At 70.6% G+C, this 55,881-nt stretch carries 55 protein-coding genes and 1 pseudogene (2 of these 56 only partly in view); 35 read left to right on the top strand and 21 right to left on the bottom strand.

Annotated features, from left to right (window positions below):
* The 7 genes from ACFYXB_RS10905 to ACFYXB_RS10875 form a co-directional block, all read left to right on the top strand.
* Positions 1-51, top strand: partial view of an APC family permease gene (locus ACFYXB_RS10905; protein WP_389580182.1) — the end only. 1,791 nt of this gene lie to the left of the window's left edge; only the last 51 of its 1,842 coding nucleotides appear in the window; the start codon falls outside the window, past its left edge; its stop codon occupies positions 49-51.
* A gap of 244 nt (positions 52-295) precedes the next feature.
* Positions 296-385, top strand: a complete 90-nt coding sequence (gene kdpF, locus ACFYXB_RS10900) for a K(+)-transporting ATPase subunit F (RefSeq protein ID WP_067057375.1) — start codon at positions 296-298, stop codon at positions 383-385.
* Between the two features lie 8 nt (positions 386-393).
* The gene (gene kdpA / locus ACFYXB_RS10895) at positions 394-2,058 is read left to right on the top strand and encodes a potassium-transporting ATPase subunit KdpA (RefSeq protein ID WP_389580178.1); all 1,665 of its coding nucleotides are present in this window, start codon (positions 394-396) and stop codon (positions 2,056-2,058) included.
* Positions 2,055-4,193 (top strand): potassium-transporting ATPase subunit KdpB, encoded by a 2,139-nt coding sequence (gene kdpB, locus ACFYXB_RS10890; RefSeq protein ID WP_389580175.1) that lies wholly within the window; start codon positions 2,055-2,057, stop codon positions 4,191-4,193. The genes kdpA (ACFYXB_RS10895) and kdpB (ACFYXB_RS10890) overlap by 4 nt, the downstream gene beginning before the upstream one ends.
* 3 nt (positions 4,194-4,196) lie before the next feature.
* Positions 4,197-4,865, top strand: a complete 669-nt coding sequence (locus ACFYXB_RS10885) for a potassium-transporting ATPase subunit C (protein ID WP_389580172.1) — start codon at positions 4,197-4,199, stop codon at positions 4,863-4,865.
* Positions 4,865-5,548 carry a response regulator gene (locus ACFYXB_RS10880; protein ID WP_389580169.1) on the top strand — a complete coding sequence of 228 codons (684 nt, stop codon included), beginning with the start codon at positions 4,865-4,867 and terminating at the stop codon, positions 5,546-5,548. Before ACFYXB_RS10885 ends, ACFYXB_RS10880 begins: the two co-directional genes overlap by 1 nt.
* A gap of 1 nt (position 5,549) precedes the next feature.
* A complete protein-coding gene (locus ACFYXB_RS10875; RefSeq protein WP_389580166.1) occupies positions 5,550-8,093 on the top strand; it encodes an ATP-binding protein in 2,544 nt (847 codons plus the stop codon).
* A 23-nt stretch (positions 8,094-8,116) separates the two neighbouring features.
* Here the strand turns inward: ACFYXB_RS10875 and ACFYXB_RS10870 are convergent, their stop codons facing one another.
* Complete coding sequence (locus ACFYXB_RS10870) at positions 8,117-8,680, bottom strand: universal stress protein (RefSeq protein WP_389580163.1); 564 nt, start codon at positions 8,678-8,680, stop codon at positions 8,117-8,119.
* Positions 8,681-9,025: 345 nt separating this feature from the next.
* Between ACFYXB_RS10870 and ACFYXB_RS10865 the strand changes: the two genes are divergently transcribed.
* The 8 genes and pseudogenes from ACFYXB_RS10865 (at position 9,026) to ACFYXB_RS10830 (ending at position 18,574) form a co-directional block, all read left to right on the top strand.
* On the top strand, positions 9,026-9,376 hold the full coding sequence (locus tag ACFYXB_RS10865; protein WP_351347338.1) for an SAV_915 family protein: 351 nt from the start codon (positions 9,026-9,028) through the stop codon (positions 9,374-9,376).
* Positions 9,377-9,391: 15 nt separating this feature from the next.
* On the top strand, positions 9,392-10,723 hold the full coding sequence (lysA, locus tag ACFYXB_RS10860) for a diaminopimelate decarboxylase (RefSeq protein WP_351347340.1): 1,332 nt from the start codon (positions 9,392-9,394) through the stop codon (positions 10,721-10,723).
* 111 nt (positions 10,724-10,834) lie between these two features.
* On the top strand, positions 10,835-10,924 hold the full coding sequence (kdpF, locus tag ACFYXB_RS10855) for a K(+)-transporting ATPase subunit F (RefSeq protein ID WP_389580160.1): 90 nt from the start codon (positions 10,835-10,837) through the stop codon (positions 10,922-10,924).
* Positions 10,924-13,113: pseudogene (gene kdpB, locus ACFYXB_RS10850) on the top strand (potassium-transporting ATPase subunit KdpB). Before kdpF (ACFYXB_RS10855) ends, kdpB (ACFYXB_RS10850) begins: the two are co-directional and overlap by 1 nt.
* Before the next feature lie 2 nt (positions 13,114-13,115).
* Complete coding sequence (locus ACFYXB_RS10845) at positions 13,116-14,018, top strand: potassium-transporting ATPase subunit C (protein WP_389580158.1); 903 nt, start codon at positions 13,116-13,118, stop codon at positions 14,016-14,018.
* A gap of 2 nt (positions 14,019-14,020) precedes the next feature.
* Positions 14,021-15,676, top strand: coding sequence for a potassium-transporting ATPase subunit KdpA (gene kdpA / locus ACFYXB_RS10840; protein WP_389580156.1), 1,656 nt, complete (start codon positions 14,021-14,023; stop codon positions 15,674-15,676).
* Between the two features lie 77 nt (positions 15,677-15,753).
* Complete coding sequence (locus ACFYXB_RS10835) at positions 15,754-17,277, top strand: glycoside hydrolase family 43 protein (protein ID WP_389580153.1); 1,524 nt, start codon at positions 15,754-15,756, stop codon at positions 17,275-17,277.
* A 247-nt stretch (positions 17,278-17,524) separates the two neighbouring features.
* On the top strand, positions 17,525-18,574 hold the full coding sequence (locus ACFYXB_RS10830; RefSeq protein WP_389580151.1) for an endo-1,4-beta-xylanase: 1,050 nt from the start codon (positions 17,525-17,527) through the stop codon (positions 18,572-18,574).
* A 129-nt stretch (positions 18,575-18,703) separates the two neighbouring features.
* Here the strand turns inward: ACFYXB_RS10830 and ACFYXB_RS10825 are convergent, their stop codons facing one another.
* Together ACFYXB_RS10825 and ACFYXB_RS10820 are read right to left on the bottom strand one after the other, a co-directional pair.
* Positions 18,704-18,910 carry a DUF5999 family protein gene (locus ACFYXB_RS10825; protein ID WP_351347353.1) on the bottom strand — a complete coding sequence of 69 codons (207 nt, stop codon included), beginning with the start codon at positions 18,908-18,910 and terminating at the stop codon, positions 18,704-18,706.
* A gap of 322 nt (positions 18,911-19,232) precedes the next feature.
* Complete coding sequence (locus tag ACFYXB_RS10820) at positions 19,233-19,817, bottom strand: hypothetical protein (protein WP_389580146.1); 585 nt, start codon at positions 19,815-19,817, stop codon at positions 19,233-19,235.
* A gap of 550 nt (positions 19,818-20,367) precedes the next feature.
* On the opposite strand from ACFYXB_RS10820, the gene ACFYXB_RS10815 reads away from it, so the two are divergent.
* Both ACFYXB_RS10815 and ACFYXB_RS10810 read left to right on the top strand, forming a co-directional pair.
* Positions 20,368-21,885, top strand: a complete 1,518-nt coding sequence (locus tag ACFYXB_RS10815) for a glutamate--cysteine ligase (protein ID WP_389580143.1) — start codon at positions 20,368-20,370, stop codon at positions 21,883-21,885.
* A 272-nt stretch (positions 21,886-22,157) separates the two neighbouring features.
* Positions 22,158-22,958: a type II CAAX endopeptidase family protein gene (locus ACFYXB_RS10810; RefSeq protein WP_351347484.1), complete on the top strand. Its 801-nt coding sequence runs from the start codon at positions 22,158-22,160 to the stop codon at positions 22,956-22,958.
* Here ACFYXB_RS10810 and ACFYXB_RS10805 read toward each other — a convergent pair.
* Positions 22,948-23,760: a PhzF family phenazine biosynthesis protein gene (locus tag ACFYXB_RS10805; RefSeq protein ID WP_351347359.1), complete on the bottom strand. Its 813-nt coding sequence runs from the start codon at positions 23,758-23,760 to the stop codon at positions 22,948-22,950. The two genes, ACFYXB_RS10810 and ACFYXB_RS10805, sit on opposite strands and share 11 nt — an antisense overlap.
* A 200-nt stretch (positions 23,761-23,960) precedes the next feature.
* On the opposite strand from ACFYXB_RS10805, the gene ACFYXB_RS10800 reads away from it, so the two are divergent.
* The gene (locus tag ACFYXB_RS10800; RefSeq protein WP_389580139.1) at positions 23,961-24,653 is read left to right on the top strand and encodes an RNA polymerase subunit sigma; all 693 of its coding nucleotides are present in this window, start codon (positions 23,961-23,963) and stop codon (positions 24,651-24,653) included.
* Positions 24,654-24,675: 22 nt separating this feature from the next.
* Here ACFYXB_RS10800 and ACFYXB_RS10795 read toward each other — a convergent pair whose 3' ends face one another.
* The 6 genes from ACFYXB_RS10795 to ACFYXB_RS10770 form a co-directional block, all read right to left on the bottom strand.
* Positions 24,676-25,422 carry an SDR family oxidoreductase gene (locus ACFYXB_RS10795; RefSeq protein WP_389580136.1) on the bottom strand — a complete coding sequence of 249 codons (747 nt, stop codon included), beginning with the start codon at positions 25,420-25,422 and terminating at the stop codon, positions 24,676-24,678.
* A gap of 90 nt (positions 25,423-25,512) precedes the next feature.
* Positions 25,513-27,255 (bottom strand): L-aspartate oxidase, encoded by a 1,743-nt coding sequence (locus ACFYXB_RS10790; RefSeq protein ID WP_389580134.1) that lies wholly within the window; start codon positions 27,253-27,255, stop codon positions 25,513-25,515.
* A gap of 57 nt (positions 27,256-27,312) precedes the next feature.
* Positions 27,313-28,209, bottom strand: coding sequence for an RNA polymerase sigma-70 factor (locus ACFYXB_RS10785; protein ID WP_389580132.1), 897 nt, complete (start codon positions 28,207-28,209; stop codon positions 27,313-27,315).
* Between the two features lie 205 nt (positions 28,210-28,414).
* A complete protein-coding gene (locus tag ACFYXB_RS10780) occupies positions 28,415-28,897 on the bottom strand; it encodes a cupin domain-containing protein (RefSeq protein WP_389580129.1) in 483 nt (160 codons plus the stop codon).
* 56 nt (positions 28,898-28,953) lie between these two features.
* Complete coding sequence (locus ACFYXB_RS10775; RefSeq protein WP_389580126.1) at positions 28,954-29,718, bottom strand: SDR family NAD(P)-dependent oxidoreductase; 765 nt, start codon at positions 29,716-29,718, stop codon at positions 28,954-28,956.
* 24 nt (positions 29,719-29,742) lie between these two features.
* A complete protein-coding gene (locus tag ACFYXB_RS10770; protein ID WP_389580122.1) occupies positions 29,743-30,216 on the bottom strand; it encodes a carboxymuconolactone decarboxylase family protein in 474 nt (157 codons plus the stop codon).
* A gap of 318 nt (positions 30,217-30,534) precedes the next feature.
* Here ACFYXB_RS10770 and ACFYXB_RS10765 point away from each other — a divergent pair, with 318 nt between their 5' ends.
* Together ACFYXB_RS10765 and ACFYXB_RS10760 are read left to right on the top strand one after the other, a co-directional pair.
* Positions 30,535-33,012 carry a SpoIIE family protein phosphatase gene (locus ACFYXB_RS10765; RefSeq protein ID WP_389580119.1) on the top strand — a complete coding sequence of 826 codons (2,478 nt, stop codon included), beginning with the start codon at positions 30,535-30,537 and terminating at the stop codon, positions 33,010-33,012.
* A gap of 526 nt (positions 33,013-33,538) precedes the next feature.
* On the top strand, positions 33,539-34,165 hold the full coding sequence (locus ACFYXB_RS10760) for a PadR family transcriptional regulator (RefSeq protein ID WP_389580116.1): 627 nt from the start codon (positions 33,539-33,541) through the stop codon (positions 34,163-34,165).
* A gap of 86 nt (positions 34,166-34,251) precedes the next feature.
* Here ACFYXB_RS10760 and ACFYXB_RS10755 read toward each other — a convergent pair whose 3' ends face one another.
* Positions 34,252-34,680 (bottom strand): SRPBCC family protein, encoded by a 429-nt coding sequence (locus ACFYXB_RS10755; protein WP_351347381.1) that lies wholly within the window; start codon positions 34,678-34,680, stop codon positions 34,252-34,254.
* Between the two features lie 102 nt (positions 34,681-34,782).
* Positions 34,783-34,983: a hypothetical protein gene (locus ACFYXB_RS10750; protein ID WP_389580270.1), complete on the bottom strand. Its 201-nt coding sequence runs from the start codon at positions 34,981-34,983 to the stop codon at positions 34,783-34,785.
* A gap of 198 nt (positions 34,984-35,181) precedes the next feature.
* On the opposite strand from ACFYXB_RS10750, the gene ACFYXB_RS10745 reads away from it, so the two are divergent.
* From ACFYXB_RS10745 to ACFYXB_RS10735, 3 genes are all read left to right on the top strand, one after another.
* Entirely contained in the window at positions 35,182-35,757 is a 576-nt protein-coding gene (locus ACFYXB_RS10745) for a Clp protease N-terminal domain-containing protein (protein WP_389580112.1), read from the top strand.
* A 95-nt stretch (positions 35,758-35,852) separates the two neighbouring features.
* A complete protein-coding gene (locus ACFYXB_RS10740) occupies positions 35,853-36,845 on the top strand; it encodes a DMT family transporter (RefSeq protein ID WP_389580110.1) in 993 nt (330 codons plus the stop codon).
* Between the two features lie 183 nt (positions 36,846-37,028).
* Complete coding sequence (locus ACFYXB_RS10735; RefSeq protein WP_389580107.1) at positions 37,029-37,976, top strand: DMT family transporter; 948 nt, start codon at positions 37,029-37,031, stop codon at positions 37,974-37,976.
* 203 nt (positions 37,977-38,179) lie between these two features.
* Here ACFYXB_RS10735 and ACFYXB_RS10730 read toward each other — a convergent pair whose 3' ends face one another.
* Together ACFYXB_RS10730 and ACFYXB_RS10725 are read right to left on the bottom strand one after the other, a co-directional pair.
* The gene (locus tag ACFYXB_RS10730; protein ID WP_351347389.1) at positions 38,180-38,812 is read right to left on the bottom strand and encodes an FMN-binding negative transcriptional regulator; all 633 of its coding nucleotides are present in this window, start codon (positions 38,810-38,812) and stop codon (positions 38,180-38,182) included.
* Complete coding sequence (locus ACFYXB_RS10725) at positions 38,812-39,495, bottom strand: pyridoxamine 5'-phosphate oxidase family protein (protein WP_389580105.1); 684 nt, start codon at positions 39,493-39,495, stop codon at positions 38,812-38,814. The genes ACFYXB_RS10730 and ACFYXB_RS10725 overlap by 1 nt, the downstream gene beginning before the upstream one ends.
* Positions 39,496-39,531: 36 nt before the next feature.
* On the opposite strand from ACFYXB_RS10725, the gene ACFYXB_RS10720 reads away from it, so the two are divergent.
* On the top strand, positions 39,532-40,863 hold the full coding sequence (locus ACFYXB_RS10720; RefSeq protein ID WP_389580102.1) for an aminotransferase class I/II-fold pyridoxal phosphate-dependent enzyme: 1,332 nt from the start codon (positions 39,532-39,534) through the stop codon (positions 40,861-40,863).
* Between the two features lie 11 nt (positions 40,864-40,874).
* Here ACFYXB_RS10720 and ACFYXB_RS10715 read toward each other — a convergent pair whose 3' ends face one another.
* Positions 40,875-41,813 carry a DMT family transporter gene (locus tag ACFYXB_RS10715; RefSeq protein WP_389580099.1) on the bottom strand — a complete coding sequence of 313 codons (939 nt, stop codon included), beginning with the start codon at positions 41,811-41,813 and terminating at the stop codon, positions 40,875-40,877.
* Between the two features lie 74 nt (positions 41,814-41,887).
* Here ACFYXB_RS10715 and ACFYXB_RS10710 point away from each other — a divergent pair, with 74 nt between their 5' ends.
* Positions 41,888-42,790 (top strand): LysR family transcriptional regulator, encoded by a 903-nt coding sequence (locus ACFYXB_RS10710; protein ID WP_389580097.1) that lies wholly within the window; start codon positions 41,888-41,890, stop codon positions 42,788-42,790.
* A gap of 6 nt (positions 42,791-42,796) precedes the next feature.
* On the opposite strand, the gene ACFYXB_RS10705 is transcribed toward ACFYXB_RS10710, so the two are convergent.
* The gene (locus tag ACFYXB_RS10705) at positions 42,797-43,264 is read right to left on the bottom strand and encodes a pyridoxamine 5'-phosphate oxidase family protein (protein ID WP_389580094.1); all 468 of its coding nucleotides are present in this window, start codon (positions 43,262-43,264) and stop codon (positions 42,797-42,799) included.
* A gap of 85 nt (positions 43,265-43,349) precedes the next feature.
* Between ACFYXB_RS10705 and ACFYXB_RS10700 the strand changes: the two genes are divergently transcribed.
* The gene (locus ACFYXB_RS10700) at positions 43,350-43,994 is read left to right on the top strand and encodes a cysteine hydrolase (RefSeq protein ID WP_389580092.1); all 645 of its coding nucleotides are present in this window, start codon (positions 43,350-43,352) and stop codon (positions 43,992-43,994) included.
* 3 nt (positions 43,995-43,997) lie between these two features.
* Here the strand turns inward: ACFYXB_RS10700 and ACFYXB_RS10695 are convergent, their stop codons facing one another.
* Positions 43,998-44,477 (bottom strand): Rieske (2Fe-2S) protein, encoded by a 480-nt coding sequence (locus tag ACFYXB_RS10695; RefSeq protein ID WP_389580089.1) that lies wholly within the window; start codon positions 44,475-44,477, stop codon positions 43,998-44,000.
* A 170-nt stretch (positions 44,478-44,647) separates the two neighbouring features.
* On the opposite strand from ACFYXB_RS10695, the gene ACFYXB_RS10690 reads away from it, so the two are divergent.
* The 7 genes from ACFYXB_RS10690 to ACFYXB_RS10660 all read left to right on the top strand — a co-directional run bounded on the left by ACFYXB_RS10690 (position 44,648) and on the right by ACFYXB_RS10660 (position 50,717).
* Positions 44,648-45,412: a HipA family kinase gene (locus ACFYXB_RS10690; protein WP_389580087.1), complete on the top strand. Its 765-nt coding sequence runs from the start codon at positions 44,648-44,650 to the stop codon at positions 45,410-45,412.
* Entirely contained in the window at positions 45,409-45,858 is a 450-nt protein-coding gene (locus ACFYXB_RS10685) for a DUF3037 domain-containing protein (RefSeq protein ID WP_351347406.1), read from the top strand. Before ACFYXB_RS10690 ends, ACFYXB_RS10685 begins: the two co-directional genes overlap by 4 nt.
* Before the next feature lie 120 nt (positions 45,859-45,978).
* Positions 45,979-46,740, top strand: a complete 762-nt coding sequence (gene fabG, locus ACFYXB_RS10680) for a 3-oxoacyl-ACP reductase FabG (protein WP_351347408.1) — start codon at positions 45,979-45,981, stop codon at positions 46,738-46,740.
* 22 nt (positions 46,741-46,762) lie between these two features.
* Positions 46,763-47,524: an SDR family oxidoreductase gene (locus tag ACFYXB_RS10675; protein ID WP_351347410.1), complete on the top strand. Its 762-nt coding sequence runs from the start codon at positions 46,763-46,765 to the stop codon at positions 47,522-47,524.
* Positions 47,525-47,739: 215 nt separating this feature from the next.
* Positions 47,740-49,317 carry an ABC transporter substrate-binding protein gene (locus tag ACFYXB_RS10670; RefSeq protein WP_389580083.1) on the top strand — a complete coding sequence of 526 codons (1,578 nt, stop codon included), beginning with the start codon at positions 47,740-47,742 and terminating at the stop codon, positions 49,315-49,317.
* Between the two features lie 92 nt (positions 49,318-49,409).
* Positions 49,410-50,093, top strand: coding sequence for a uracil-DNA glycosylase (gene ung / locus ACFYXB_RS10665; protein WP_389580081.1), 684 nt, complete (start codon positions 49,410-49,412; stop codon positions 50,091-50,093).
* Positions 50,094-50,198: 105 nt separating this feature from the next.
* Positions 50,199-50,717 (top strand): hypothetical protein, encoded by a 519-nt coding sequence (locus ACFYXB_RS10660; RefSeq protein WP_351347416.1) that lies wholly within the window; start codon positions 50,199-50,201, stop codon positions 50,715-50,717.
* 23 nt (positions 50,718-50,740) lie between these two features.
* Here the strand turns inward: ACFYXB_RS10660 and ACFYXB_RS10655 are convergent, their stop codons facing one another.
* The 3 genes from ACFYXB_RS10655 to ACFYXB_RS10645 all read right to left on the bottom strand — a co-directional run bounded on the left by ACFYXB_RS10655 (position 50,741) and on the right by ACFYXB_RS10645 (position 52,457).
* On the bottom strand, positions 50,741-51,196 hold the full coding sequence (locus ACFYXB_RS10655; protein ID WP_389580079.1) for a hypothetical protein: 456 nt from the start codon (positions 51,194-51,196) through the stop codon (positions 50,741-50,743).
* A 113-nt stretch (positions 51,197-51,309) separates the two neighbouring features.
* Entirely contained in the window at positions 51,310-51,822 is a 513-nt protein-coding gene (locus ACFYXB_RS10650) for a DinB family protein (protein WP_389580076.1), read from the bottom strand.
* Positions 51,823-51,863: 41 nt separating this feature from the next.
* A complete protein-coding gene (locus tag ACFYXB_RS10645) occupies positions 51,864-52,457 on the bottom strand; it encodes a TetR/AcrR family transcriptional regulator (protein WP_388504364.1) in 594 nt (197 codons plus the stop codon).
* A gap of 87 nt (positions 52,458-52,544) precedes the next feature.
* Here ACFYXB_RS10645 and ACFYXB_RS10640 point away from each other — a divergent pair, with 87 nt between their 5' ends.
* Both ACFYXB_RS10640 and ACFYXB_RS10635 read left to right on the top strand, forming a co-directional pair.
* Positions 52,545-53,756, top strand: coding sequence for an FAD-dependent monooxygenase (locus ACFYXB_RS10640; RefSeq protein WP_389580072.1), 1,212 nt, complete (start codon positions 52,545-52,547; stop codon positions 53,754-53,756).
* A gap of 10 nt (positions 53,757-53,766) precedes the next feature.
* Positions 53,767-54,678: a Gfo/Idh/MocA family protein gene (locus ACFYXB_RS10635; RefSeq protein ID WP_389580266.1), complete on the top strand. Its 912-nt coding sequence runs from the start codon at positions 53,767-53,769 to the stop codon at positions 54,676-54,678.
* Here ACFYXB_RS10635 and lnt read toward each other — a convergent pair.
* Positions 54,596-55,881, bottom strand: the 3' portion of a protein-coding gene (gene lnt, locus ACFYXB_RS10630; RefSeq protein ID WP_389580070.1) for an apolipoprotein N-acyltransferase. The gene runs 289 nt beyond the window's last position; 1,286 of the gene's 1,575 nt are visible here — the last part of the coding sequence; its start codon lies off the right edge, out of view; the stop codon is at positions 54,596-54,598. The two genes, ACFYXB_RS10635 and lnt, sit on opposite strands and share 83 nt — an antisense overlap.

The following is a 55,881-nucleotide window of genomic DNA, read 5'->3' as shown; positions in this document are numbered from 1 at the left end:
CGGCGCGAGACCGACGCGGTGATCTGCAGGCTGCGGTTCCGGTTGCACTGATGGCCGGATTCCGGCCCCGCGCTGGTCAGGAAGCGCCGTAAGAGTCCCGTCAAGGGCGCGCAGCCAGCCGTAAGGGACCCGTCAACGGCGGTCATGTCCCGCCGGAAAGGCGGTTTCCTACAACCGTCCTTGTTCCACCCCGAACCTCACTCCAGGAGTTCACGATGGCCGATCTGGCCTTCGTCGTCATCACGATCGCGGTCTTCGCGCTGATGGCTCTCGTCGCCAAGGGGGTGACGAAGCTGTGACCGTCGAGAACATCGTCGGCCTTGTCGTGGCCGTCGCCCTGCTGGGCTATCTCGTCCTCGCCCTGATCTTCCCGGAGAGGTTCTGAGAAGCGATATGAGTCCCGTCCTTGCCGGTGTGCTCCAGCTGATCGCCCTGATAGCGGCGCTGGCGCTCGCCTACGTCCCCCTCGGCAACTACATGGCCAAGGTCTACTCCTCCGACAAGCACCTGCGCGTCGAGAAGTGGATCTACAAGGGCATCGGCGCCAATCCGAACACGGAGATGCGCTGGCCCGCGTACCTGCGCGGCGTCCTCGCCTTCTCCGCGGTCAGCGTCCTCTTCCTCTACCTGCTGCAGCGTCTCCAGGGCCACCTGCCCGGCTCGCTCGGCTTCTCCGCCATCGACCCGGACCAGGCGTTCAACACCGCCGCGTCCTTCGTCACCAACACCAACTGGCAGTCGTACTACGGCGAGCAGGCCATGGGCCACGTCGTGCAGACCGCCGGTCTGGCTGTCCAGAACTTCGTCTCCGCGGCCGTCGGCATCGCCGTCGCCGTGGCGCTGGTGCGCGGCTTCGCGCGCTCGCGCACCGGTGAGCTGGGCAACTTCTGGTCCGACCTGGTGCGCGGCACGATCCGCATCCTGGTGCCGCTCTCCGTCGTCGCTGCCGTGGTTCTGGTGGCGTGCGGCGCGATCCAGAACTTCTCCGGGATCCACGAGGTCGGCCAGTTCATGGGCGGCCACCAGCAGTGGAACGGCGGCGCGGTCGCCTCGCAGGAGGCCATCAAGGAGGTGGGCACCAACGGTGGCGGTTACTTCAACGCCAACTCCGCTCACCCGTTCGAGAACCCCACCCCGTTCACGAACCTGTTCGAGATCTTCCTGCTCCTGGTGATCCCGTTCGCGCTGACCCGCACGTTCGGCATCATGGTCGGCTCGGTCAAGCAGGGCTACGCGATCCTCGCGACCATGGCCACCATCTGGGTCGGCTTCACCGCGCTGATGATGTGGACCGAGTTCGCCCACCACGGCCCGGCGTTCCAGATCGCCGGCGGCGCGATGGAGGGCAAGGAGCAGCGCTTCGGTGTCGGCGCCTCGTCGATCTTCGCGGTCTCCACGACGCTGACCTCGACCGGTGCGGTGGACTCCTTCCACTCCTCGTTCACCGGGCTTGGCGGTGGCATCACCATCCTGAGCATGCAGCTCGGTGAGATCGCACCCGGTGGTACCGGCTCCGGCCTCTACGGCATGCTGATCATGGCGGTCATCGCGGTGTTCATCGCCGGTCTGATGGTCGGCCGTACGCCCGAGTACCTGGGCAAGAAGATCGGCACCCGCGAGATCAAGCTGGCGGCCTGCTACATCCTGATCACCCCCGCGCTGGTGCTCATCTTCACCGCGTTCGCGATGGCCCTGCCGACCCCGGCGAACTCGATGACGAACAGCGGGGCGCACGGCTTCTCCGAGATCCTGTACGCCTACTCCTCGGGTGCCAACAACAACGGCTCGGCCTTCGCGGGTCTGAACGCGGACACGCAGTGGTTCAACAGCACGATCGGCATCGTGATGCTGCTCGGCCGCTTCCTGCCGATGGTGTTCGTGCTGGCGCTGGCCGGTTCGCTCGCCGAGCAGAAGCCGGTCCCGGCGACCGCCGGCACCCTGCGCACCGAGAAGCCGCTGTTCACCGGTCTCCTCGTGGGCGCGATCCTGATCATCACCGGTCTGACCTACTTCCCGGCCCTGGCGCTGGGACCGCTGGCCGAGGGGCTGGCGTCATGACCACCCGTACACAGAACGCAGAGGACTCGATGTCCACAGCCACTCCGACCCGGGCGCCGCACAGCGACGTACCCACCGGACACAAGCCCGCAGAGGGCCGTGTCGGTGCGGGCCTCTTCGAACCCAAGCAGCTGGTCAAGTCGCTGCCGGACGCGTTCCGCAAGCTCGACCCGCGGGTGATGATCAAGTCGCCCGTGATGTTCGTGGTGTGGATCGGCTCCGTGCTGACCACGGTGTTTTCCTTCAAGGACCCGGGCGACTGGTTCGGCTGGGCGATCAGTGCCTGGCTGTGGCTGACCGTGGTCTTCGCCAACCTGGCGGAGGCCGTCGCCGAGGGCCGCGGCAAGGCGCAGGCCGACACCCTGCGCAAGGCCAAGACGGACACGGTGGCGCGTCGGCTCCTCAAGGACGGCAGGAGCGAGGAACAGGTGCCCGGCACCGAACTGGGTGTCGGTGACCTGGTCGTCTGTGAGGCGGGCGACATCATCCCCGGCGACGGTGATGTCATCGAGGGCGTCGCGTCGGTCGACGAGTCGGCGATCACGGGTGAGTCGGCTCCGGTCATCCGTGAGTCCGGCGGCGACCGCTCGGCGGTCACCGGCGGCACGAAGGTACTGTCCGACCGGATCGTCATCAAGATCACGACGAAGCCGGGCGAGACCTTCATCGACCGGATGATCAGCCTGGTCGAGGGCGCGGCGCGGCAGAAGACGCCGAACGAGATCGCGCTGAACATCCTGTTGGCGTCGCTGACGATCGTCTTCCTGCTGGCCTGTGCCACGCTGCCGCCGCTCGCCGACTACGCGGGCACGCACCTGACGATGGTCGTGCTGGTCGCGCTCCTGGTCTGTCTGATCCCGACGACGATCGGCGCGCTGCTCTCCGCGATCGGTATCGCGGGCATGGACCGGCTGGTCCAGCGCAACGTCCTGGCGATGTCGGGCCGCGCGGTCGAGGCCGCCGGTGACGTCTCCACCCTGCTGCTCGACAAGACCGGCACCATCACCCTCGGCAACCGACAGGCTTCGGAGTTCGTGCCGGTGAGCGGCACCACCGAGGCCGAGGTGGCCGACGCCGCCCAGCTCTCCTCGCTGGCCGACGAGACGCCCGAGGGCCGCTCCATCGTCGTCCTGGCGAAGGAGAAGTACGGGCTGCGCGAGCGCCACCAGGGCGAGCTGGCGCACGCCGAGTGGATCGCCTTCACCGCCCAGACCCGTATGTCGGGGGTGGACGTCGACGGGCGCAAGATTCGCAAGGGCGCGGCCGGTTCGGTCGTCGCCTGGGTTCAGGAGCGGGGCGGCACGGTCTCGGACGACGCCGGCACCTTGGCCGGCCGGATCTCGGAGGCGGGCGGTACGCCGCTGCTGGTGGCCGTGGAGGACACGGACGGTGCGCGCGTCCTCGGGGTGATCCATCTCAAGGACGTCGTCAAGGACGGCATGCGGGAACGGTTCGACGAACTGCGCCGCATGGGCATCAGGACCGTCATGATCACGGGCGACAACCCGCTGACGGCGAAGGCGATCGCCAACGAGGCGGGCGTCGACGACTTCCTCGCGGAGGCCACTCCCGAGGACAAGATGGCGCTCATCAAGCGGGAGCAGGCGGGCGGCAAGCTCGTCGCGATGACCGGTGACGGCACCAACGACGCCCCGGCGCTCGCGCAGGCGGACGTCGGCGTGGCGATGAACACGGGTACGTCGGCCGCCAAGGAGGCCGGCAACATGGTCGACCTCGACTCCAACCCGACCAAGCTCATCGAGATCGTCGAGATCGGCAAGCAGTTGCTGATCACGCGCGGCGCGCTGACCACGTTCTCCATCGCCAACGACGTGGCGAAGTACTTCGCGATCATCCCGGCGCTGTTCGCGGCGGTCTACCCGGGCCTGGACAAGCTGAACATCATGGGCCTGTCCTCGCCGGACTCCGCGATCCTGTCCGCGGTCATCTTCAACGCGCTGATCATCATCGCGCTCGTGCCGCTCTCCCTGAGGGGCGTGCAGTACCGGCCGGTGAGCGCGGACAAGATGCTGCGGCGCAACCTCGGGATCTACGGCATCGGCGGGCTGATCGCCCCCTTCATTGGCATCAAGATCATCGACATGCTCATCTCCCTCATCCCCGGAATCGGCTGAGCCATGAACAACTCCGTATCCAACACCGCCCGGTTGCTCGGGGCGGGCCTGCGCGCCCTCCTCGTGCTGACCCTGGTGACGGGCGTCATCTACCCGCTGGTCGTCACCGGCATCGCCCAGGGGCTGTTCAACAACAAGGCGAACGGCTCCGAGATCAAGTCGGACGGCAAGGTCGTCGGCTCCTCGCTGATCGGCCAGGCCTACAACCTGCCGCTGAAGAAGGGGCAGGAGACCCCGGACCCCGACCTGAAGTGGTTCCAGGGCCGCCCACAGAACGGCCTGGGCAGCAACAGCGTCAACACCCAGTACAAGCTGATCCTGTCCGGCGCCACGAACCGTTCCGGTGACAACGCCGACCTGATCAAGTGGGTCAAGGACGCCAAGGCCGCCGTCGTCAAGGACAACTCCGTCGCCGGCTACACGGTCGAGCCAAGCCAGGTGCCCGCCGACGCGGTGACCTCCTCCGGCTCCGGCCTGGACCCGGAGATCTCCCCGCAGTACGCGGAGATCCAGGTCCACCGGGTGGCCGAGAAGAACAACCTGCCCGTCGACCGGGTGGAGAAGCTCGTGAAGGAACACACCCAGGGCCGCACCCTCGGCTTCATGGGTGAGCCTCGCGTGAACGTCCTCGAACTCAACATCGCGCTCAAGGAACTGATCAAGGGCAACTGATGACCCGAGTGCTGGTCGTGGAAGACGACCCACAGCTCGTACGGGCACTCGTGATCAACATGCAGGCACGCCGGTACGGAGTGGACGCGGCGCCCGACGGCGCCACGGCCCTCCGGCTGGCGGCCGGGCGGCAGCCGGACGTGGTGATGCTCGACCTCGGACTGCCCGACATGGACGGGGTCGACGTCATCAAGGCACTGCGCGGCTGGACCCGGGTACCGATCCTGGTGCTGTCGGCGCGTCAGGCATCCGAAGAGAAGGTCGCCGCGCTGGACGCGGGTGCCGATGACTACGTCACCAAGCCGTTCAGCATGGACGAGTTGATGGCCCGTCTCAGGGCCGCCGTGCGCCGTACGGAGGACGCGCCTGCGGCCCCCGGGACGACCCTGGTGGAGACGGACGACTTCACCATCGACCTGCTCGCGAAGAAGGTGGTGCGGTCCGGCCGCGACGTTCGCCTCACCCCCACCGAGTGGCACCTTCTCGAGATCCTGGTCACCAACCCGGGCCGCCTCGTCACCCAGAAGCACCTCCTTCGGGAGGTGTGGGGCGGACCGCAGAGCAACAAGACCAACTATCTGCGGGTTTACATGGCCCAGCTCCGCCGCAAACTGGAACCGGACCCCTCGCACCCCAGGTATCTGATCACCGAGCCCGGTATGGGCTACCGCTTCGAAGGATGACATGGCACGCGGCAGACTTCGGATATATCTCGGCGCGGCGCCCGGCGTGGGCAAGACCTACGCGATGCTGTCCGAGGCGCACCGCCGGATCGAGCGGGGCACCGACTGCGTGGTGGCCTTCGTGGAGCACCACGACCGGCCGCGCACCGAGGTGATGCTGCACGGCCTCGAACAGGTCCCGCGCAAGGAACTCGAGTACCGCGGCGCCGTGTTCACGGAGATGGACATCGACGCCGTCCTCGCGCGCCGCCCCCAGGTCGCGCTGGTCGACGAACTGCCGCACACCAACATTCCGGGCTCGCGGAACGCCAAGCGGTGGCAGGACGTGGAGGAGTTGCTGGCGGCCGGGATCGATGTGGTGTCGACAGCCAACATCCAGCACCTGGAGTCACTCGGTGATGTCGTCGAGTCGATAACCGGGGTGCGGCAGCAGGAGACGGTGCCGGACGAGGTGGTGCGGCGGGCGGACCAGATCGAGCTGGTCGACATGTCGCCCCAGGCGCTGCGGCGCCGTTTGGCGCACGGCAACGTCTACAAGCCGGACAAGGTCGACGCGGCGCTGTCGAACTACTTCCGGCCCGGCAACCTGACCGCCCTGCGCGAACTGGCGCTGCTGTGGGTGGCGGACCGGGTCGACGAATATCTGAAGCAGTACCGCAGCGAGCACCGCGTCTCGAAGATCTGGGGCTCGCGCGAGCGGATCGTGGTGGGCCTGACCGGCGGCCCGGAGGGCCGGACACTGATCCGCCGGGCCGCGCGGCTCGCGGAGAAGGGCGCCGGCGGCGAGGTGCTGGCGGTGTACATCGCCCGCAGCGACGGGTTGTCGGCCGCTTCGCCGAAGGAGTTGGCCGTCCAGCGCACCCTGGTCGAGGACCTCGGTGGCACCTACCACCACGTCGTCGGCGACGACGTACCCGCGGCCCTCCTGGACTTCGCGCGCGGGGTGAACGCGACGCAGATCGTGCTGGGCGTGTCCCGCCGCAAGGCCTGGCAGTACGTCTTCGGACCCGGCGTCGGCGCCACCGTCGCGCGGGAGTCGGGACCCGACCTCGACGTCCATCTGATCACGCATGCTGAAGTGGGCAAGGGGCGCGGACTGCCCGTGGCCCGGGGTGCGCGGCTCGGCCGCTCGCGGATCGTCGCGGGCTGGCTGGTCGGTGTGCTCGGCCCCGCCCTGCTCACCCTCCTGCTGACCAGTGTGAGCCCAGAGGTCGGACTCGCCAACGACATGCTGCTGTTCCTCGCGCTGACGGTGGCGGCGGCCCTGCTGGGCGGGCTGGTGCCGGCGCTCACCTCGGCCGTGGTGGGTTCCCTGCTGCTCAACTGGTACTTCACGCCACCCATCCACACGCTGACAATCGCCGACCCGAAGAACATCGTCGCGATCGCGATCTTCGTCGGGGTCGCGGTATCGGTGGCCTCGGTGGTCGACCTCGCGGCCCGGCGCACCCACCAGGCCGCCCGGCTGCGCGCCGAGTCGGAGATCCTGTCCGTCCTGGCGGGCAGCGTGCTGCGGGGCGAGACCAGCCTGGAGGCACTGCTGGAGCGGGTCAGGGAGACCTTCGGCATGCAGTCGGTGGCCCTGCTGGAGCGGAACGGAGACACCGCGCCGTGGACCTGCGCGGGCAGCGTGGGGCTGCGGCCCTGCCAGTCGCCCGAGGACGCCGATGTCGACATGCCAGTCGGCGACCACATGGCGCTCGCGCTGTCGGGGCGGGTGCTGCCGGCCTCCGACCGGCGGGTGCTGGCGGCGTTCGCCGCCCAGGCGGCTGTCGTGCTGGAGCGTCGGCGCTTGCAGGAGGAGGCCGACCAGGCCAAGGAGTTGGCCGAGGGCAACCGCATCCGCACGGCGCTGCTGGCCGCCGTCAGCCACGACCTCCGTACCCCCTTGGCGGGGATCAAGGCGTCCGTCTCCTCGCTGCGTTCGGACGACGTGGACTGGTCGGAGGAGGACCGGGCGGAACTCCTGGAGGCGATCGAGACGGGCGCCGACCGGCTCGACCATCTGGTGGGCAACCTGCTCGACATGTCCCGACTGCAGACCGGCACGGTCACGCCCATCGTCAGGGAGGCCGACCTCGACGAGGTCGTGCCGATGGCGCTGGGTGGGGTGCCGGAGGGCAGCGTGGAGCTGGACATCCCCGAGACGCTGCCGATGGTCCACGTGGACAAGGGGCTGCTGGAGCGGGCGGTGGCCAACATCGTCGAGAACGCGGTCAAGTACAGCCCCGAGGGCTCGCCCGTGGTGGTCAGGGCGAGTTCCATCGCCGACCGGGTGGAGGTGCGGGTCGTGGACCGCGGGCCGGGCGTCCCCGACGAGGCCAAGGACCGTATCTTCGAGCCGTTCCAGCGCTACGGCGACTCTCCGCGCGGCGCCGGAGTGGGCCTCGGCCTCGCGGTCGCGCGCGGCTTCGCCGAGGCGATGGGCGGCACCCTGAACGCGGAGGACACACCCGGCGGCGGCGTCACGATGGTGCTGAGCCTGCCTCTGGCACCGGGCCGACTGCCTGAGCGGCCGGAACTGCCGGCGGCGGTCACCTCGTAGGCCGACACGGCCTCGTGGGCGGCTCACGCCTCCGGTGGCACCTTCTCGGTCTTCTCCAGCAGGTGTCGGGGGTCCAGCCGCAGCCGCCAGGTGTTGCGACGGTGTACGGCGGCCAGTTCGGACTCCAGTGGGGACGGCGGTACCGCGAGGACCGGGCAGGTGGCGTGGGCGAGGCAGTAGCGGGCGACCCAGCCGGAGAAGGCGCGGTGCCAGCCGCGCTGCCCCGCGCCGACGACCAGTACGTCGTCGTCGCGGCACGCGGTCTCCACCAGGGCGCGGCCGGGCGTGCCCCGGACGATGAGGGCGCACATCGGCACCCCCGGGCCGGCGTCGCCGAAGACTTCGTCGAGCACGTGGACCAACTGCTGCCGGGCCAGCCTCTGCCACTCCTCGACCATGAGGGCCGAGGCCGGCGAGCGGCGTGCCGCGAGGTCTCCACCGGGCGGCTCCCAGGCCAGCACTGGCCACAGCTCCCCGCCGCGCCGCCGGGCCTCGGCGGCGCCCCGGCACAGGGCCGTGACGCTGCCCAGCGAGCCACTCACGCCGACCACGACACGCGCGGCCGCGGAGGCGTCGTAACCGGACATGACGTTCACCGTTCTTCGCACCTGCCCACGGGCCCGGCCCGCGGGCGGCTCTGGATACAGGGCCTCTTCCATGACACTCCCGCCGCGCCGCTTCGACCAGTCCGCGGAGCACTTCTTGGCGCGCCCCTGATGGCGTGCCACCAGCGCCGACGGCCCTGACCGTCAGCATCACGTCAGCGTCGCCCGTATCACCGTCAGCATCGCGTCATGAGGCTTGGGAAAGCCGGTGGCGCCGGGGATAGCGTCGATGACGAGCCCCGGTCCCGCCTCCCCGCGTCCGGGGCACATCAGCCACTCGTGCAGTCGATCCGTCGACGCACACCCGGATCCTCATGGAGGCATCCCATGAAAGAACTCTTGTGCGGTGAAGACCCGGAGCCTTCCCATCGCTCCCCGGCCCGACCTCTGTACGTACCGGTCCGGTCGGGGCCGGCGGGGTACGCGGCCCGGCTGTTCCGCACCCCGCTGGGCGACCGCACGGCCGTCGGTTTCACCTCCGCGCACAGGCTCGCCGCGACCCTCGGCCCCGACCAGGCCTGGATCCGGCTCGCGGAGCCCGCGCTGCGTGCGCTGACCGCTCCGCTCGGCATCACGGTCGTCACGATCGACCCCCAGTTCTCGGCGCCGTCGCCGTCGCCGTCGCCCGTCGCCCCGTTGCCGCCCGTCGCGCCCGCCGCGTTCCTGCGGGCCGCGTGAGAGGGGGAGTTCCCGATGACAACCCTGCACGAACCCGCGCTCACCACCGCCGCCGAACTGGCGGTGTGGCCCGCCTCCACCACCGAGCCCCGGCCCGGCGACCTGACCGTGGGCGGCGTGTCCCTCGCCGAGGTGGCGGACCGCTTCGGCACCCCCGTCTACGTCCTCGACGAGAGCGAGATCCGCGAGCGCTGCCGGACCTACCGGCACGCCTTCCCCGACGCCGAAGTCCTCTACGCGGCCAAGGCGTTCCTGTGCCGGGCCATGGTCCACTGGATGGACGAGGAGGGGCTGGGCCTGGACGTCTGCTCGGCCGGTGAGCTGGAACTGGCGGTCACCACCGGGTTCCCGCCCGAGAAGATCGTGCTGCACGGCAACGCCAAGTCGCCGCGCGACCTGGAGACCGCGCTGCGCCTCGGCGTCGGGCGGATCGTGATCGACAGCCCGTCCGAGATCGCCCGGCTGGCCGCTGCCGTCGGCCCCGACGGTCACCAGAAGGTCATGGTCCGGGTGGTGCCCGGCATCGCCGCGGGCGGCCATGAGAAGATCCGCACCGGCACCGAGGACCAGAAGTTCGGCCTGTCCATCCGCGACGGCTACGCGCAGCACGCCATCGCCCGCATCCTGGACCAGCCGCAGCTCGAACTCACCGGTCTGCACTGCCACCTGGGCTCACAGATCACCAGCGTCAAGCCGTACCTCGCCGCGGTGCGCCGGATCGTCGGCCTCATGGCGACCCTGCACCGCCAGCACGGCCTGGTCCTGCCGGAGCTCGACCTCGGCGGCGGACACGGCATCGCCTACCGCCCCGGCGAGGAGGCCCTCGACCTCACCACGCTGGCCCGCAAGGTGCGCGCCGAGCTGACCGAGGCGTGTGCCGCGGCCGGACTCCCCGTACCCCGCCTGATCATCGAACCGGGCCGGGCCATCGCGGGCCCCGCGGGCGTCGCCCTCTACCACGTGCTCGCCGTCAAGAGCACCGGCGACCACACCTTCGTCGCCGTCGACGGCGGCATGAGCGACAACCCCCGGCCCGCGCTGTACGGCGTGCGGTACGCGCCCCGTCTGATCGGCCGGCCCAGCGCCGCGCCCCACACCCGGGTCACCGTCGTCGGCCGCCACTGCGAGGCGGGCGACGTGCTCGCCTCCGACGTCGAACTCCCCGACGACATACGCCCCGGGGACCTGCTCGCCGTGCCGGTGGCGGGCGCCTACCAGCTGTCCATGGCCTCCGGATACAACATGGTCGGCCGACCGCCGGTGGCCGCCGTGCAGGCGGGGATCGCCAGGCTCCTGGTCCGCCGGGAGTCACTGGACGACATCCGCAGTCGCGACGTGGGGCTCTAGCCCAGGCCGTCCCCCGAACCGCCTCCGGGCGAGTGACTGCCCGGCCCTCGCCCGGAGGCGCCCCGTTCACCCGTTTCTATCGCCCTTGTCAGTGTGTCTAGTGAGGGTTGCGTGACTGCCGAGAACATCGTGGGACCGATCGTCGCAGTCGGTCTACTGGCCTACCTGGTGGTGGCCCTGGTCAAGCCGGAGCGCTTCTGATGACCGCGCCTGCCCCCGTGCGGGAGAAACCCGCGGACACCGTGCCACTCCGCGCCACGGACCCATCGCGCCGGATCGGCGCCGGGCTGCTGGACCCCAAGCAGCTGTGGCTGGCCCTGCCCGCAGCCCTGCGCAAGCTCAACCCGGTGACGCTGGCCCGCAACCCGGTCATGTTCGTCACCGAGATCGGTGCGGCCCTGACGACAGGCCTCGCCATCGCGCACCCGTCCGGGTTCGGCTGGCTGATCACCGCCTGGCTGTGGCTCACCGTCATCTTCGCGAACCTCGCCGAGGCCGTCGCTGAGAGTCGCGGACGCGCCCAGGCCGACACCCTGCGCGGGATGCGCCGCCAGACCGTCGCCCGGCGGGTGGTGGGCTGGCAGCCCGGTGCCGCCGAGAGCTCGTACATGGAGGAGAGCGTCGGCGCCGGGGAGTTGCAGCGCGGTGATCTCGTGGTTGTCGAGGTCGGGGAGCTGATTCCCGGTGACGGCGACATCATCGAGGGCGTCGCCAGCATCGACGAGTCGGCCATCACCGGCGAGTCCGCGCCGGTCATCCGTGAGTCGGGCGGCGACCGTTCGGCCGTCACCGGCGGCACGCGCGTGCTGTCGGACCGGATCGTCGTCCGCGTCACACAGGAGCCCGGCGAGTCCTTCCTGGATCGGATGATCTCCCTGGTCGAGGGCGCCAACCGGCAGAAGACGCCGAACGAGCTCGCGCTCAACCTGCTCCTTGTCATGATGACGTTCGTCTTCCTGGTAGCGGTCCTCACGCTCCAGCCGATGGCGATCTTCTCCAAGGAATTCATGGCCGCCGCGCACGACACCCAGGCGCTCAACGCCAACGGCGTCACCGGCATCGTCCTGGTCTCGTTGCTCGTCTGCCTGATCCCCACGACCATCGGCGGCCTGCTGTCCGCGATCGGGATCGCGGGCATGGACCGGCTGGTGCAGCGCAACGTGCTCGCCATGTCGGGCCGCGCGGTGGAGGCCGCCGGCGACGTCAACACCCTGCTCCTCGACAAGACCGGCACCATCACCTACGGCAACCGCCGTGCGAGCGACCTGCTCACGGTCGACTCCGTGACGGGCCGTCGGCTGGCGGACGCCGCGGCGCTGTCCAGCCTCGCCGACGAGACGCCCGAGGGCCGCTCCATCGTCGCGTACGTGCGCGACGAGTTCGGCCGGGAGCCCTCCGCGCCCGCCGGCGCCGCATGGGTGCCCTTCAGCGCCACCACCCGGATGTCCGGAGTGGACCTGGCCGGGGACGCCACCGTGGCGGACGGGGGACCGCGGCGGCTGCGCAAGGGCGCGGCGTCGGCGGTCGCGGCGTGGGTGAAGGAGAACGGCGGCACCGTACCCGCGGCCCTGGACGTCTGCGTGAAGCAGGTCTCGGCCTCCGGCGGCACCCCGCTCGCGGTCGCCGAGCAGTCAGGGGACGGCCCGGCGCGGGTGCTCGGTGTCGTCCACCTCAAGGACGTGGTGAAGCCCGGCCTGAGGGAACGCTTCGCCGAACTGCGCCGGATGGGCATCCGCACCGTCATGGTCACCGGTGACAACCCCGTCACCGCGAAGGCCATCGCGGACGAGGCGGGCGTTGACGACTTCCTCGCCGAGGCCACACCCGAGGACAAGCTCGCGCTCATTTAGAAGGAGCAGGCGGGCGGCCACCTGATCGCCATGACCGGCGACGGCACCAACGACGCGCCCGCTCTCGCGCAGGCCGACGTCGGCGTGGCGATGAACACGGGCACGTCGGCCGCCAAGGAGGCCGGCAACATGGTCGACCTCGACTCCGACCCCACGAAGATCATCGACATCGTCGAGATCGGCAAGCAGCTCCTCATCACCCGGGGCGCGTTGACCGCGTTCTCGATCGCCAACGACATCGCCAAGTACTTCGCGATCCTCCCGGCCATGTTCGGCGGGGTCTACCCGGCGCTCGACGCGATCAACATCATGCGGCTCCACTCGCCGACGTCCGCAATCCTGTCCGCGGTCATCTTCAACGCGGTGATCATCGTCGCGCTGATCCCGCTGGCCCTGCGCGGAGTGCGCTACCGGCCGGGTAGCGCGGACTCCCTGCTCACCCGCAACCTGTGGATCTACGGCATGGGCGGTCTGATCCTGCCCTTCCTCGCGATCAAGTTCATCGATGTCGCCGTCGTCCAGTTCATCCCTGGGATCTGACCATGACCTTCCTCTCCAGGATGCCTGCCTGGGTCGGCCACCACGTGGCGGCGATCCGGGTGGTCATCGTGCTCACCCTGCTCGTGGGGCTCGCCTACCCCCTGGGCATGACCGCCATCGCCCAGATCCCGGGGTTGCGCCAGAGCGCCCAGGGCTCCCCACTCACAGGTGCCGACGGCAAGAAGGCCGGCAGCGAGCTGATCGGGCAGTCCTTCCTCGACAAGAAGGGCAACCCGATCCCGTACTACTTCCAACCCCGGCCCTCCAACGCCGGTACCGGATACGACGCCTCGGCTTCGGCGGCCGGCAACCTCGGCCCCGAGTCGACCGTCGACGTCCTGCCGGTGAAGGGGCAGCCGGACTCCGGCAAGCAGAGCCTGCTCACCCAGGTCTGCGCCCGCAGCAAGGCGGTCGGTGAACTGGACCACGTCGACGGTTCGCGCCCGTACTGCACGGCCGACGGCGTCGGCGCCGTGCTCGGCGTCTTCCGCGACGGCGGCACCACGGGCAAGGCCACCCGCGCGGTCAGCGTCAACCAGGCGTGCCCCGCCAAGCCGTTCGTCGCCACGTACGAGGGTGTGACGGTCGAGTGCGCCAAGCCGGGGGAGGACTACGGCAAGGCTGTGGTCACCCCGATCCGCGGCGACGCGTCCGCCCACCCCAAGGTCCCGGCCGACGCGGTCACCGCGAGCGCCAGCGGGCTCGACCCGCAGATCAGCCCCGCCTACGCCGAACTGCAGACGCCGCGCGTCGCCCGCGAACGCGGTATGAGCGAGGCCGCCCTGCGCAAGCTGACCGACCGGTACACCAGCGGCCGGGGCCTCGGAATCCTCGGTGAACCGGCCGTGAACGTCGTCCAGTTGAACGCGGCCCTCGACCGCACGCATCCCGTGAAGGTGGCCTGAACATGTACGCCTGGCTCCAGGCCACCCTCATCCTCGCGGTCGTCGTCGCACTGCACGTACCGCTCGGCGACTACATGGCGAAGGCCCTCGACGGCGGCCAGCACAAGCGTGCCGAGCGCGCACTGTACAAGGTGTGCGGCATCGACCCGGACCGCGAACAGGACTGGCGTCACTACCTGTTCGCGTTGCTCGCCTTCAGCCTGATGAGCATTGCGGCCCTCTTCGCCCTCTTCACCCTCCAGGGCAAGCTGCCCTGGTCCACCGGCCACGAGGGCATGCCCTGGCGGCTCGCCCTGCACACCGCGGTCAGCTTCACCACCAACACCAGCTGGCAGAACTACGCGGGCGAGTCCACCACCGGCCACCTCGCCGTGATGGCGGGCCTCGGCGTCCAGGCCTTCGCCTCGGCCGCCGTCGGCATCTGCGCCGCGCTGGCCCTGATCCGGGGCCTGGTGCGCCGGGACACCGATCAACTCGGCAACTTCTGGGTCGACCTGATCCGTACGATCTTCCGGGTCATCCTCCCCCTGTCGATCGTCTTCGGAATCATCCTGATCGCCCTGGGGGTTCCCCAGAGCCTGGGCGCCGCGCACACCGTCACCACGGTCGCGGGCGGACAGCAGACCCTGCTCGGCGGCCCGGTCGGCTCGTGGGAGCCGCTGAAGCTGATGTCGGGCGACGGCGGTGGCGTCTTCAACGCCAACAGCGCGCACCCCTTCGAGAACCCTTCGGCGTACAGCAACGCGATCGAGATCGTGCTGATGCTGCTGATCCCGACCGCGTTCATCCGCACCTACGGCCGCATGATCGGTTCCCTGCGGCAGAGTTGGACGCTGCTCGCGGTCGTCGGCATCCTCTTCGGCCTGCTGCTCGCGGCTGGCACTCTCGCGCAGAGTGCCCACAACGGCACGGTGACGGCGGCGGTCGGCGGGCAGTACGAGGGCACCGAGACCCGGGTCGGCGTCCCCGGCTCGACGCTCTTCGGTGTCGCCGCCACGGGCTCGGCTGACGGTGCCGCGAACGCGTCGTACGACAGCTTCTCCAGCCTCGGCGGAGGGGTGCTGCTGTCGGCGATGATGCTCGGCGAGATCGCCCCCGGCGGCACCGGCAGCGGCCTGTACGGCCTGATCATGGCGGTGATGATCGCCGTGTTCATCGGCGGTCTGATGGTGGGCCGTACGCCCGAGTACCTGCGCAAGCGGATCGGGTTCCCGGAGATGCGCTACGTCGTCCTGTACGCGCTGGTCGCCCCGACGGCGATCCTGGGCTTCGCGGCGCTCGCGATCGCACTGGGCGACGGCCAGTCGTCGATGGGCAACCCCGGGCCGCACGGCCTGAGCGAGCTGGTGTATGCCTACACCTCCAACGTCAACAGCAACGGCAGCGCGATGGCGGGCTTCAACGGCGCCACCGACTTCCACAACCTGCTGATGACCGCGGCCATGCTGATCGGGCGCTACGTGCCGATCGTGTTCCTGCTCGCCCTGGCCGGCCGGCTGGCCCGCCAGCAGCCCGGTGTCGTCACCGTCGGCACGCTGCAGGCCCGCGGCGTCAACTTCGTCGCCCTGGCCACCGGAGCGGCCCTCATCCTGGCGCTCCTCAACTTCCTTCCGGCCCTGTCCCTGGGGTCACTGGCGGAAGGACTCATGCGCTCCTGACGGATTGACGGGCCCCTCCCTCGACCGTAACGTTCGCCAAATTGGTCGAAAGTTTCGGATGGGAGGGTCAGACCCACATGAGGACCTACGACAACCCGGTGATCCCCGGATTCCACCCCGACCCCAGCGTGTGCCGGGTGGAGGAGGACTACTACCTGGTCTGCTCCAGCTTCGAGTACTTCCCCGGCATCCCGCTCTTCCACAGCCGGGACCTGGTGCACTGGCGGCAGATCGGCAACGTGCTCGACCGGCCGGGGCAGTGGGAACTGCCCGACGACACCCCGGCGTCCGGCGGCGTCTACGCGCCGACGATCCGGTACCACGACGGCCGCTTCCACGTCATCACCACCGATGTCGTCGGCCTGGGCACCTTCCTCGTGACCAGCGACCGGCCCGAGGGACCCTGGTCGGACCCCGTCCGGATCGACCTGCCCGGCATCGACCCCGACCTCGCCTGGGACGACGACGGCTCCTGCTGGTGCGCCGTCGCCGGAGTCCAGGTGGCCCGCATCGACCCGGGCACGGGAAAGGTGCTCGAAGGCCCGCTGCCCGCCTGGTCGGGGACGGGACTTCGGGACCCGGAGGCCCCGCATCTCTACCGCATCGGCGCATGGTGGTACCTGCTGTTGGCCGAGGGCGGCACCGCGCTCGGCCATGGCGTCTCCATCGCCCGCGCCCGCTCCCCGCGCGGCCCCTGGGAACCCGCACCGGGCAACCCCCTTGTCTCCCACCGCGGTTCGGGATCACTGATCCAGTGCACCGGCCACGCCGACCTCGTCGAGGCGGCCGACGGCAGCTGGTGGACGGTCCTGCTGGGCACACGTCCCAAGGGCTACTTCCCGGAGTTCCACGTCCTCGGCCGGGAGACGTTCCTCGTGCCGGTGGAGTGGGCGGACGGCTGGCCGCGGGTGGGGCCGGTGCGCGAGCGGCATCCGGCGCCCGCCGCCTGGCATCCGGTCGAACCGCCGCCGGTGCGCGACGACTTCGACGCCCCGGCCCTCGCCCCGCAGTGGATCTCCCCGCGCCGTCGGCCCGAGGGTTCCTGGTCACTGAGCGAGCGGCCGGGATGGCTGACGCTGACGGCCACGGGGAACAGTCTCGACCGGCCCGGGCACACCTTCGTCGGCCGCCGCCAGCAGCACCCCGACTGCCGGACGGCGACGCTGGTCGATCCGGGCGCCGGGCGGGCCGGGCTGTCGGTCCGTATCGACGAGGCGCACCACTACGACCTCGAGGTGGGCGGGGGAGCGGTGAGCGTGGTCGCGCGGATCGGCCCGGTCCGGCAGCGAGTTGCGGAACTGGCCGTTCCGGCCGGGCCGGTCACGCTCGCCGTCGACATCCGCACGGCCGACGTACTGCCTCCCACGGTCACGACCGCCGACGGACATGCTCCCGGCCTCCGGGCCGGCGGCCCCGACACCATCGCCTTCTCGGTCGAGGGCCCGTCAGGGACCGTACGGCTGGCGGAACTCGACGGCCGCTACCTGTCCACGCAGGTCGCGACGGGCTTCACCGGGCGCGTCATCGGCATGTACGTCACCGAGGGCGGCGCGGCGTTCGACTGGTTCGACCACGGTCCGAAACCCGTCGCGGCCCGCTGAGCGCAAGCTCCCCCCGGCCGCGCGGAAGTTGTCGGCGGATTCGCCGTGCACGAGGGGTTGTTATCTGTCACCGACTGTCCTTAGGGTGCGGCAGCAGCAGCGAACCTTTCTGGATTTTCTTCGAAACTTTCGACCCGCCGAACAGGCACGCGCCGCCACCGGGCACAAGCTCGGCGGCGGCCGTTCCGCCGGTGCCGTGACGGGATGCCACGCACCGGCGGACGTACCCAAAGACAGGAGTCGCACCATGTCCAAGACCGGAACGCGCCTCAGACTCGCCGGCGCCATCGCCGCCGTCCTGGTGGCCGTCGGCGTCGTGACCGGCCCCGCCGCCCAGGCGCACGACCGGCAACCCGGCCTCGCCGACCTCGCCCACCGGCACGGCCGCTACTTCGGCAGCGCCGTCGACAATCCCGCACTGGCCGACAGTCCGTACCTGAAGATCCTCGGCGACCAGTTCGACATGATCACGCCGGCCAACGGCATGAAGTGGTACGCCACCGAGCCGCAGCAGGGCGTCTTCGACTGGACCGACGGCGACGCGATCGTCAAGCTGGCCCGCGCCAACCACCAGCGGGTCCGCGCCCACACCCTGGTCTGGCACAGCCAGCTGCCCGACTGGCTCACCTCGCGCCAGTGGACCGCCGGCGAACTGCGGTCGATCCTCAAGAAGCACATCTTCGCCGAGGCGGGCCACTACCGAGGCAAGGTCTACTCGTGGGACGTCGTCAACGAGGCTTTCAACGAGGACGGCACCTACCGCGAGACCCTCTGGTACAAGACCCTCGGCCCCGGCTATATCGCCGACGCCCTGCGCTGGGCCCACCAGGCCGACCCGCACGCCAAGCTCTATCTGAACGACTACAACCTCGAGGCGATCGGCCCGAAGAGCGACGCCTACTACCAGCTCGCCCAGGACCTCAAGGCGCAGGGCGTGCCGCTGGACGGCATCGGCTTCCAGGGCCATCTGGCGCTCCAGTACGGCTATCCGACCACCCTGGAGGACAACCTCCGGCGCTTCACCGAGCTGGGTCTCGACACCGCCCTCACCGAGGTCGACGTCCGGATGCAGCTCCCGGCGACCGACGAAAAGCTGGCCCGGCAGGCGACCTGGTACCGGGACCTGACCGAGGCCTGCCTGGCCGTGCGCCACTGCGTCGGCGTGACGATCTGGGACTACACCGACAAGTACTCCTGGGTCCCGGGCGTCTTCCAGGGCGAGGGCGCGCCCCTGCCGTGGGACGACCAGCTCCGGCCGAAGCCGGCGTACTACGCGCTGTACGAGGCGCTCGACTGACGCACCCGATCCGGGCGGCTACAAGGAGTAGCCGTCCCCGGACGCGCGTCGGGGCCGGTGCGCACCGATTCGTGTGCGAGCCGGCCCCTCAAGTCACCGGGCGGAGCGGGGGAACGCCCGGGTGGTACGTCAGGCGGCCGTCATGACCCATTCGGCACCGAGCGGGCGGTGCGGGGCGATGACCTGGCCGTCGGGCAGGAGCTCACCGGTGTCCTCGAAGAGCAGAACGCCGTTGCACAGCAGGCTCCAGCCCTGTTCCGGGTGGTGCGCCACGAGACGGGCGGACTCCCGGTCGGCGGATTCGGCTGACGGACACGGTGGCTGGTGCTGGCACATGGGTGGGATCTTTCGCTGTGTCGTGGTCATGAACGTCCCCCGTTGTGATGAGTAGGTCGGAACCCAGTGTTGCCCTCTGAACGTCAATCCGCAGGGATTTCGCAGCACCGCTTCTTCACAGGTTGATGACGCCTCACCCACGCGGATGGTTCATCCCAACTGGGCGGTCGCTTCGGGTGATTCGTGATGGCCGAGGGGGGCTAGTCCGGTCGGGGCCGGGACGCCGGAAACGCCGAGGTACCCCGCCGCGCGGAACGGGAGACGGGGTACCGGAGGGGTTGCTCTTGGGCGGGTCCTCTCTGGCGGTTTGTCCGGGGCGGGTTCAGGCGGGCGAGCCGAGCAGCGGCGCGGGTGTCACCCGATGGGTCAGGACCGGCAGCAGCTCGGCCACCCGGTGCGTCCGGTGGGCCGCGATGCCGGGAGGTGCCGGGGCCAGCGGCACGAGCAGATCGGTGGCGGCGGGGTGGCCCTCGGCGCCGTCCGCAGCGCAGTCCCCGTGCAGCCACAGCGTCAGCATGTACAGACCGGGAACCGACAGCAGACGTGGCTGGTAAGGCTGTTGCAGGGTCTCGGCATGGCGCAGTGCCTGCTCGGTCGAGGCGATGTACGGGCCTTCGAAGAAGTGCGAGAAGGCCCAGCCGTCCGGGGTCAGCATGGTCTCGGCCGCCGCCACCGCACGGTCGCCGCAGCGGATCAGGAAGCGCCAGCCGGCCAGCCGGGTCGCGGACACGCCTTCGGCGGTGATCCGGTCCAGGACGTGGACGGGCAGCGGGAGTTCGGGAGTGGCAGGCTGCTGGGCGGTGCGGAGGGAGGGGGTTCGGGCCTCGCGGACCGCGGTGGGGGAACCGAGGGCCGTGAGGACGGAGCGCAGTGCGGGCGTGGGCGCAGGGGGGACATGCAGGGGCATGGTGGGTCGCCTCTCGTTCGACAGGCGCAGTGGCGCGAGGGCGTGGGCGGACGGCGCTGTCTGCTCGATGGGGTCAGGGAGGCGGGCCCGGGTCGGTGAACGAGATGCGGACGAGCCCTGCCGCTCGTCACCTTGACGGCAGGACCGAGGACCGGGGCGCCAACCTTCTGCCTTGTTCGCGGAGTTTATACGACTCGTGTTCAGACGATGTTTCATCTAGCTGTTTACGGCTACCCGAACAAGGCGCAATTCAGCCGCTGATTCGCGGGAAACATCCCGATTCCCCGTCCGGGCAGCACCGTTGACCTCGCGTGACGCCGCCGGAGCGGTCGGCCGAATGTCGTCGGCGTTTTTCACGAGGCCCTCGGGGAAAGCGAAGTTGCACCCTGCTTCATGCCCCGTGAATGTGCCCCCGGACTCAATCAAACAGAGTAGCGGGCAACGGGGCCGCGCGGGACGTTATCGATCGCTTCGGATGGGCATCATCCCTCCTGACCCGGGACTCCGGCGGCCGGCTCGTCGGCCCGCCCATCCGAGGAGGGACACTTCGATGGGGGAGAAGGTCGTGGCGGGGCCGTTCGGCCTGTCCGATCGCCAGCGCTACCGGGAGAAGCTCCGGAAGTGCCTGACGGGACTGGAGCGACTCCTGGCTCAGAAGCGGTTCGACCGCCCGAAGAACCTGATGGGCCTGGAGATCGAATTGAATCTCGCCGGTTCCGACGGCATGCCCCGAATGATGAATGCGCAAGTACTGGAACGTATCGCGAGCCGCGATTTCCAAACAGAACTCGCCATGTTCAACCTGGAAGTCAACATAGCCCCACATAGATTGGGCGGCCGGGTATTCGACCGACTCGCCGAGGAACTTCGCACCTCGCTGGCGTACGCCGACCGGAAAGCCGGCGAACTGGACGCCGGAATCGTGATGATCGGCATTCTGCCCACGCTCGAACGCGACGACCTGGTCTCCGCGAACCTCTCCGAGGTCGACCGCTACGCCCTGCTCAACGACCAGATCGTGGCCGCCCGCGGCGAGGAGTTCGTAGTCGACATCGAGGGCGTCGAACACCTCCTCTGCACCTCGGAGTCGATCGTCCCCGAGGCCGCGTGCACCTCGGTGCAACTGCACCTCCAGGTCACCCCGGGCCGCTTCGCCGCCGTGTGGAACGCCGCGCAGGCCGCCTGCGCGGCGCAGATCGCGGTCGGCGCCAACTCGCCCTTCCTGTTCGGCCACGAGCTGTGGCGCGAGTCCCGGCCCCCGCTGTTCCTGCAGTCCACCGACACCCGGCCGCCCGAACTGCAGACCCAGGGCGTGCGGCCGCGCACCTGGTTCGGCGAGCGGTGGATCTCCTCGGCGTACGATCTGTTCGAGGAGAACCTGCGTTACTTCCCGGCGCTGCTGCCGATCTGCGACGACGAGGACCCGCTCGCCGTGCTCGACGAGGGCGGGGTGCCGAAGCTCGCCGAACTCGTCCTGCACAACGGCACGGTGTACCGCTGGAACCGACCCGTGTACGGCATCGCCGACGGCGTCCCGCACCTGCGCGTCGAGAACCGCGTCCTGCCCGCCGGGCCCACCATCACCGACGTCATCGCCAACGCGGCCTTCTACTACGGCCTCGTGCGCGCCCTCGCCGAGGAGTCGCGGCCCGTGTGGACCCGGCTGCCCTTCGAGACGGCCGAGGCCAACTTCGACGCCGCCTGCCGGTACGGCATCGACGCCCGCTTCGTCTGGCCCCGGCGCGGACGGTACGGCGGCACGGCCGAGGTCGACGCCGTGACCCTCGTACGCGACGAACTGCTGCCGCTCGCCGAGGCCGGACTGGACGCGTGGGGCGTCGAGGCCGCCGACCGTGATCTCTACCTGGGCGTCATCGAGGAACGCTGCCGACGCCGCGTCAACGGCGCGTCCTGGCAGGCGGCGACCTTCCACCGCGCTCTGGAACAGGGCCTGTCCCGCGAGGCAGCCCTGGCGGCGACCACTCGCCGCTATACCGAACTCATGCACGCGGGCGACCCGGTACACACCTGGCCGGTGGGCCTGCCGGAACCGGTGCTGCTGGGCTAGGACCGCCACCGAAGGGGAGTGGCCCGCCGTGCCTGCGGCGACGGCGAGGACCAGGGCCGTCGCGTCCGCCACCGCGCGTCGGCGGCCGTGGGGACGGGGGTCGGCCGCGCCTGCCCGGGACTGATCGGGCAAGCTGTGACGTCCCAGGACGGTGGAGCTCCTACCGCCCGTCCGCCCGACCACGGCCTGTCGTGCGCATTCTCGTAACTGCTTTCGAGACCCTGGTGGGGCCGGGACGGGAACGGAGCGGGACGGGGCGACTGAAGGCAGGTGTGCAGGTGGAGGCGGAGCCGGTGGCCGGTTCTTTTCCGCGGGAGCGGCTCTCGCGACGGATCTTCCGGGACGAGACGTTGCTCGTTCTGGGGCTCTCGCTCGGTGCGAGCGGAGTGTCGGCCCTGATCAGCTTTGTCGGATCGGTCACGAAACCGGGCGGCCTCAAGGACCAGGCGGCCACCCTCAACGCCTCGGCCGCACCCGGCCGGCCATGGCTCGATCTGGCCTGGCAGCTCTTCGGGATCGCCACCGCACTGATCCCCGTCGCGCTGGTCGCCCACTTCCTGATGCGTGAGAGCCAGAGCCTGCGCACCCTCGGCTTCGACCGTACCCGCCCCTGGCCCGACCTCGGCCGCGGCGCCGCCGTCGCGGCCGTGATCGGCAGCACCGGAATCGCCTTCTACCTGGCGGCACGCGGCCTCGGCTTCAACCTCACGGTGGTCCCCGAGGCGCTGCCCGACGTGTGGTGGAAGTACCCGGTGCTGATCCTGTCGGCGGTGCAGAACGCGGTCCTCGAAGAGGTGATCGTCGTCGGCTATCTGCTGCGCAGGCTCGGGCAGTTGGGCTGGACGCCGGGCAGCGCGCTGGTGGCCAGTTCCGTGCTGCGCGGCTCCTACCACCTCTACCAGGGCATCGGCGGCTTCGTCGGCAACATGGTCATGGGCGTCGTGTTCGTCTACCTCTACCGGCGCTGGGGCCGGGTGGGCCCGCTGGTGGTGGCCCATTCCCTGCTCGACATCGGGGCGTTCGTCGGCTACGCGCTGCTGGCGGGCAAGGTGGGCTGGCTGCCTACGGCGTGAGCAGTTCGCCGTCGATGACGGTGACCGCGCGCCCGGTGAGCAGCGTACGGTCGCCGCGCAGCCCGGTGCGGACGAGGCCCGAGCGGCGGGAGGCCTGGAGGCCGGTGAGATCCGGGCGGCCGATCCGCTCCGACCAGTAGGGCGCCAAGGCGGTGTGGGCGCTGCCGGTGACCGGGTCCTCGTCGATGCCGACGTTGGGGAAGAAACAGCGGGACAGGAAGTCGTACCCCCGGTCCGGGTCCTCGGCGCGGGCGGTGGCGATGATGCCGCGCGCGGAGTAGGCGCCGAGGGCCTTGTGGTCGGGGGTGAGTGCGCGGACGGTCTTTTCGTCGGAGAACTCCAGCACCAGGTCGCCCACGTTCGGTCCGCTGTCGAACGCGGTGACCGGCTCGGCGCCGAGCGCTTCGGCAACCCCGGCCGGGACGTCGACCCGGGTGAGCGGGGCGGTCGGGAAGTCCAGGGTGATCGAGCCGTCCTCGCCGGGGGTCGCGACGAGCACGCCGCTGCGGGTGGCGAACCGCACAGGTCCCTCGTGGGCGCCGGTGGTGCGCAGGACGTGTGCCGTGGCGAGCGTGGCGTGCCCGCACATCGCCACCTCCGTGACGGGCGTGAACCAGCGCAGCGCCCAGTCGGCGTCGCCGCCCTCGGGCAGCCGGTGCGCGAACGCCGTCTCGGCGTGGTTGACCTCCATGGCGACGTTCAGCAGCCAGTCGTCGTCGGGGAAGGCGTCGAGGAGCAGAACTCCGGCCGGGTTGCCGGAGAAGGGGCGGTCGGTGAAGGCGTCGACGATTCGTATCCGCATGATGCCGACGGTAGAGGTTCCGGCGGGCGGTCGGCCAAGGCCAATTCGGGAGTTCTGGCCCGGCTGAGCGCACCGCACGTCGCTTGCTGTCACAACATGAGCCGGTCTTCGGTCAAAGTGTCATCGAGCGCGGACTCATCGCCTGGACGACCGCCACGGCGGTCGTGCCGGGTGGTGCGATGCGGGACGGAGGACGCCCTATGGACCATCGTGATGCTGTCCCGATCGCCGAGTTGCTCGACGAGCGTCGGTACCTGCTGGATGTCGCCCACGGGATGCTGCGCAGCCCGAGCGCTGCGGAGAGTGTGGTCGATCGGACCTACCGCCGGTGGTACGCCCTGTCGGACGCGGCGCGCGGCAGGATCGCGGTTCCCCGGACCTGGCTGGCGAGGACCGCGGTCGAGGTCTGTCTGGACCGGCTCGCCGTGTCCGACGGGGGTGCGGCCGGCGGCGGGGAGAAGGCCTGCCGGGTCGTGCTCAACGAAGTCTTCGAGACGGCCCCCACGACGCCCCTGGAGCACGACGCGCTCGCCCGCGCGGTCCGTGACGCCTGCATGCGCGAGGACGCCGTACTGCTCGTGTCGCTCCTGCGCCCGGACGTCATGGCGTTCTTCGACGGCGGCGGCAAGGTCCGGACACTCGTCGGGCCGGTACACGGCAGCCGGCAGGTCGCCCGCAGCCTGCTGACACTCCTGGCCCGCCGCCCGCGCTCCACCCTGACCGCGCACTCCGTCAACGGCCGCACCGGACTCGTCGCCCGCTACGACGACCAGGTGGCCGCCGTCATCTGCCTCGACATCGCCGACCACCACGTCGCACATATCTGGGCCGTCCTCAACCCCGACAAACTCCGCCTCTGGAACCAGCCCCACAGCCAGGTGGCCCCCGCCTGACGGCGAGGGCCACCCGAAGGGCTCACTGCTGCCGCGCGAGCCAGTCGGTGAACCGGGTCTCGGCGATGTGCGCGTCCGGGCCGGGCAGGAGCGTGGTCTCCGCCAGTTCGGCAGCGAAGTACCGGGCCTTCGGGTCCGTGACCACGGTGCGGGGATCGTTCGCGGCGGCCAGTCCCGTGCGGATCAGTTCGTCGAGCCCGAAAGTCTCGGGGCCGGCGACCTCCACCACACCGCCCACCGGGCTGCCGACCGCGGCGCGACCGACGGCCGCGGCCACATCGTCCGAGGCGATGGGCTGGATCTTGGCCGGGGCCAGACGCACGGTGTCGCCGTCGGTCGCCTCGGCCGCGATCGCCTTGACGAACTCGAAGAACTGCGTGGCGTGCACGATGGTGTACGGCATCCCGGACGCCTTGATCAGCTCCTCCTGGGCCTGCTTGGCGCGGAAGTACCCGCTCTCCTGCAAGCGCTCGGTGCCGACCACGGACAGGGCCACGTGGTGCGTGACGCCGGCCTCGGCCTCCGCCTCCAGGAGGTTGGTCGTGGCAGTGCGGAAGAAGACCATGACGGCCTCGTCCTCGAACGAGGGGGAGTTGGACACGTCCACCACGACCGACGCACCCTTCAGGACCTCGGCCAGCCCCTCGCCCGTCAGCGTGTTGACGCCGGTGTTGGGCGCGGCGGCGACCGCCTCGTGCCCGTGCTCGGCGAGTTTCCCGACCAGCTTCGAGCCGATGAGCCCGGTTCCACCGATCACTACGACCTTCATGACGGAATCCTCTCGAAGGAGTTCATTCGTTCTGCATTGAAGAGACCGGGCAGCGGCTCCACTTGTGACAGGGTTTCGGGTGGGACAAGGTCATTCGACGAGCTTTCCGTCGGTCGAGACTTCTTCCATCAGCGCGGAAATCTCATCCGGAACGGCCGGAATGCTTTCGTGGGTGATACCGGTCGTCGGGGACCACACGAGATTGACCTGGAGAGCGGGATCCAGGTCGGGGTAGTCGCTGCGATTGTGACAGCCGCGTGTCTCGCGACGTTCCAGCGCCGCTTCGAGCGTGGCCCGGGCCGCCAGGGCGGCGGACTTGAGATCGAAGGCGTGAGCGAGGTCCTGATAGCCCGCGATGTCCGGGTGCACGCCGACGCTCTCCATCCTCTTCTCGATCACCGCGAGTTCCGCGAGCCCGGCGCGAAGCCCCTCCTCGTCGCGTACGACTCCCGCGTGTTCGGTCATGGTGTTGCGGACGGCGCGCTGCAGAGCGCGTACGTTCTCCGGACCGTCGACGGCGAGAAGGTCGTCGATCTCCGCGCGAGCCTCGGCCGTTGCCGACGCCGACCGTGGTTGCGCGGTCAGGGACTGCGAGTAGACGGCGGCCGCCTGAGCCGTGATGCGGCCGTAGACCAGCAGCTCGATGAGACTGTTCCCGCCGAGGCGGTTGGCGCCGTGCAGCCCGCTCGACGCCTCGCCGATGGCATACAGGCCGCGCACGTCCGTGCTGTGGTCCTCGGGACGCACCCACACCCCGCCCATCGAGTAGTGGGCGGTGGGCGCGACCTCGATCGGCTCGCGGCTGATGTCCAGCATCTGCAGGTCCATCAGCGTCTGGTAGACACGGGGCAGCCGCGTCATGATCGTCTGCCGTGGCAGATGGGAGACGTCGAGCCACACGCCGCCGCCCGCAGTGCCGCGCCCTTCCTTGATCTCCGTGTACGAGGCCAGGGCCACGCGGTCGCGGGTGGACAGCTCCATGCGCTCCGCGTCGTAGCGCGCCATGAACCGTTCCCCGAGCGCGTTGCGCAGGATGCCGCCCTCGCCCCGAGCAGCCTCGCTGACCAGGGTTCCGGCCGCGTTCTCCGGCTCGAGGAGCCCTGACGGATGGAACTGGACCAGCTCGGGGTCGCGCAGCCGGGCTCCGGCCTCCACGGCCAGACGGAAGGAGTCGCCCGTGTTCTCGTCGCGCCGCGAGGACGTGCGCCGCCAGATGCGGGTGTGGCCACCCGCCGCGAGAATCACGGCGTCGGCGTGGATCAGGTGGCGCGTTCCGTGCGTGAGGTCGAAGCCGTACGCCCCGAAAACGGCACCGTCGTGTACCAGGAGCCTGGTGATGTAGACGCCGTCCAGCACGGGGATGTCGAGCTGTTCCGCGCGCGTGATGAGCGTGCGCTGGATCTCCAGGCCGGTGTAGTCCCCGGCGAATGCAGTCCGCCGGAACTTGTGGGCGCCGAAGAACCGTTGGGAGATCCTTCCGTCCGCTTCCCTGGCGAAGTTCATGCCGTAGCGTTCCAGGTCGTCGATGCCTCGGGCGGCACCCTGAGTGACGATCTGGGTGGTACGGGGGTCGGCCAGCAGATAGCTCTCCTTGAGCGTGTCCGCCGCGTGCTGCTGCCAGCTGTCCTCGGGATCCATGGTGGCCAGGGCCGCGTTGATTCCCCCGGCCGCCAGTGCTGTGTGGGCGTCGTCCTTGGGGCGCTTGCCGACCGCGAGGACGTCGACCCCGGCCTCCGCCAGTTCGATGGCCGCTCGCAGCCCGGCGCCCCCGGTCCCGATCACCAACACCGTGGTGGAAAGACGTCGTTCGGTGATAGCCACGATCTGCTCCATTCGCCTGGGTTGTCACCTACTACGACCAGGCGGTCCGGAAATCTGTGACAGCTCTCGTCACTGCTGCAACGAGTCCACGTAGGAATCCAGCTTGGCGGGATTCATGACCCACAGGAGGCGTTCGATGCCGCGTGCCGACACGTCGACGGACAGGAGGGCCACCGCGTTGCCACTGGCCGATACCAGGACGGCCGGCCTGCCGTTGGCCTCGACCCAGCGCACCCGTGTCTCGGGCCAGAAACGTGGGGCGAAGGCGGCGACGAACTTGGCGACGTGCTCACGTCCGACGACCGGAATCCTGGCTGCCCCGCGTATACCGTCACCGTCCGTGTAACTGACCACGTCCTCTGTGAGCACGTCCTTGAGCGCCGACAGATCGCCCGTCTGCGCCGCGGTGAGGAACACCTCCAGCAGGCGCCGATGAGCGGCGGAGCTGACCGGCTCCCTGCGCTGCTCCGACAGATGCTTGCGAGCGCGGCTCACCAGCTGGCGCGTGTTGGCCTCGCTCGTCTCCAGCATGTCCGCGATCTGCTTGTACGGGTAGTCGAAGGCTTCTCTCAGCACGTAGGCAGCCCGTTCCACGGGGTTCAGCTTCTGCAGGAGGAAGAGGACCGCCAGGTCGAGCGCCTCGGCCCGTTCCGCGCCCAACTGCGGGTCCTCGCTCGTGTCGACCGGCTCGGGGATCCAGGGCCCGACGTACGACTCGCGGCGCACTCTTGCGGACCGGGCCAGGTTGATCGCCAGCCGAGCAGTGACCGTGGCAAGGAACGCGGCCGGCTCGTGAATGTCCGCGCGGTCGGTCTGCTGCCACCGCAGCCACGCCTCCTGCACGATGTCCTCGGCTTCCGCGGTACTGCCGAGGACGCGGTACGCGATACCGAAGAGTTGGGGACGCGCCGCGATGAAATCGCTCGTCGCCCGGTCAAGGGAGTCGGCGTCGTCCCGAGCACGCATAAATGACCTCCAGCCCTTGATCACCATGCTACAAGCCGTCACAGCAGGATGTGGCGTCGGTGTCCGTGGGCACAGGACGTATCAGCAGACGAGCGTGAAGTGCGCGCGGGGCAGGCCCATGCTCAGGCCGGTCGACGACGAAGAGCCGACCCGGTGCCGGGACCTGCGGGCCTACCGCCCGAGCGCCTGACCAGCCGCCCCTCGGTCACTCCACGAAGTACGAGTCGTGCTTGTCCAAGAACGCGGCGCGCTCCTCGTCCGTGGCGTCGGCCAGCTGTGACAGCTTCTCGAAATACTCCTCACGCGGCGCTCCCGGCGTGAAGAACAGCAGCATCTCGGCCGGGGCGTCGGAGTCGTTGCGGAAAGCATGCAGTCCGCCCTGCGGCACATGCAGGAAGTCGCCCTGCTGTCCGTCGATCCACTGTGCCCCGTCGAAAAGGCGAACGGTGCCGGCAAGAACGTAGAAGGACTCCGAAATACGCTTGTGGAAATGCGTTTTGGGCCCACCCGCCCTCGCGCTCATCTCCACTCGGTAGAGTCCGAACTCGCCCCGTGTGGTATCCGTGCTCGCCAGGTAATGTACGGCGTCCTTACCGGCTTCGCCGACCCCCGGTGGGGTGCTCGCCGGGCGGAAATTCGCGCTGGCCTCACCGCTGTCTCCCCAATACACCCGGTCCGGGTACGACATGTTGACCATTCCTTGTCTGCATCGGTATGCGACATCTCACGACGGCCGGCCGGAGGTCAGACGAGCTCGAGTCCCCCGTCGATCGTCAGCACCTGACCGGTGATGTGCGCGCCCAGGGGATCGGCTATACGCAGGATCCAGTCCGCGACCTCCTCGGGATCACCGAGACGGCCCGTCGGGATGCGCTCACGTTCATGCTTGCGCATCTCGTCGGCGGTGTCCTGAGGGAGCCCGGCCGCCACCAGGACATCCGTCCCGGTGGGCCCGGGGGCGATCGCGTTCACCCGCACCCCTTCCGGCGCGAGTTCGAGCGCCCAGCTCCGCGTCAGCTGTTCGAGGGCACTTTTGGTGGCGGCGTAATGCGCTCCGTCGGCGAGCGGACGGTGACCGTACGTGCTCGACACGTTGACGATGCAACCGGACGAGTCCCGCAGGTGCGGCAACGCAGCATGGGCGAGCATGCTCGGCGCGGTCACATTGAGGTCGAACAGCCTGGTGATCACCGAGCGATCGGTCTCGGCCAGTGGCATCACGGCCGTCGTGCCCGCGTTGTTCACGAGCACGTCGAGCCGCCCCCACCGTTCCACGGCGTCGGCCACCACCGTGTCGGCGGCGCCCTCCTCGCAGATGTCGAGCGGCAGGACCGCGATGGCGGAGTGGGTGCGAGCCGTCTTCTCCAGGGCCGCCGCACGGCGTCCGACACCGAGGACGTGTGCCCCCGACTCGGCCAGGGCGATCGCGGTCGCTCGGCCGATGCCCGATCCCGCTCCCGTCACGATCGCCACACGGTCCACGAAGCGCGGTGGGATGGAGCTGGGCATGGTGCTTGTTCCTCCGTGGGTCGGCTAGCCGAACATGCCGGGCTGGTAGTCCCCGGCGGGCTGCTGGTTGATGACGTTGATGCGGTTGTAGGCGTTGATGACGGCGATGAGGGAGAGCAGCGCGACGAGTTGGTCCTCGTCGTAGTGCTTGGCGGCGTTCGCCCAGGCCTCGTCGGTGACGCCGCCGGACGCGTCGGCGATGCGAGTGCCCTGTTCCGCCACCTCCAGCGCGGCGCGCTCGGCCTCGGTGAACACCGTGGCCTCACGCCAGGCCGCGACCAGGTTGAGACGCTGCTGGGTCTCCCCGGCGTGGGCGGCGTCCTTGGTGTGCATGTCGGTGCAGAAACCGCAGCCGTTGATCTGGCTGGCGCGAATCTTCACCAACTCCTGCGTCGCGGCCGGCAGCGCCGACTCCGAAAGGATCTTGCTCGCCGAGTTGATGTGCCTCAGCACCTTTCCCGCGAGGGGGTTGCCGAAGTAGTCGACACGCGCTTCCACGGTGATCTCCTTGCTGTTGTACGGATACACACCACTGACCGGATGGCCCTGCGACCTGTGACAGACGGCCGGACGTGACGTGTGTCTCTTCCGCTCGGCTGCCGCGCAGTGACGGTCCGATCCATGTCGTGCCGTGACGTGGATGGGCGCACGCGGTGTTCGTCTCGCCGGACCTGTCACAAACCTGACCTGTCACAAATTAGCGAGCTGTTCAGTCAATTACATGAAAGGTGTGGATGGGCAACTAATATCCGCATCTGCCGGGATGGCGTACCGCCCCCGACCCGCCTATCCGAGGGCAGAAGCTCGATGATCAGCATGGACAGGGTGACATCCGGTGGGCACCCGCTGGGCACGCGCGAGACGGCCGACTCGGCCATCGCGATGCTCGACGAGCAGGGGACCGTAGTCGGCTGGACGCAGGCGGCCGAGCGGCTCGTCGGATACTCGGCAGGGGACGTGGTGGGCCGGTCCGCCGCATTCGTCCTGCCGCCCTCCGAGGGTGGCACGACGGTATCGGCGTTCGTCGAGCAGTGCCGTGCCCGGAGCGGCTGGTCGGGCACCACGGGGGTACGCCATCGCGACGGCCGTACGCTCGCCGTCAGTCTGCGGATCTCCATGATGCGCGGGCAGGACGGAGCCGTCGGATGGCTCGTGTCCGTGACCGACGCCGGCCCGCTGTCGGGGGACACGGTGACCGGATCGGTGCGGGAGTCGCTTCTCGCCCACGTGCCGATCGGTATTGTGTTCCGTGACCTGCGGCTGCGGTGTACGTGGGTGAACGACACGATGGAGAGCCACGACGGCATCCCCCCTGAGCGACGTCTCGGCCACCGGCTCACCGACGCGCTGGCCGGCATCGAGGCCGAAACACTCCAGGAAACGCTGCGGCATGTGCTGGACACCGGCACCACCAGGGTCTACTCCTACCGGGCGTGGCTCGCGCAGGGTGCGCGCCGGGACCACACGTTCGCGGCGTCGCTCTTCCGTCTCCAGGGCGCCGACGGCCGAGCGACAGGGGTGTGCGTCATCAGCGTCGACGTCACCGAGATCCGACGGGCGTACGAGCGCCTGGCCATCCTCACCGAGGCCAGTACGCACCTGGGCAGAACCCTGGACGTGGTGCGGACCAGCCAGGAACTGGCCGACCTCGCCGTGCCCTTGTTCGCGGACTACGCCGCCGTCGACCTGGAGCAGTCGGTTCCCGTCGGCGACGGGCCTCCGGCCCGCGTCGGCCCGTTCGGGGAGCGCCTCCCGGTGTTCCGGCGCGCCGGTCTGGCCTCGATCCACCAGGGGGTGCCCGAATCCCCCTGGGTGCGCGGTGACCCGGTCCTCATACCGTCCGCGTCACCCTTCACGGACGTAATGCGCACCGGGAGGTCCCACTTGGAACCCGTCCTGGACACCGCAGAGGGTACCTGGTTCGACGAGGACCCGGCACGGGCGCGGACGGCGCAGGAGAACGGCATGCACTCGCTGATGGTCGTCCCCATCCGCGCCCGGCGCACCCTTCTGGGGGTGGCGCTGTTCGTCCGCACCGAGGACCCGGTGCCGTTCCAGGAGGTCGATCTGCTGCTGGCCGAAGAACTCGTCGGCCGCGCCGCGCTGTCGTTGGACAACGCTCGTCAGTACGCCCGCGAACACTCCGCGGCGCTCGCGCTGCAGCGCAACCTGCTGCCGCACCGCTTGAGGGGTGGGGCGGCGGTCGAGGCGGTCTCGCGGTATCTGCCCGCCGACCTCGACAACGGGGTCGGGGGCGACTGGTTCGACGTGATCCCGCTGTCCGGCGCCCGGGTCGCTCTCGTCGTCGGCGATGTGGTCGGCCACGGGATCGACGCCGCCGCGACCATGGGCAGGCTGCGCACCGCCGTACGCACGCTCGCGGACATGGAACTGGCCCCCGAGGAGTTGCTGACCCACCTCGACGACACGGTCCAGCGACTGGCGGAGGGGGATGCCGACGCTCAGGACCAGAGCCCTGCCGTGCTGGGCGCCACCTGCCTGTACGCCGTGTACGACCCGGTCACGGGGAAGTGCGCCATGGCACGGGCCGGACACCCTCCGCCCGCGATGGTCGACCCGCAGGGCCGGGTCACCTTCCCCGACCTTCCCGACGGTCCACCGCTGGGCCTCGGGCTGGGCATCCCCTTCGAGGCCGTGGAACTGGACCTGCCCGAGGGCAGTCTTCTCGCCCTGTACTCCGACGGCCTGGTCGAGACGCGTGACGACGACATCGAGGCAGGAATGCGCCGTCTGGGCACGGCACTGGCGGGGTCGGGCCGCTCCCTGGAAGAACTCGGCACCCGCGCCATGGAGACGCGTCCGTGGCAGGCGCCGACCGACGACGTGACCCTGCTCCTGGCGCGGACCCGCTCACTCGGCCCGGGTCAGGTCGCCTCCTGGACGCTGCCGTGCGACCGGTCCTCCGTCCGCAGTGCCCGGGACCTGACGGCCGGTCAGTTGGTCGCATGGGGCCTGGAACGTCTTGAGGACGCCACGAAGCTGATCGTCAGTGAACTGGTCACCAACGCCCTCCGCCACGGCTCCGGCCCGATCGGGCTGCGCCTGATCCGGCACCAGGTCCTGACCTGCGAGGTGCTCGACACCAGCGGCTGCTCACCGACGCTGCGTCACGCGAGCAGGGTCGACGAGAGCGGCCGCGGCCTGTTCCTGGTGGCCCAACTGTCCCGCAGATGGGGCGCCCGCTCGGTTCCGACCGGCAAGATCGTCTGGGCCGAGCAGGACCTCACCACCCCGCCCGAGCCCCGTCCGGGCGACAGGGCCGCCTCTTGCTGAAAGCCGTCACTTCTCGCTGAGAGCCTCCTGACCGAGAGGGATGAGTCCGGAAGAGCCCGTCACTGGTGCTCAAGGAGCTGCCGGGAGAAGGCCCAGCGACGCCGTCGCAAGTCCACTGCTGGCAGCGACTAGGGCTTGTTGCGAAAGTCCCGTCGTCCGTCCGAAGGGCGGGCCGGGCGGCGTCAGGTGCATGCTCTCGGCGTGCCGGGTGCAGGCCCTCGTACTGGACGTACTCGGGTCTGTGCCCGGTGCGGCGAGTGGGGGCACCTCCCACGCCCTTCAGGCAGTGGGGGAGCGTGCATGGCGTCGCCGGGCAGGCGGGACTTTCGCAACAGGCCCCAGGCGCCGAGGCCCCACCTTCGCCTCGACAAATGGGGCGGTCAGTGTCGCCGTCGCCCAGCTCGGCGGCGCGTGTGCTCGATGAGACAGGTCACTGACGCCCAGGTCGAAGGGCATTGTCATCCGATCGGTTCCGATATATCGTTGACGCATCGCGACAGATCAACGATGGAATGGAGTGATTGCGATGCGCAGCCACGGATTCGAGCGTGGACATCGGCAGGACGGCCCCCACCGGCACGGCCGGGGTGGCTTCGAGGGGCGGCGTGCCGCCTTCGGGCCCTTCGGGCCGGGTGGTCCGGGCTTCGGGCCCGGTGGGCCCGGTTTCGGACCCGGGCCCTGGGGTCCGCGAGGACGCGGTGGCCCGAAGGGAAGGGCGCGGCGCGGTGACGTGCGGGCCTCGATCCTGGCCCTGCTCAAGGACCGGCCGATGCACGGCTACGAGATGATCCAGGAGATCGCCGAGCGCAGCGGCGGCGTGTGGAAGCCCAGCCCCGGCTCGGTCTACCCCACGCTCCAACTGCTGGAGGACGAGGGCCTGATCGCCAGTGAGAGCGAGGGTGGCAAGAAGCTGTACTCGCTCAGCGAGGACGGCCGCACCGCCGCCGACGAGGGCCCCGACGCCCCCTGGGAGGAAGCCTCCCGCGGGGTCGACTGGGAGGCACTCGGAGAGATCCGGCAGGCCGGCTTCGGTCTGATGGAGGCCTTCGGCCAGGTCTGGAAGGCCGGCAGCAAGGAGCAGCGCGACAAGGCGCTGACCGTCATCAACGACGCCCGCAAGAAGCTGTATCTGATCCTCGCCGACGAGGACTGACGACCGTACGACCACCTATGGCCGTACGAGTGTGAAGGCGCCCCGTGGAGTTGCCGCGGGGCGCCTTCGTGTGTGCGTGCGGCGGCTCAGGCCACCAGTCCGTCCAGCTTGCGCAGCGACTCGGTCAGGGCGGCCGTCGCCGAGTCCTTGAGCTTGCCCGCCATCAGGGACACGGCGGCGCCCGTGAATTCGCCGTCGATGCGCACCGTCGTGGCGTCGCCGTCCGGGGTGAGGGTGTAGCGCGTGGCGACGGTGACCGCCATCGGGCCCTTGCCGCGAATTGCGAGCACCCGGGCCGGCTCCACCTCCTCGACGGTCCACTCGACCTCCGCCGGGAAGCCCATCAGCTTCATGTTCTCCTGGAAGGTCCCGCCCACCGCCAGGGTCTCCGGGCCGCCCTTGGGGAAGTTCGTGTGGGTCGCGTTCCACTCCCCGTACGCCGGCCAGTCCGTGAGCTGCGCCCACACCTTCTCGGCCGGTGCCTGGATGCGTGCCTCCGCGCTGACTTCGGCCATGGGGCCACCCCTTCGTGTCGGGCTACGGTGTCGCGGAACGTAGCCGCAGGGGCCTGAACATTCAATACTGATGAACCGTCAGAAAATGTGGAAGGTGGCGGCTCAGCCGACCCTTCGTATGAGTGCCGCGTCGAACAGGTCCCACGCGCGCGGGAACGTGCTCTCGTCGTGCGTGTGCCACGCGTCCCAGAACAGGCCGGCTGGCAGCGCGTCCTGCGAGGCGTACGCCCGGTGCACGTACTGTCTGCCGTCGATCGCCGGCAGGGCCACCAGCCAACACTCGTTCCAGCACTTGTTCTTCACGCCGTGGTGACGCAGGAAAGATGCGTGGGGGGTTGCATCCGGGACGCGAGGCAAGGCGGCGCGCGCCCCTTGTGGAAATTCGGCCTGATCTCATCCGTAAGGAGGAGATTCCTGCCCGCGACGTCCACTCTGTGTGGGACTCGAAGATGCTTCCGCCCGGGGATGACTCGAGCCCGAGGGGCTGATGAGGTAGAGGATGTGCAATCCCGTATTCCCCGCCAGCCCGCCGATGACCAGGGCCTGCGCAAGGCGGACGACGATGCCGGGCTCGGTGCCGAGCTGGCAGCGGTGGTCGCCGGTGCCCGCCGGAGGGCCGTCCGGGACGGGGACCGGCAGATCGACACCGCCCATCTGCTGCACTCGCTCCTGGAGTCCGACCCCGGCGTGTGCGCCGTGATCGGCGACGCCCCGCAGATCGCCCGCCTCCTCGGCTATCTCGTGCAGCGCAGCATCGGCTACGGGCTGCGTTGGCAGAGCACGGTCGAGGACTCGGGCGCGATGGCCGTGGTGTCCGACCCCAAGAGCGCCGAGGCGAAGGACGTGGGCGGCTGGTCGCCGCTCGCCGCGACCGCCATGGAGCACGCCCGCGGACGGGCCTGGCGGCGTGGCGTGGGGCGGGCCGTGGGCACCGATCTCCTCGCGGCGATCGTCGCGGACCCCGAGGCCCGGGCCGTCGAGGTGCTGGCCCGCGCCGGAGTGCGCCCGGCCGACCTGCTCGCACGGATCGACAACCACACGGGGGAGTACGCCGGCGACGGCGGTGCCGCCTGCTGAGGGCCGAGGGCAGAGGGTGGTTCCGTCCAGTCGGCGAGACAGGTGTCAACGGGGGTGACGGTCATGTCGTCGCCTGTCATCATGTGCCGGTGCGTATGTCAGAGAGCAGTCACGGCAGCCGTGGGAAGGGCGTCGGGCTCGGCCTCGCGCTCGCGTCCGCGCTCGCCTTCGGGGGATCCGGTGTCGCGGCCAAGCCGCTGATCGAGGCGGGCCTCGGCCCGCTGCACGTGGTGTGGCTGCGGGTGGCCGGGGCCGCCCTCGTGATGCTGCCGCTCGCGGTGCGTCACCGTGACCTGCCGCGCCGCCGGCCCGCGCTGCTCGCCGGGTTCGGACTGCTCGCCGTGGCCGGAGTCCAGGCGTGCTACTTCGCCGCGATCTCGCGCATCCCGGTCGGCGTGGCCCTGCTCGTCGAGTACCTGGCCCCTGCCCTGGTCCTCGGCTGGGTGCGGTTCGTGCAGCGCCGGCCGGTGACGCGCGCCGCCGCGCTCGGCGTGGTCCTGGCCGCCGGCGGTCTCGCCTGTGTCGTGGAGGTGTGGTCCGGACTCGGCTTTGACGCCCTCGGACTGCTCCTCGCGCTGTGCGCGGCCTGTTGCCAGGTCGGATACTTCGTCCTGGCCGACCAGGGCAGCGATGCGGGCGCCGAGGCCCCTGACCCGCTCGGCGTCATCGCGTACGGCCTGCTCGTCGGCGCCGTCGTCCTGACCGCCGTCGCCCGCCCCTGGGCCATGGACTGGTCCGTGCTCTCCGGCACCGCGCAGCTGAACGGCAGCCCGGTCCCGGCCGCCGCCCTTCTTCTGTGGATCGTGCTGGTCGCCACGGTCGTCGCGTACGTCACCGGTGTGCTGTCGGTACGGCGGCTCTCCCCGCAGGTCGCGGGCGTGGTGGCCTGTCTCGAGGCGGTGGTCGCGACCGTCCTCGCCTGGGTGCTGCTCGGCGAGCATCTGTCGGCGCCACAGGTCGTGGGCGGTGCGGTCGTCCTGGTCGGCGCGTTCATCGCGCAGTCCTCGACGCCCGCCAAGGGCTCCGCCGAGCCGGTGGCGAGCGGCGTCGCCGAGAGCGAGTTGTCCGTCCGGGAACCCGTCGCCTAAGGTGTCGAACATGCCGTCGAACGCACTCGTCCTTCCGCCTCCGGCCGCCTGAGGCGGGCCTCCGGGATTCACGCCTGGTCGAGCTGATCGCCGGGCGGGACGGTGCTGCCCGCAGACGAAGTCCGCGCGCCCCGCTGGGAGCGGGTCGCCTCCCGTACTTCTGCACCTCTGCGGAGAGAATTCGTGTCGAACGACGCTTTCGGCCTGCCCGTCGGGCGTGGCCTCCTCTATCTGATCGTCGCCGGTGCCGCCTGGGGCACCGCGGGCGCCGCCGCCTCACTGGTCTACCGGGCCAGTGACATGGGCGCCGTCACCCTTTCCTTCTGGCGCTGCGCCGCGGGACTCGTCCTGCTGCTCGCCGGCCGGCTGCTGCGTTCCGGCGCCCGCCGTGCGGTCGTCCCGGAGCCGTTGGGCCGCAGGGCGGTGAAGGCCGTGACCACCGGCCTCGGCCTGGCGGTGTTCCAGACCGCCTACTTCGCGGCCGTCTCGGCCACCGGACTCGCCGTGGCCACCGTCGTCACGCTCGGCGCCGGACCCGTCCTCATCGCGCTCGGCGCCCGCCTCGCCCTGGGCGAGCGGCTCGGGCGCGGCGGGGCCGCCGCCGTGGCCGGGGCGCTCGCCGGTCTTGCGGTGCTCACGCTCGGCGGCTCGGGCGCGACCGTACGCCCGGCGGGTGTCCTGCTGGCGCTGGCCTCGGCGGCCGGCTACTCCGCCATGACGCTGCTCACCCGCTGGTGGGGGCGCGACGGCGGCACCGACAGCTCGGGTACGACCGTATGGGCGTTCGCGGTCACCAGTGCCTGTCTGCTGCCGTTCGCCCTGTCCGACGGCCTCGTGCCGCACGCCGCCGACCCGGCCCGCATCGTGTGGCTCCTCGCCTACATCGCGGCCGTGCCCACGGCCGTCGCGTACGCCCTCTACTTCGCGGGCGCGGCCGTCGTACGCTCCGCCACCGTCTCCGTGATCATGCTCCTTGAACCGGTGAGCGCGGCGGTCCTCGCCGTCGCCCTGCTGGGCGAGCACCTGACGGCCCCCACGGTCGCGGGCACCCTGCTGATGCTCGGGTCGGTCGCCGGGCTCGCGCTGGCCGAGGCGCGCGCGGCGCGCAACCCGGAGCCGATGCCTGCTTGACCTGCGGGGGAGGGGCCGCCCGCCCCGGTCGCCTCGGCGGCCTCAAGGCGCCCGGTCGCGGGGCCGGGCGGCCCCTCATGCCCTGCGTCGCCGCGCCATGTGGCCCGTCACGCCTCGCGTCGTCGAGCTCGGTGGCGCCTTATGCCCTGTGTCGTCGGGCCGGGTGGCCTCTCCATGCCCCGTGTCGCCGGCCGGGTGGCCCGTCACGCCCCGCGTCGCCGCGCCAGGTGGTCCCGTGCCGCCCCGTCGCCCGGTCCGCCCCGCAGCGCGAGGCCCGCGGCGATCCTGTCCTGGACCTCTGCCGGCTTGTGGCTCGCGTACTTGAACTTGGCCCGGACGCCGGTCACTTCGAGGCGCAGCCCGCGGATGCCGGACAGCATGCGGCCGTACGGCGCCTCGCCCGGCGCCGCGCGGGACGAGTCGCCGTCCGGCTGGAAGTGGCCGAGCTGGCGGTTCAGGAGCTCAGCCTTGGCCGCCGGGTCGTCCATGACATGGGCCGTGCAGCGCAGTTGGACGGCGGTGTAGAAGCTCGTGGGGACGCCGTGCTCGGGCGGGACGTCCGGCGGGGCCTGCCAGGGACCGGGGACGTACACGTAGTCGTCGACCACGCTCAGCAGCACGACAGGGTTCGCCTCGAGGGCCGGCCACAGCGGGTTGGGGCGGGCGAGGTGGGTGACGGCCTCGCCGCGCTCGGGGTCGTAGGCGAAGTGCAGCGGCTGGACGAACGGCGGCTCGCCGGCCGGGCCGTTGACCGCGAGCTGACCGAAGTCGTGGGCGGCCAGCCAGGTCTGCCACTCGGCGTCGTCGCGGGCCGCGTCCCAGGGGTGGATCAGCATCACAGGCCTCCGAGGTAGTCGGGGAGCGCGATGCCGGGCGCCAGGTCGGCGTTGGCGACCGGCACGTCGTACCCCTTGCGCAGCGGGACGACCCCGGCCCAGTGGGGGAGTTCCAGGTCCTCGGGCTCGTCGTTCGCGCCGCCCGTGCGGACCTTGGCCGAGACCTCGTCCAGGTCGAGGCGGATCACCGCGGTGGCGGCCAGCTCCCTCTTGTTCGCGGGCCGGGAGTCGGCGGAACGGCCCGGCACGACGTGGTCGACCAGCGCGTCCAGGGCCACCCGCCGCTCCTCCGGGTCGTCGATCTGATGGGCGGTGCCGTGGACCACCACGGAGCGGTAGTTGATCGAGTGGTGGAAGGCCGAGCGGGCCAGCACCAGACCGTCGACGTGCGTCACCGTCAGACACACCGGGAGCCCCGGGTCGGCGGCGCCGGTCATGCGCAGCGGGCGCGAGCCCGTCGAGCCGTGGACGTACAACCGCTCGCCGACCCGGCCGTACAGCGTCGGCAGCACCACCGGGGCGCCGTCGCGGACGAAGCCGAGGTGGCAGACGTAGCCCTCGTCGAGTATCGCGTGCACCAGGTCCTTGTCGTACGACGCCTTCTCGGCGGCCCGTGTGGGGACGGTGCGGTCGGTCGGGGTGTAGGCGGCGGGCGGCGGCGACGTCCGCTGGATCCCCTGCATGGCGCTCTCCCATTGCACTAGTGCATAATCGACTTTGTGCTAGGAGAGTATCCGATCAGTGGCCGTGGTGCAGCAGAGATCGCGGCGAGCGTCGAACGCGCGGTGGGCGCCGGAGAGCTGGAGCCCGGCCAACTGCTCCCACCCATGCGGGAGTTGGCGACCCGGCTGGGAGTGAATCCCAACACCGTCGCGGCCGCCTACCGCACCCTGCGCGAACGTGGGGTCATTGAGACCGCCGGACGCCGGGGCAGCCGTATCCGCTCCAAACCCGCCACCACCGGACGCGAGCGGCTGCACGTCGACGTGCCGGCCGGGGTCCGCGACCTGTCGGACGGCAACCCCGACCCCGCGCTCCTCCCACCCCTCGCGCCAGCCCTCGCCGGCGCGGCCGAGGCGGGCGACCGGGAGCCGGTGCTGTACGGCGCCGAGGCGGTGGAACCGGAGCTGGCGCGGATCGCGCGGGCCGCACTCGACGCCGACGGAGTGCCCGCCGGACCGCTCGCCGTGCTCTCCGGCTCCCTGGACGCCATCGAGCGCGTGCTGGCAGCCCATCTCAAGCCGGGCGACGGCGTCGCCGTCGAGGACCCCGGCTGGGGCCGCACCCTCGACCTGGTGCCGGCGCTCGGACTGCGCACGGTCCCTGTGGGCGTCGACGACGAGGGCCCCCGCGCCGACGACCTGCGCCGCGCCCTGGAGTCCGGCGCCCGCGCCCTGATCGTCACGGACCGCGCGCACAACCCCACTGGCGCCGCCGTGAGCGCCCCACGCGCGCGTGCCCTGAGCGCGGTCCTCCGTAACCATCCGCAGACCCTGCTGATCGAGGACGACCACGGCCACGGCATCGTCGACCTCCCGCTGCACCCCCTGGCGGGCGTCACCCACCACTGGGCCTTCGTCCGCTCCGCGGCCAAGGCGTACGGCCCCGACCTGCGCCTGGCCGTCCTCACCGGTGACTCGGTCACGGTCGACCGGGTGCGGGGGAGGCAGCGGCTGGGGCCTGGCTGGGTGAGCCGTCTGCTGCAGCGGGCCCTGGTCCGGCTGTGGACGGACGGCGCCGTGGACGGCCCCGCTGTGGCGGCGGCCTACCGCACCCGCCGCACCCTCCTCATCGACGCCCTCGCCGAGCGCGGAGTCCCGGCCCACGGCCGCAGCGGCATGAACGTCTGGGTCCCGGTCCCCGACGAGACGGCCGCGGTGGCCCGCCTCCTCCACGCGGGCTGGGCGGTCTCCCCGGGCGCCCGCTTCCGTCTGAACGCCCCGCCGGCGATCCGCGTCACGATCTCGACGCTGCGAGCGGAAGAGGTCGACCCTTTGGCAGACGCCGTGGCAAAAGCGGTGGGCACGGTACCGGTGAGGACTTATGTGTAGCTGTGGCCGACCTACCTGGACGCGCGGGGAGCTGCGCGAACTTGGGTGAGGGCCGCGCCCGCAAGAACCACCACCGCCCCCACCGGAGTGGTCCAGCGGAGCGACTCCCCAAGAATGGCAACCCCCGCCCCGGTGGCGATGACCGGAATGAAGTACGTGACCATCTGCGCTGTCGTGGGCCCGACTTCGGCGACGAGCCCGTACTGAACGAGAACGGCCAGCCCCGTCCCGAGCGCCCCCAGCGCGGCGATCGCGAGCAGCGGAGCCAGGGAGAAGTGTCCCGGAAACGAAGTGAACAGCGGTGTCACAACAGCCAGTTGAACCGTCGCCAACAACAACTGCGCCCCGGTCATGGACAAATGCGAACCCCCCGCCCCCGCCAGCGTCCGCCGCACATAGATCCACCCGACCGGATAGCTCAGCGAGGCCAGCAACGCCATCGCCGTCCCCCTCGCGTCCAGCCCGTGAAATCCCTGCCACGCGCCGAGAACCGTCAGCACCCCGAGGAAACCGAGGCCGAGGCCGGCGAAGCGGACCCGCGTCGGGCGGTCCTCGGACAGCGCGACCAGGGACAGCGCCATCCCCCACAGCGGCGACGTGGCGTTGCAGATACCGGCCAGCGTGGACGGGATTGTCAGCTCGGAGTACGCGAACAGCGAGAAGGGCAGGGCGTTCAGCAGGAACGCGGCGACCGCCAGGTGCCCCCAGGTGCGCGCCCCGCGCGGCAGCCGCTCCCGCCTCACCGCCATCGCCGCCGCCAGCACCGCCGTACCGAACACCAGCCGCCCCGGGGTGACTTGGAAGGGCGCGTAGCCATGGGTGCCCACCTTGATGAGGAGGAAGCTGAAGCCCCAGGTCAGGGACAGGCCGGCGAAGCGGAGACGCCAGTCGAGGCGGGCGCGGAGGCGCGGGTCCGCGCCGACCGGGGTGCTGGTGGTGACGGTGCTCATGGTCGTAACGATGCAGCAGGCAACCTCGTAGCACAATCGAGATTTCTCACGGGATACCTCGTAGGATCGCTTATATGTTGAACCTGGAGCGACTGCGCACCCTCGACGCCCTCGCCCGGCACGGCTCGGTCAGCGGCGCCGCCGAGGCGCTGCACGTCACCACGTCAGCGGTCTCGCAGCAGCTGGGCAAGCTGGAGCGGGAGGTGGGGCAGCAGCTCCTCGCCAAGAACGGCCGAGGTGTACGTCTCACGGACGCGGGCCGTCTGCTGTCCGAGCACGCGGCGCGAATCCTCTCCCAGGTGGAGCTCGCCCAGTCCGACCTGGAGGCGCACCGCGGCCAGGTCGTCGGCGAACTCAGGCTGTCCGCCTTCCCCACGGCCGCCCGCGGTCTGTTCCCCACCGCGCTCGCCGCGCTGCTGACCCGGCACCCGGCACTGCGCGTGCGCTCGTGCGAGCTGGAACCGGAGAACGGTGTCGCCGGAGTCGTCCGCGGCGACCTGGACCTCGCCGTCGTCCTGGACTGGTACAACAAGCCCATGCCGGTCCCGGACGGACTGGTCAAGGCGCCCCTGCTCGACGATCCCGCCGACGTGGCGATGCCGGCCGGCCACCGGCTCGCGCACCGGGACGAGGTGGACCTGGGGGAGTTCGCCGAGGACGAGTGGATCACCTGGGGCGAGGGCGAGTTCTGCCACGAGTGGCTGATGTTCACGCTGCGCTCGCGGGGCGTCGAGCCGATCGTCGGCCACCGCGCCGCCGAGACCCACACTCAACTCGGCCTGGTCTCCGCCGGGTTGGGTGTCTGTATCGCGCCGCTCCTGGGCCGCCGGCCGGTGCCGCCCGGCGTCGTCATGGTCCCGCTCAAGCAGCGGGTGCGCCGCCATGTGTACGTCGTCTGGCGCGCCGACGCCGACCGCCGTCCCTCGATCCGCGCGGCGGTGGAGGCACTGCGCGAGGCGGCACAGCAGGTCGGCTGAACCGCCTTACAGCGAGCCCAGCTTGCGGAAGTCCCAGGAGACGATCTTGTCCGGGGTCAGCCGGAGCCAGGCGTGCCTGCCGTCGTACGGCATTTCCTCGATGCCGAAGTTCTTGCGCGCGAACAGGGCCTCCGGAGCGTCGAGTTCGGCGCACAGCTCCCCGGTGCGGGGAAGCTCGCCCACGAACTCCACGGTGCCGGACAGTTCGACGCCCTGCAGCTGGTCGTACTCCTCGCCGGAGTCCACCACGACCGCCACCCGCGGATCGCGACGCAGATCGGCCCAGCGCCTGCTGCGCACCACGGAATACAGCCACAGCGACGTGCCGTCCCAGACGAACCACAGGGCGCTCACGTGCGGAGCGCCGTCCGTGGACACGGTGGCGACCCGGCAGGTGCGCTCGCCGGCGAGGAACTCGTCCAGCTCGCCCGGCGTCATCATGATCTTCCGGCCCCGGCGCTGAGTGACGGTCATACGACGCGCCCCCTCCCTGGTTGTTCCGCTCTCGCGCAATGCTGGCTAGTCTCGCCCGCCCCGCATGTAGGCGATAGGGGGCGTCATGGCGTCGTACGAGCAACTCGCCGAACTTCTCGATCCCGTCAACACCGTCCTGCTCACCGTGGAGTGCCAGCAGGGAGTGGTGGGCCCCGACAGCGCGCTGCCCGAACTCGCCAACGAGGCCCGTGCCTCCGGCGCCCTCGGCAATGTCGCCCGGCTGGTCGCCGCCGCCCACGACACGGGCGTCCAGGTGATCCACGCCGTCGCCGAACGCCGCCCCGACGGCAGGGGCGCCAACCGCAACGCCCGGCTCTTCCGTGCCGCCGCACGGCTGCCTGTCCAGCAGCTGACCGGCACCACCGCCGTCCGGATCGCGCCGCCCATCGAGGTCGCCGAGCAGGACCTCGTCGTACGGCGGCTGCACGGCCTCTCGCCCATCCAGGGCACCGACGCCGACGCCCTGCTGCGCAACCTGGGCTGCCGCACGCTGATCGTCACCGGGGTGTCGGCCAACGTCGCCGTCCCCAACGCGGTGTTCGACGCGGTGAACCGCGGCTACACCGTCGTCGTCCCCGCCGACGCCATCGCGGGGGTGCCCACCGACTACACCCCCGCGATGATCCGCAACACCCTCGCGCTGGTCGCCACGGTCGCGACCACCGACGAGGTGCTCGGCTGCCTCAAGAGGCCGCGCCGACGGTCCTGACACTCAGGCGAGCTTGATCTCGTCGCCGGACACGGTGACGTTCTCGGACGGCAGCGGCTGGGTCGCGGGACCCTTCTTGACGCTGCCGTCCGCGACGGAGAACTCGCTGCCGTGGCACGGGCAGACGATCGCGCCGCCTGTGATGCTGGTCACCGCGCACCCCTGGTGGGTGCACTTCGAGGAGAACGCCTTGTACGTGCCGGCCGTCGGCTGGGTGACGACCACGCCCTGGTCCTTGAAGATCTTGCCGCCGCCCTCCGGGATCTCGGAGGTCTTCGCAAGTGCGGTGCCACCGGCCGCGGCGGCACCGCCCGAGCCGTTGCTGTCCTGCGTGGTACCGGAACCGGACACATTGGAGGAGTCCGACGAACTGTCGTCCGACCCGCAGGCGGTCAGCGCGACGGCTAGGCCCGCCGCTCCGGCCGCCGCCATGACGGTTCGGCGGGCCGGTCCCGATGCGGGCTTGAACGATGCGCTGGTCATGAGGGTGTTCCCTTCCGCGGAGCGTTTCGTGATCCGTACAGGAGTACGGCCGGCGGGCGCCACCTGTTCAGACGATGGCGAGATCCTGACGTCCGCGCCGTCGGACGGCCATAAGCCACAGCTGTCGTTCCGCTGTCGGCGCCCCCGGGAACGCCCAGTAACCTGGGGCGATGCTCAAGGAAGTCATCGCCACCCGTTACATCACGCCCCTGCGTGAGGGCGGCTCGCTGCCGGGGCTCGTCGAGGCCGACGACTTCGGGACGTACGTCATGAAGTTCACCGGCGCAGGACAGGGCCGCAAGACGCTGGTCGCCGAGGTCGTCTGCGGGGAACTGGCCCGGCGCCTCGGTTTTCGGATGCCCCGCCTTGTGACGATCGGACTCGACCCCGTGCTGGGCCTCGGCGAACCCGACCAGCAGGTGCAGGAGCTGCTGCGCTCCAGCGGCGGCACCAACCTCGGCATGGACTTCCTCTCCGGCTCCCTCGGCTTCGACCCGCTCGCTTTCACCGTGAGTGCGAGGGAGGCCGGCCGGATCGTCTGGTTCGACGCCCTGATCAACAACGTCGACCGCTCCTGGCGCAACCCCAACCTCCTGATGCACCACGGCGATCTGTGGCTCATCGACCACGGCGCCACCATGATCTGGCACCACAACTGGCCCGGCGCCGAGGCCTCCGCGAACCGCCCCTACGACGCCGCGGACCACGCCCTCGCCGGCTTCGCACCCGATGTCGCCGCGGCCGCAGCCGAGTTGGCCCACCTGGTCACCGAGGAACTGCTCACCGAGGTGACCGCCGAGATCCCCGACGCCTGGCTGACCGGCGAGCCAGGCTTCGACACCCCGGACGACCTGCGCCAGGCCTACGCGCGACCGCTGCTCGCGCGGGCCGCCGTTGTCCACGAGCGCGTCACCGGCCTCGAGGAGGGCACGTGAGCGAGACCCATATCCACATGGCCGGTCATGTGACCGAGCGCCACATCACCCGGGCCGGCCAGGGCGGCGACCGCGACGTCTTCGAGTACGCCCTGCTGCGCGTCGTACCCCGCGTCGAGCGCGGCGAGAGCATAAATGCGGGCGTTGTCGTGTACTGCCGGGCCAAGGCTTACGTCGGCGCCCGCACCCACCTCGACGAGGGGCGGCTGCTCGCCCTCGACCCGGCCGCGGACGTGGCCGGCGTGCGGGCTGCCCTGGACGCGGTCGAGAAGGTGTGCGTCGGCGGCGCCGCGGCCGGGCGGGCCGCCGAGGACGACCCCGGGCGGCGCTTTCGCTGGCTGATCGCGCCCCGCTCGACGATCGTGCAGCCCGGCCCTGTCCACACGGGGCTCACCACCGATCCCGCGGCCGAGGCGGAGCGGTTGCTCGACCTCCTGGTGAGGTAATGGATCACATGCGCCGGGTGTGCCGTTGACACCGGGTGCCAGGGCTTCTAGCGTCACACCCGCTGAAGGTACTAAGCGGTCGCTCACCGCAGTAGGTTCTCTCAAGGGCGAGGAGAAGCAATGTCCACCACTGAACAGCGGGTCGCCGTGGTCACCGGCGGTGCGCGAGGCATCGGCGCCGCCACCGCCGTACGACTGGCCGCCGAGGGTCGCGCGGTCGCGGTCATCGACCTCGACGAGGCCGCCTGCAAGGACACCGTGGAGAAGATCACCGCGGCCGGCGGCAGGGCCATCGCGGTCGGCGCCGACGTCTCCGACGAGGCCCAGGTCGAGGCGGCCGTCGCGCGGATCGTCGAGGAGCTCGGCGCGCCGACGATCCTCGTCAACAACGCGGGCGTCCTGCGCGACAACCTGCTGTTCAAGATGACGGCCGCCGACTGGGACACCGTCCTCAACGTGCACCTGCGCGGTTCCTTCCTGATGACCAAGGCCGTCCAGAAGCACATGGTGGACGCGGGCTGGGGCCGGGTCGTCAACCTGTCCTCGTCCTCCGCGCTCGGCAACCGCGGCCAGGCCAACTACTCGGCCGCCAAGGCCGGTCTGCAGGGCTTCACCAAGACCCTCGCCATCGAGCTGGGCAAGTTCGGCATCACCGCCAACGCCGTCGCCCCCGGCTTCATCGCCACCGAGATGACCAAGGCCACCGCCGAGCGCGTCAAGATGGGCTTCGAGGAGTTCAAGGCTGCGGCCGCCACGCAGATCCCCGTGCAGCGGGTCGGCGAGCCCGAGGACATCGCCAACGCCATCGCCTTCTTCACCGGCGAGGCCGCCGGCTTCGTCTCCGGCCAGGTGCTGTACGTGGCCGGTGGACCGCTCGACTAACCAAGACCCAGGGATCACGGACATGACTGAACTCCCCGAGCTTTCGGGAAAGGTCGCCCTCGTCACGGGCGCCAGCCGCGGCATCGGCTACGGCGTCGCCGAGGCGCTGGTCGCGCGCGGTGACCGCGTCGTCATCACCGGCCGTAACGAGGACGCCCTCAAGGAGGCCGTCGAGTCGCTCGGCTCCGACCGGGTCGTCGGCGTCGCCGGCAAGGCGCACGACCTCGACCACCAGGCCACGGTCGTCGAGCGCGCCATGGAGGCCTTCGGCCGCGTCGACTTCCTCGTCAACAACGCCGGTACGAACCCGGTGTTCGGGCCCATGGCGGACCTCGACCTGAACGTCGCGCGCAAGGTATTCGAGACCAACGTCATCTCGGCGCTGGGCTTCGCCCAGAAGACCTGGCACGCCTGGCAGAAGGACAACGGCGGCGCGATCGTCAACATCGCCTCGATCGCGGGCCTCGCGCCCTCGCCGTTCATCGGCGCGTACGGCGTCAGCAAGGCCGCGATGATCAACCTGACCCAGCAGTTGGCGCACGAGTTCGCGCCCAAGGTGCGGGTCAACGCGATCGCCCCGGCCGTCGTGAAGACCAAGTTCGCGCAGGCCCTGTACGAGGGCCGGGAGGAGGAGGCCGCCGCGAGCTACCCGCTGGCCCGGCTCGGCGTGCCCTCCGACATCGGCGGCGCCGCCGCGTTCCTCACCTCGGAGCAGTCCGACTGGATCACCGGGCAGACGCTCGTCGTCGACGGTGGCATCTTCCTGAACGCGGGCGTGGGCTGACGCTCCCTCGGCCACGATCGAGGGGCGCCGTTCCCCGAGGGGAGCGGCGCCCCTCGTCGTAAACCACGAAATTCCGCGCACAGCATCCGCACAGGCGGATGACAACGTCGTCATCGCTCATTCGATCAACAGGCCTGCTCCACAACGGGTTCAGGGGCCGCGACGCTGCGATATCGTCTGCCGACCTTTGGCACGGCGGATCGAGGAGCGTGCGCGTGTTCAACCGGAACCGATGCCTGCAGAAAGTAGCGGCGATCGCGTCCATATCCCTTGTGGCAGGGTGCAGCGTCTTTTCCGACGGCAACTCCGACAGCGAGGGGCCGATCGTCGTGGGAACCACCAGCGCGCCCAGCACGCTGGACCCCGCTGCCGCCTGGGACGGCTCGTGGGAGCTGTTCCGCAACATCTACCAGACGCTCCTCGCCTATCCCAGCGGTGCCACCACCCCCCAGCCCGATGCCGCCGAGAAGTGCCGCTTCACCGACAGCTCGAACCGCACCTACCGCTGCAAGCTGCGCTCGGGCACGAAATTCGCCGACGGTCACGCGCTGAACGCGCAGGCGGTCAAGTACTCGATCGACCGCATCAGGGACATCAACGCCCCCAGCGGCCCGGCCGGACTGCTCGGCAGCCTCGACCGCGTCCAGGCCCTCGGCGACGACGAGGTCGTCTTCCACCTCAACAAGGCCGACGCCACCTTCCCGTTCGTGCTCGCGACCCCGGCCATGTCGATCGTCGACCCCGACGAATACCCGGCCAAGAAACTGCGCGAGGACACCAAGGTCTACGGCTCCGGGCCCTACCGGCTCAAGTCGTACGAGGAGGGCAAGCAGGCCGTCCTCGTCCGCAACGACCAGTACAGCGGGTTCGCTGACCGCAAGAACAACGCGGTGACCATCCGCTACTTCCAGGACTCGGCCACCATGGTCAAGGCGCTGCGCGCGCGGCAGATCGACGTGACCTACCGCGGACTCGCCGCAAAGGACATCATCGCGCTCCAGGGCCACGACTCGACCGACCTCCAACTGGTCGACGGCGCCGGCACCGACATCAGCTACCTGGTGTTCAACCCGAAGGACCGGTGGTCCAGGAACCCCGCCGTCCGCAAGGCGATCGCCCAGGTCGTCAACCGCGGCGCGATCGCGCACAAGGTGTACGACGACACGGTCGACCCGCTCTACTCCATGGTCCCGAAGGGCCTGACCGGGCACACCACCGGCTTCTTCGACACCTTCGGCGACCCGAGCGTGCCGAAGGCCCGCAAGATCCTCTCCGACGCCGGCATCACCCAGCGGGTCCCGCTCACCCTCTGGTACACGACCGACCGCTACGGCTCCGAGACCGCCCAGATGTTCCAGGAGCTCAAGTCCCAGCTCGAGGACTCCGGTCTGTTCACCATCACCCTGAAGAGCCGGCCCTGGAAGACCTATGTGGTCGGTTACCAGAAGGGCGAGTACCCGGTCTTCGGCCGCGGCTGGTTCCCGGACTTCCCCGACGCCGACAACTTCATCGCGCCGTTCGTGGGCGAACAGAACGCGCTCGGCACGCCGTACAAGACGCCGACGATCACCGACCATCTGCTGCCCGACTCGCGCGGGGAGAGCGACCGGGCCAAGGTGATCAAGGAGTTCGAGGAGGCGCAGCAGATCCTGGTGGACGAGGCCCGGCTGCTGCCGCTGTGGCAGGGCCGGCAGTACGTCGCGGCCAGCGACGACGTCTCCGGCGGCGAGCGGGCCCTCGACCCGTCGACGATCATGATGATGTGGGAGCTGCACCGCAAGACCAGCTGGTGACGGCCGCCGATCAAGGCCGCGGGCGGCGATTGTCAGTGGCCGCCTGTAGGTTCTGAGATCTGCAAGTGACCGCACACGCTAAGGATGTTGACGTGACCGACACCGCCATGCTGCCCCAGTCCTGGCGCGGGGTTCTGGGCGACGAGCTGCAGCAGCCCTACTTCAAGGAGCTGACCGAGTTCGTCGAGGAGGAGCGGGCGAAGGGTCCCGTCTATCCGCCGCGCGAGGAGGTCTTCGCCGCGCTGGAGGCGACGCCGTACGACAAGGTCAAGGTGCTCGTCCTCGGCCAGGACCCGTACCACGGCGAGGGCCAGGGCCACGGCCTGTGCTTCTCGGTGCGCCCCGGCGTGAAGACCCCGCCCTCCCTGCGGAACATCTACAAGGAGATGAAGGAGGAGCTGGGCACGCCGATCCCGGACAACGGCTTTCTCCTGCCGTGGGCCCAGCAGGGCGTGCTGCTGCTCAACGCGGTGCTCACGGTCCGCTCCGGTGAGGCGAACTCGCACAAGGGCAAGGGCTGGGAGAAGTTCACCGACGCGGTGATCCGCGCGGTGGCCGAGCGGCCCGACCCGGCGGTCTTCGTGCTCTGGGGCAACTACGCGCAGAAGAAGCTCCCCCTGATCGACGAGACCAGGCACGTCGTCGTCAAGGGCGCGCACCCCTCGCCCCTGTCGGCCAAGAAGTTCTTCGGCTCCCGCCCGTTCACGCAGATCAACGAGGCGGTCGCCCGGCAGGGCCACGAGCCGATCGACTGGACGATCCCGAACCTGACCTGAGCGCCCACTGGGGCGGCCCCGTGTCGTACGGGGCCGCCTGACGGGGATTGTCGGTGCCGCCGGTTAGCGTCGGGAGTGACAGCCGACGAGTGCCCGGAGGACGCGGTGGCGGAGCGACGAGAGCAGGCGGCACCGGATGCCGTGCTGACGCGGATCGGGCAGGTCGTCATGCTGCACCACGGCGGCGACCGCGAGGAGGCCCGCCGCCGGCTGCTCGACCTGTGGGCGGAGATCGGTGAGGACGGCGACCCGTTGCACCGCTGCACCCTGGCGCACTACCTGGCCGACACCCAGGACGACCCGGCGGACGAACTGGCCTGGGACCTGCGGGCGTTGTCGGCCGCGGACGAAGTGACGGGCGGCCGGACCGGCGGCGACCCCGCGATGGTTCGGGGCTTCTACCCGTCCCTGCACCTGAATCTGGCCGCGGACTATGTGAAGCTGGGCCGCGCCGAGGCCGCCCGCACCCATCTGAGCCGGGCACGAGGCGCCGCCGGCGCTCTGGCCGACGACGGTTACGGGAACGGGGTACGGGCGGCGATCCACCGCCTGGAACTGCGGCTGGCGGACGAGGGCTTCCCGGGCGGTGAGTCCTGGGGACCGCCGCGGCAGCGGCCCCTGTGACCGGGGCGAGACCGACGGGGGTGTCAACGCCCGTACGTCTGCTCGCAGATCGTCGCCTCGGGGCTGCCCGGGTGCCAGCCGCCGTACCGCTTGCCCAGCGCGCACACGTCCGGCTCCGGGGGCACCGCCCGGGGTACGTCGGGGACATGGACGCGGGGTAGCCGCGAGGGCTCCCGGTGCGGCTGGGGACGGGGGTGCACCCGGGGTGACGGGGGCGGCGGCGTCACAGGAGTCACCGCCGGCCGGCTCCGTGCGGGCGGCTCGGGGGAATGGGACGGACCGACCATCTCCAGCGCCTCCCGGGCCGGTGCCTGGACGGCCTTCGGTTCCGCGCTGCCGTCCGGCCGGGGAACCGTCGGCTGCGACGGCACTGTGTCCGTCGGCCCCGGCGCCGGCGGGCGCTGGACCGTCACACAGCCGGAGAGGGCCGAGACGGCCAAGGTGACCAGGAGCGTTGCGGTGGTCGTCGTTCGATGCACCCGCGTCACTCTGCTGGGTCGCTCCCGCCCATGGGACCACGGACCGGTGATTCATGCCCCGCTCGGGTGATCTCCCGCACCCTACGGGGGGTAGCGGGGCGCGGAGGCTGACGTCAGTCGCCGGTGGCGCCATCTATCCGCTCCCGGATCAGATCGGCGTGGCCGTTGTGCCGGGCGTACTCCTCGATCATGTGGGTGTAGATCCAGCGCAGGTTGAACGGCTCCTCGCTGTGGGGGCTCTTCCTGTGGGAGAGGTCGTCGAGCCCGAAGTCCGCCGCGTGCCGTCGGGCGGCCTCGATCTCGGCCTGCCAGGTGGCGTACGCCTCCTCCCAGGTGTCCGCCTCCGTGGTGTGGAAGTCGCCGTCGTCGTCCGCCTCGGTGTAGTAGATGGGCCCGCGATCGTCGCCCGCCAGCACCCTGCGGAACCAGCCGCGCTCGACCTCCGCCATGTGTCGCACCAGGCCCATCAGGGACAGCTCGGAGGGCGCTACGGACGCGGTCCGCAACTGCTCGTCGGTCAAGCCCTCGCACTTCCAGGCCAGGGTCTGCCGGTGGTAGTCGAGCCAGCCCTCGAGCATGGCGCGTTCGCCGGCGTTCTGTGCGGGTTCACTGCGTTCGGTCGTCATGCCCGCATCCTGGCTCAACTCACCTTCTGCTTCCAGCGAATTCAGCGGCCCAGCATCCCGGTCAGCAGCTCCCGCAGCCCGGCGCGGACCTCGTCCAGGCTCGGCACCTCCGCGTGGAACGAACCCGCCGCACACGAGAACATCAGCCCGTCCGCCCAGGCGACCAACGACAGCACGTGCCGGGCCGGTTCGGTCGAGCCCAGCGCGGTGACCATGGCTTCCAGTTGGTTGCGGAAGACGGCGCCCGCGGCGTCGTAGAAGGAGCGCAGCTCGGGCCGGCGCGTGGCCTCCAGTGCCAGTTCGTAGCGGGAGACGAGCAGTTCGCGGTCGCGGGTGACCGAGCGGTGCGTGGCCAGCGAGAGGGCGTCCACCAGGGAGTCGAGACCGCCGCGCGGATCGGGCATCTCGGCCGGCGCCAGCACCCGGGCCTCGCGCTCGGCGTGCCGCCGTACCACCAGCTCCAGCAGGGCCTGGCGGGTCCGGGCCACGTTCGAGGTCGAGCCCAGCGGCAGTCCGGCCGCCTCGTCGACCGCCCGGTGCGTCAGCCCTCGCATACCGCGCTCGGCGAGCAGCGTGATCGCGGTGTCGGCGACGAGGTCCGCGCGGGAGGCGGCGGCCGGAGTGTGTACGGACATGGGACGACTCTATCGGTGACACTACGGCTGTAGTACAGTCGAGGCGACGTCGCACTACATCTGTAGTGACCATTGCTTGGAGGAGTCATGCCGCACACGTCACGCGCCGTCGTCATCGGCGGCGGCATCGGAGGCCTGACCGCGGCGGCAGCCCTGCTGCGGTACGGCCGGGAGGTCACCGTCCTCGAACGGGCCCGCTCCCTGGAGCCGGTCGGCGCGGGCATCTCGCTGGCCCCGAACGCGTTGCGCGCCCTGGACGTCCTCGGCATCGGCGACGAGATCCGCGACCTCGCCGCCTGGCAGGGCGACGGCGGGCTGCGCACCCCCGGCGGACGCTGGCTCTCGCGCTCCAGCGCCGAGGCCGCCGCGGCTCGCTTCGGCGGCCCCCTCGTCCTCCTCCACCGGGCCACCCTCATCAACAGCCTCGCCACCCTGCTCCCGCCCGGCACCGTCCGCACGACCGCCGCCGCCACCCTCGTCGACCCCGGCGACACCGACCGGCCCGCCCGGGTGCGCACCGCCGACGACGAACTGGAGGCGGACCTGGTGGTCGGGGCCGACGGCATCAACTCCGGTGTGCGCACAGTGCTGTTCCCCGGACATCCGGGGCCGGTGTACGCCGGGTTCACCACCTGGCGGGTCGTGATCCCGCTGCCCGACGTCGAGTTCGCCTCGCACGAGACCTGGGGCCGGGGCCGACTGTGGGGCACGCATCCGCTCAAGGACGGCAGGGTGTACGCGTACGCCGCCGCCATGACTCCCGCCGGGGAGCGTGCCCCCGACGACGAGAAGGCCGAGCTGGTCCGCCGGTTCGGCGACTGGCACGACCCGATCCCCGCCGTCGTCGCGGCCGCCCGCCCCGAGGACGTGCTGCGCCACGACGTCCACCACATCGCCGAGCCGCTGCCCGCGTTCCACCGCGGCCGCGTCGCCCTGCTCGGCGACGCCGCGCACGCGATGCCGCCGACCCTGGGCCAGGGCGGCAACCAGGCCATCGAGGACGCCGTGGTCCTCGCCCTCCCCCACTCTCGGCTCCGCTCGAGCGGGGGAACCCCCATCTCCACCGATCTGCCCGCCTACACAGCGGCCCGGCTGCCCCGCACGACTGCCATCGCCCGGCAGGCCGTCCGGGTCGCCCGCCTCAACATGACGGGCAACCGCGCCGCCATCGCCGTACGCAACACCGCGATCGCCGCGCTGTCGGCGGCCGGACCGGCGCTGCTCATGCGCGGATTCGACGACATCGCCGGCTGGCGGCCCCCGTATCCTTCCGAGGAGGCACGGGTGGGTGAGCGCTAGGGGAGAGCACGTGAAGGTCGGCTGCATCGGACTCGGAGACATCGCGCGGAAGGCGTACCTGCCGGTGCTGGGCGTGCAGCCGGGCGTCGAGCTGCATCTGCACACCCGGACCCCCGCGACCCTCACCCGGGTCGCCGACGGCCTCCACCTCCCGCCCGGACAGCGGCACACCACCCTGGACTCCCTCCTCGCCCAGGACCTCGACGCGGCCTTCGTGCACGCGCCCACCGACGTCCACCCCGAGATCGTCACCCGGCTCCTCGACGCGGGCGTACCGACCTATGTGGACAAGCCGCTGGCGTACGAACTCGCCGACTCGGAGCGCCTGGTGGCCCTCGCCGAGCAGCGGGACGTTTCTCTCGCCGTCGGCTTCAACCGGCGCCACGCGCCCGGGTACGTGCAGTGCGCCGACCACCCGCGCGAGCTGATCCTGATGCAGAAGAACCGCATCGGGCTGCCCGAGGAGCCGCGCACGATGATCCTCGACGACTTCATCCATGTCGTCGACACCCTGCGCTTCCTTGTCCCGGGCCCGGTCGACGACGTGACCGTGCGGGCCCGCGTCGAGGGCGGGCTGCTGCACCACGTCGTGCTCCAGCTCGCCGGGGACGGCTTCACCGCGCTCGGTGTCATGAACCGGCTCAGCGGCTCGGCGGAGGAGATCCTCGAGGTCTCCGGTCAGGACACCAAGCGCCAGGTGCTCAACCTGGCCGAGATGATCGACCACAAGGGACAGCCGACGGTGCGGCGGCGCGGCGACTGGGTGCCGGTCGCCCGGCAGCGCGGCATCGAACAGGCGGCGCTGGCCTTCCTCGACGCCGTGCGCGCGGGCAAGGTGCTCAGTGCCCGGGATGCGCTTGTGACTCACGAACTGTGCGAGCGGGTCGTACACGCGGTCCAGGGGCGCTCCGCCGCGTCCTGAACGCCCGCATTCCCTCCGTGGCGCACAGCGCGGCAAGTATCAGCAGCGCGCCGTGCACCGGCCAGTCGCCGTAGCGGACGTACGGCGTGATGCCGTGCGCCAGCGGGACCTCGTACACCCGGGCGGTGCTCGCGTCGGTGCCGAGCCAGGGGCCGAGGCGCTGTCCGCCCGGGCCGTAGACGGCGGAGACCCCGGTCAGCGTGGCGTGCACCATCGGGCGGCCGGTCTCGGCGGCGCGCAGCGCGGCCAGCGAGGCGTGCTGCTCGGGGGCCCAGCTGTGCTGGAACGTCGACGTGGAGGACTGGCCGAGCAGCACATCGGCGCCGTCCGCGGCGAGGTGCCGGCTCATGTCGGGGAACGCCGTCTCGAAGCAGATCATCGGGCCGATCCGCAGCCCGTGCCCGACGTCCATCACGACCTGCTCGGTGCCCCGTCTGCGGTCCTCGCCAGCCGCCCTGCCGACGGAGGTCGCCCAGCCCAGCACCGAACGCGCCGGTATGTACTCGCCGAAGGGGACGAGCCGCATCTTGTCGTAGCGGGCGCCGGTCGGGCCGTCCGGACCGATCAGCACCGAACTCTTGTAGATGCCGGGCCGGTCGGAGCGGCGGGCGTCCACGTTGACCAGGATGTCCGCGCCGGTCTGCCGCGACAGTACGGCGACCCGGCGGGCGAGGTCGGGGCGGGCGCCCAAGTCGAAGCCGATGCTGCTCTCGCCCCAGACGACCAGATGGACGTCCTGGCCGATCAGCCCCCGGGTGAGCTGTTCCTCGCGGTCGAAGCGCCGGTCCGCGCTCGCCGTGCCGTCCACGATGCCCGGCTGGACGACGGCGATCCTGACCCGGCCGTCGACCTGGGGCCGCGGTGACCACGCCCAGGCCGCCGAGGTCGCGGCGGCCGTCGCGACCAGCGAGGCCACGGCGGGTATGCGCGCCTCGCGCACCGACACGAGCGCCGCGACGGCGACGTTCACCGCCACCACCAGGAAGCTCAGCAGCCACACCCCGCCGACCGAGGCGAGCCGCAGTGCCGGTTCCACCTGCCACTGGCTGGAGCCGAGCATGCCCCAGGGGCCGCCCAGCCCCTGCCAGGACCGGACCAGCTCCACGGCCAGCCATGCCGACGGCAGCACGACCAGCGCGGCGGCGCCCCGGCCCGGCGAGGGCACACCGCCGAGGAACCGGCGCACCAGCCAGCCCCAGGGCG

Origin of the sequence: Streptomyces sp. NPDC002619, assembly GCF_042889305.1 — a bacterium.
Taxonomy (GTDB): Bacteria; Actinomycetota; Actinomycetes; order Streptomycetales; family Streptomycetaceae; genus Streptomyces.
This window is presented reverse-complemented; position numbering and strand designations above follow the sequence as displayed.

Coding starts and splice junctions, on each gene's coding strand:
- fabG (WP_351347408.1), top strand. CDS start 45,979: ATGTCCACCACTGAACAGCGGGTCGCCGTGGTCACCGGCGGTGCGCGA.
- ACFYXB_RS10710 (WP_389580097.1), top strand. CDS start 41,888: ATGTTGAACCTGGAGCGACTGCGCACCCTCGACGCCCTCGCCCGGCAC.
- kdpA (WP_389580178.1), top strand. CDS start 394: ATGAGTCCCGTCCTTGCCGGTGTGCTCCAGCTGATCGCCCTGATAGCG.
- ACFYXB_RS10725 (WP_389580105.1), bottom strand. CDS start 39,495: ATGCAGGGGATCCAGCGGACGTCGCCGCCGCCCGCCGCCTACACCCCG.
- ACFYXB_RS10700 (WP_389580092.1), top strand. CDS start 43,350: ATGGCGTCGTACGAGCAACTCGCCGAACTTCTCGATCCCGTCAACACC.
- ACFYXB_RS10795 (WP_389580136.1), bottom strand. CDS start 25,422: ATGAAGGTCGTAGTGATCGGTGGAACCGGGCTCATCGGCTCGAAGCTG.
- ACFYXB_RS10755 (WP_351347381.1), bottom strand. CDS start 34,680: ATGGCCGAAGTCAGCGCGGAGGCACGCATCCAGGCACCGGCCGAGAAG.
- ACFYXB_RS10775 (WP_389580126.1), bottom strand. CDS start 29,718: ATGCCCAGCTCCATCCCACCGCGCTTCGTGGACCGTGTGGCGATCGTG.
- ACFYXB_RS10885 (WP_389580172.1), top strand. CDS start 4,197: ATGAACAACTCCGTATCCAACACCGCCCGGTTGCTCGGGGCGGGCCTG.
- ACFYXB_RS10875 (WP_389580166.1), top strand. CDS start 5,550: ATGGCACGCGGCAGACTTCGGATATATCTCGGCGCGGCGCCCGGCGTG.
- ACFYXB_RS10740 (WP_389580110.1), top strand. CDS start 35,853: ATGTCAGAGAGCAGTCACGGCAGCCGTGGGAAGGGCGTCGGGCTCGGC.
- ACFYXB_RS10705 (WP_389580094.1), bottom strand. CDS start 43,264: ATGACCGTCACTCAGCGCCGGGGCCGGAAGATCATGATGACGCCGGGC.
- kdpB (WP_389580175.1), top strand. CDS start 2,055: ATGACCACCCGTACACAGAACGCAGAGGACTCGATGTCCACAGCCACT.
- ACFYXB_RS10835 (WP_389580153.1), top strand. CDS start 15,754: ATGAGGACCTACGACAACCCGGTGATCCCCGGATTCCACCCCGACCCC.
- ACFYXB_RS10845 (WP_389580158.1), top strand. CDS start 13,116: ATGACCTTCCTCTCCAGGATGCCTGCCTGGGTCGGCCACCACGTGGCG.
- ACFYXB_RS10805 (WP_351347359.1), bottom strand. CDS start 23,760: ATGCGGATACGAATCGTCGACGCCTTCACCGACCGCCCCTTCTCCGGC.
- ACFYXB_RS10785 (WP_389580132.1), bottom strand. CDS start 28,209: ATGCGTGCTCGGGACGACGCCGACTCCCTTGACCGGGCGACGAGCGAT.
- ACFYXB_RS10690 (WP_389580087.1), top strand. CDS start 44,648: ATGCTCAAGGAAGTCATCGCCACCCGTTACATCACGCCCCTGCGTGAG.
- ACFYXB_RS10730 (WP_351347389.1), bottom strand. CDS start 38,812: ATGCTGATCCACCCCTGGGACGCGGCCCGCGACGACGCCGAGTGGCAG.
- ACFYXB_RS10790 (WP_389580134.1), bottom strand. CDS start 27,255: ATGGAGCAGATCGTGGCTATCACCGAACGACGTCTTTCCACCACGGTG.
- ACFYXB_RS10825 (WP_351347353.1), bottom strand. CDS start 18,910: ATGTGCCAGCACCAGCCACCGTGTCCGTCAGCCGAATCCGCCGACCGG.
- ACFYXB_RS10760 (WP_389580116.1), top strand. CDS start 33,539: ATGCGCAGCCACGGATTCGAGCGTGGACATCGGCAGGACGGCCCCCAC.
- ACFYXB_RS10830 (WP_389580151.1), top strand. CDS start 17,525: ATGTCCAAGACCGGAACGCGCCTCAGACTCGCCGGCGCCATCGCCGCC.
- ACFYXB_RS10715 (WP_389580099.1), bottom strand. CDS start 41,813: ATGAGCACCGTCACCACCAGCACCCCGGTCGGCGCGGACCCGCGCCTC.
- ACFYXB_RS10640 (WP_389580072.1), top strand. CDS start 52,545: ATGCCGCACACGTCACGCGCCGTCGTCATCGGCGGCGGCATCGGAGGC.
- ACFYXB_RS10815 (WP_389580143.1), top strand. CDS start 20,368: ATGGGGGAGAAGGTCGTGGCGGGGCCGTTCGGCCTGTCCGATCGCCAG.
- ACFYXB_RS10820 (WP_389580146.1), bottom strand. CDS start 19,817: ATGCCCCTGCATGTCCCCCCTGCGCCCACGCCCGCACTGCGCTCCGTC.
- ACFYXB_RS10865 (WP_351347338.1), top strand. CDS start 9,026: ATGAAAGAACTCTTGTGCGGTGAAGACCCGGAGCCTTCCCATCGCTCC.
- ACFYXB_RS10650 (WP_389580076.1), bottom strand. CDS start 51,822: ATGACGACCGAACGCAGTGAACCCGCACAGAACGCCGGCGAACGCGCC.
- ACFYXB_RS10870 (WP_389580163.1), bottom strand. CDS start 8,680: ATGTCCGGTTACGACGCCTCCGCGGCCGCGCGTGTCGTGGTCGGCGTG.
- ACFYXB_RS10800 (WP_389580139.1), top strand. CDS start 23,961: ATGGACCATCGTGATGCTGTCCCGATCGCCGAGTTGCTCGACGAGCGT.
- ACFYXB_RS10675 (WP_351347410.1), top strand. CDS start 46,763: ATGACTGAACTCCCCGAGCTTTCGGGAAAGGTCGCCCTCGTCACGGGC.
- lysA (WP_351347340.1), top strand. CDS start 9,392: ATGACAACCCTGCACGAACCCGCGCTCACCACCGCCGCCGAACTGGCG.
- ACFYXB_RS10645 (WP_388504364.1), bottom strand. CDS start 52,457: ATGTCCGTACACACTCCGGCCGCCGCCTCCCGCGCGGACCTCGTCGCC.
- ACFYXB_RS10765 (WP_389580119.1), top strand. CDS start 30,535: ATGGACAGGGTGACATCCGGTGGGCACCCGCTGGGCACGCGCGAGACG.
- ACFYXB_RS10695 (WP_389580089.1), bottom strand. CDS start 44,477: ATGACCAGCGCATCGTTCAAGCCCGCATCGGGACCGGCCCGCCGAACC.
- kdpA (WP_389580156.1), top strand. CDS start 14,021: ATGTACGCCTGGCTCCAGGCCACCCTCATCCTCGCGGTCGTCGTCGCA.
- ACFYXB_RS10880 (WP_389580169.1), top strand. CDS start 4,865: ATGACCCGAGTGCTGGTCGTGGAAGACGACCCACAGCTCGTACGGGCA.
- ACFYXB_RS10780 (WP_389580129.1), bottom strand. CDS start 28,897: ATGTCGTACCCGGACCGGGTGTATTGGGGAGACAGCGGTGAGGCCAGC.